1 protein-coding gene and 2 pseudogenes (2 of these 3 cut by a window edge) are annotated in these 57,671 nt (G+C 71.8%); all 3 read right to left on the bottom strand.

Annotated elements, in window-relative coordinates; translation table 11 throughout:
* Window positions 1-14,182, bottom strand: a pseudogene (locus JKJ07_RS38155) (SDR family NAD(P)-dependent oxidoreductase); its annotated part reaches 9,266 nt to the left of the window's first position; the annotation flags it as partial.
* A 118-nt stretch (window positions 14,183-14,300) separates the two neighbouring features.
* Window positions 14,301-48,464 (bottom strand): annotated as a pseudogene (locus JKJ07_RS38160) (type I polyketide synthase); the annotation flags it as partial.
* A gap of 355 nt (window positions 48,465-48,819) precedes the next feature.
* Window positions 48,820-57,671: the 3' portion of a type I polyketide synthase gene (locus tag JKJ07_RS50565; protein WP_307834619.1), read on the bottom strand. 5,389 nt of this gene lie beyond the right edge of the window; only the last 8,852 of its 14,241 coding nucleotides appear in the window; its start codon lies off the right edge, out of view; its stop codon occupies window positions 48,820-48,822.

Below are 57,671 nucleotides of genomic sequence, written 5' to 3' on the forward strand. Positions count from 1 at the left end.
CCCCGCTCGCCGGGGCCAACCAGAAACGCTCGCGCTGGAACGCGTACGTGGGCAGTTCGACCTCTCGGCCCCGCGGCACCACACTGGCCCAGTCCACCCCAACCCCGTGGACATGCAACCCCGCAACCGCCGCCAGCAGCACCGCGGCTTCGTCACCATCACGACGCCCCGCCGCGTGCACGCTTGCCTGCTCCACGGTCTGCGACACCATCGGCGCCAGCACCGCGTCGGGACCCAGCTCCAGCACCACCGGGCTGGTCTGGTCACCGACCGCGTTCGCGATCGCGTCAGCGAAACGCACCGTCGCCCGCACCTGGCCAACCCAATAGTCGGGGGTGCTGATATCGCCGGTCGCAGTGGGCACGACCGGAATCTGCGGCGCGTGGTAGGTCAGCTGCTCAGCGACCTGCCGGAACTCGTCGAGCATCGGGTCCATGTGCGGCGAGTGGAACGCATGCGACACCCGCAACCGTCGAGTCCGGAACCGCTGCCCCAGCTCAGCCTCCAACACGTCGACGGTCTCAACGTCGCCGGAGACCACGACGGCGTCCGGGGCGTTAACCGCCGCGACCGACACCCCGCTGCGCCCGCCGATAGCCTCGAGCACCGTCGCCTCGGCCGCGCCGACCGCGAGCATCGCCCCACCCGCCGGCAACGCCTGCATCAACGTGGCGCGCGCCGCCACGAGCCGTGCCGCGTCAGGCAGATCCAGGACGCCGGCCGCGTGCGCCGCGGCCAGCTCACCGATCGAATGACCGACCAGGATGCCTGGGCGGATGCCCCACGACTCGATCAGCCGGAACAGGGCCACCTCGTACGCGAACAAGGCCGGCTGCGCCCATCCCGTCGCGTCAGGGTCGACCACCTCGTCGGGCAGCGGCCGATCCCATTGCTCACACACCGCGTCAAAGGCGGCCGCAAAGGTCGGGAACGCCGCGTACAACTCGCGACCCATCCCGGCCCACTGCGAACCCTGACCCGAGAACACCACCACCGGCCGTGAGCCTGGCCGGCCCGATCCCGTCACCACGTTGTCCGCCGGCGAGCCGGCCGCCAGCGCTCGCAACCCCGCCATCAAAGCCTCAGAGTCGGCGCCGATCACGGCTGCCCGCTGCTTCAGCGCCGCTCGGGTGGTCGCCAACGACCAACCCACATCGATCGGGTCGGCCGTCTCACCGGCACCCAGATGAGCCACCAGATCGGACGCCTGCGCCGCGAGCGCCTCCGGCGTCCGCGCCGACAACAACCACGCCAGCGTCCCCGCGTCCCGGGCGGGCTTCCCGACCGGCACTTCAACGGGTGCGGGCGCTTGTTCCAGTACGACGTGGGCGTTGGTGCCGGAGATCCCGAACGACGACACCGCCGCCCGCCGCGGCCTGCTTGTCCGCGGCCAGGCGCGGTTCTCGGTCAGCAACTGCACCGCACCCGCTGACCAATCCACGTGAGTGCTGGGGGTGTCCACGTGCAGGGTGCGCGGTAGCGTGCCGTGCCGCATCGCCATCACCATCTTGATGACGCCCGCCATACCCGCCGCGGCCTGGGTGTGGCCGATGTTCGACTTCACCGACCCCAGATACAACGGCTCGTTACGGTCCTGCCCGTACGTCGCCAGCAGCGCGCCCGCCTCGATCGGGTCACCGAGGCTGGTTCCGGTGCCGTGCCCCTCGACCGCGTCGACCTCGGCGGCGCTCACCCGCGCGCCGGCCAGCGCGGCCCGGATCACCCGCTGCTGCGAGGGACCATTCGGGGCGGCCAATCCGTTGGACGCGCCGTCCTGATTCACGGCACTACCGCGTACGACGGCCAGCACCTTGCGCCCCGCCGCGACCGCTTCCGAGAGCCGCTGGACCACGAGTACGCCGACGCCTTCCGACCAGCCCGTACCGTCCGCGGCGTCGGCGAATGCCTTGCAGCGGCCATCAGCAGCAAGGCCACCTTGCCGCGCGAACTCGTTGAACGTGCCCGGGGTCGCCATGACGGTCACCCCGCCGACGATCGCCATCGAGCACTCGCCGCCCCGCAGCGACTGCCCCGCCACGTGCAGGGCCACCAGCGACGATGAGCAGGCGGTGTCGACCGTCAGCGCTGGACCTTCCAACCCCAGCACGTACGACACCCGGCCCGAGACGACGCTGCCGGCGCCACCGGTCAGCAGGTATCCCTCGACCCCGGCACCACCGTCGCCGGCATAGCCCGACGGCGCTCCGCCCATGAACACACCGACCGGTGCACCGCGCAACGAATCCGGGGCGATACCGGCGCGTTCGAGGGCCTCCCACGAGCACTCCAGCACCAGCCGCTGCTGCGGATCCATCGCCAGCGCCTCACGCGGCGAGATCCCGAACAACTCCGCATCGAAGCCGGCCGCGTCCACAAAACCGCCCACCGCCGCGAACCCGTCGAGGTCGGCGGGCCAGCCACGATCGGACGGGAACGGGCCTAGCGCGTCGACACCCTCGGCTACCAGCCGCCACAAGTCCTCCGGCGAAGACACTCCACCGGGGAACCGGCAGGCCATACCCACAACCGCCAACGGCTCATCCGCGGCCGCCATCACCGGCGGGACGGCGGGAACGGCCGATGCCTCGTCGTCGCCACCGACCAGGCGGGTCAGCAGCTCGGTGCTCAGATGTTCGACGCTGGGGTAGTCGAACGCCAACGTCACCGGGAAACGCAGTCCGCTCAGCGCGGTCAACCGGTTCCGCAGCTCCACCGCGGTCAGCGAGTCGAACCCCATGTCCCGGAACGCCTGCCGGGTGTCGATGCGTTCCGGGCGGTCGTGGCCCAGAACAGCGGCCACCTGCTGACTGATCAGGCGCAGCACATACTCACGACGCTGCCCCGCAGGCATCGCCAGCAACACGTCGGCCAAACCACCACCGGCCCGGACCGTCCGCCGGGCCGGGCCCTGCACGAGCCCACGCAGCAGGGCGGGCACAGCACCGCCGCTGGTGAGGTTCAGGGGTGCGGCGATCAGGGTGGCCCGGTCGCGAGCGGTCGCCGCGGCGAACAGGGCCATGCCCTCTTCGGGTTGCAGGGCGCGCATCCCGACGCCCCGGCCCCGGGCCCGGTCGGCGGTGCTCAGACCGGCGGTCATGCCGCTGTCGGTGTCCCACAAACCCCACGCGATCGACTGCCCGGCCAGGCCCGCATCGTGGCGGTACTGCGCCAGCGCGTCGAGATACGCGTTGGCCGCGGCGTAGTTGCCCTGCCCGGGCGAGCCGAACGTCCCGGCGACGCTGGAGTACAGGGTGAACATGGCCAGATCCATGCCGGCGGTCAGCTCATGCAGATGCCACGCCGCATCCACCTTGGGGGCCAGCACCCGATCCAGGCGGTCCGGGTCCAACGAGGCGATGGTGGCGTCCTCCACCACGCCGGCGACATGCACCACCGCGGTCAACGGGGTGTCGACCTGGGCCAGCACCCGCGCCAGCGCGTCCCGGTCGGACACGTCACACGCGGCGAACCGCACCCGCGCCCCACGGCCGACCAACTCGGCTTCCAGCTCCTGCGCGCCCGGCGCCGCGGCCCCCTGCCGGGACAGCAGCAGCAACCGGCCGGCCCCGTGCCGTTCCACCAGATCGATCGCCACCAGGCGGCCCAACGCGCCCGTGGCGCCGGTGATCACCACCGTCGCGTCCGGATCCAGTCGCCGCGCCGTCTCCGACGCATCGTCGGGCTCGTCACGGACTAGGCGCCGAACAAACACTTCCCCGTCACCACGCACCGCGAGTTCGGGCTCGTCACCGGCCACCGCCATGCGCAGCCGCTCGCTCAGCTCGGCGCCCGGCTCGACGTCGACCAGCACCATGCGATCCGGGTGCTCGGACTGCGCCGAACGCACCAGGCCGCGTACCGCCGCACCCACCAGATCGGCCTCGGCAGCGCCTCGGGTCAGCACCACCAACCGGCCCTCACGCTGCTCATCGGCCAGCCACGCCTGCACGATGCCGAGCACCCGCGCCACCTCGGCGTGCACCAGCTCCGGCCGCGAACCGACAGCCACCGGAACCACCACGACCGCGGCCGAGGCCGGCACCTCGATCAGCGGCTCCTGCCCGTCGGCAAGCACGACCCACTCGCCGACCTCGACCGGGTCGGCGGCAACAGGCAACGGCACCCACGACGTCGCGAACAACGCCTGCTGCTCGATCTGCCCCCGACCCATCGCGGCGACCGCATCAGCCGCCGCGGCCCGCGCCGTCAGCGAGCCGGCGGTGAACACCGGGGCGCCCTCGTGGTCGAACGCCTCCACCCGTACGGTGTCCTGGTCTTTCTCGGTGAGCCGGACCCGCAGAGCCACCGCCCCCGTCGCCCGCAGCGACACATCGGCCCACTCGAACCGCAGCGCCGGACCCGACGCGGACACCACGTCGGCGAAGGCGGTCGTGTGCAGAGCCGCCTCGAGCAGCGCGGGATGCAGCCCGAACTCCTCGACGTCGGCGCGGCCCTCCTGTGGCAGCGCGACCTCGGCGAACACCTCACCGTCGCCTCGCCACACGGCCCGCAGGCTCTCGAACGCCGCTCCGTACTCAAGTCCGGCCGCGGCCAGATCCGCGTAGAGCTCCTCGACGGGCACCGGTTTGGCTTCGGGCGGCGGCCATGCAACCAGACCCGGTACGGCCGGGGCATCCGTGTCCGCGGCGAGGCTTCCCACCGCGTGGCGTGTCCACACCCCGTCGGGGCCCGCGTCCTCGCTGCGCGAGTGCAGAACCAGCTCGCGGCCGCCGGCCTCGTCGGCGGCACCGACCAGCAGTTGCACCACCAACCCACCCAGCGGCGGCACCACCAACGGGACGTCCAGCGTCAGGCGTTCGACCCGGCCGCAGCCCACACGGTCGCCGGCCCGGATCGCCATCTCCAGCACCGCCGTGCCGGGCACCACGATCAGCCCGCCCGCTACGTGGTCGGCGAGCCATGGTTGAGCCGCCACCGAGAGGCGCGACGTGAGCACCTCACCGCCCTGGGCCGCCAGCGACACGACCGCGCCCAGCAGCGGATGGTCACCGGCGACCTGCCCGACCTCGCGCAGATCTCCCGTTCCGCCGGCGGGGGTCAGCCAGTAGCGTTCGTGCTGGAAGGCGTACGTGGGCAGGTCGACCTGGCGGCCTTGGGGCAGCACGCTGGTCCAGTCGACATCGAGGCCCACGGTCCAGGCTTCGGCCAGAGCGGTGGTGAACCTGGTCAGGTCGCCCTCGCCGCGTTTCAAGGTGGGCAGGACTACCGCGTCGGGAGCGGCCTGTTCCATCCAGTAGGTCAATACCGGATGCGCGCTGACCTCGATGAAAGCCTGATAGCCCTGCTGCGACAACACCGCGGGGACCTGCGCGAATCGCACCGGCTCACGCAGATTGGTGTACCAGTACTCGGCGTCGAGTTCCGCACCGTCAACCCAGCGACCCGTCACCGTGGAGAACATCGGGATCGTGGCCGGACGCGGTGCCACCGGCGCCAGCAGCCCGGCAATCTCCTCTTTCAATTCCTCGACATGGTGGGAGTGCGAGGCATAGTCCACCGGGATCCGCCGCACCCGCACACCCTCGGCCTCATAGACGGCCAGCAACGCATCGAGTTCGGCATCATCACCGGAGACCACCGTGGCCGCCGGAGCGTTCACCGCCGCCACCGACAACCCCGGCGTCAACCGCGCCTGTACCTCGGCCTCCGGCAAAGCGACCGACACCATCCCACCGCGGCCGGTGATCACGGTGATCGCCCGCGACCGCAACGCCACCACCCGCGCCCCATCGGCCAGCGACAACACCCCGGCCACCGTCGCCGCCGCGATCTCGCCCTGCGAATGACCCACCACCGCCGCCGGCTGCACACCATGGGCCCGCCACAGCTCTGCCAGCGACACGTTGACCGCCCACAACGCCGGCTGGACCACATCGACTCGCTGCAGTGCCGTCTCGTCCGACAGGGCCGTGAACAGGTCCCAGTCCACGAACTCGGCCAGCGCTGCTGCGCACTCGCGCATGCGCTCCGCGAAGACCGCGGAGTTGGCGAGCAGGTCGGTGGCCATCCCCACCCACTGCGAACCCTGACCCGGGAACACCAGCACCGGCTGCGCCGCCGACCGGCCAAGATGACGTACCACCGATTCGGCCGGGCTGTCCTCGGCCAGCGCGGTCAGGCCCGCCACAGCCTCGTCCGTGTCACGTGCGAGTACCACGGCTCGGCGCGTCAACGTGCTGCGTGTGGTCACCAGCGACCACGCCACATCGCGCAGTGCCGGCTGCGCGGCCATCCGCTCGCGCAGTGCCGCCGCCTGCGACCGCAGCCCTGTCTCGTTCTGCCCTGACAGGACGAGGGCCACCACACCGGCATCGTCGCTTTCGGGGATCGGCGTCTCGATGGGTGCGGGTGCCTGCTCGAGTACGACGTGGGCGTTAGTGCCGGAGATCCCGAACGATGACACTGCCGCACGGCGGGGCCTGTTTGTCTGCGGCCAGGCCGTGTTCTCGGTCAGCAGCTCCACCGCACCGGCCGACCAGTCCACGTGGGTGCTGGGGGTGTCGATGTGCAGGGTGCGGGGCAGCATCTCGTGCTGCATCGCCATGACCATTTTGATGACCCCGGCGACGCCGGCTGCCGACTGGGTGTGGCCGATGTTCGACTTCACCGAGCCTAGATACAGCGGCTCGTCACGGTCCTGTCCGTAGGTTGCCAGCAGTGCGCCGGCCTCGATCGGGTCGCCGAGGCTGGTTCCGGTGCCGTGCGCCTCGACCGCATCGATGTCGGCGGTCTCGAGCCGGGCGTCGGCCAGCGCCGCCCGGATCACCCGCTGCTGCGACGGACCGTTCGGCGCGGTCAGCCCGTTCGACGCGCCGTCCTGGTTCACCGCGCTGCCGCGTACGACGGCCAGCACGCGGTGCCCTGCCGCCACGGCCTGCGAGAGGCGCTCAACGACCAGTACGCCGATGCCTTCCGACCAACCGGTGCCGTCCGCGGTGTCCGCGAACGCTTTGCAGCGGCCATCCGCAGCCAGCCCGTCCTGACGGGCGAACTCGGTGAACGTGCCCGGGGTGGGCATCACGGTTACCCCGCCGACCAACGCCATCGAGCACTCGCCGGCGTGTAGCGACTGCCCGGCGACGTGGAGGGCTACCAGCGACGATGAGCAGGCGGTGTCGACCGTGAGCGCCGGGCCTTCCAACCCCAGGACGTACGAGACCCGGCCCGAGACGACGCTGCCGGCGCCGCCGGTGAGAAGGTAGCCCTCGACCCCGGCACCGCCGCCGTCACCGGCATAACCCGACGACGCCCCGCCCATGAACACGCCCACCGGTGAGCCTCGCAACGAATCCGGGGCGATACCGGCGCGTTCGAGGGCTTCCCACGAGCACTCCAGGACCAGGCGCTGTTGCGGGTCCATCGCCAGCGCCTCACGCGGGGAGATCCCGAACAACCCGGCGTCGAAACCGGCTGCGTCCACGAAACCGCCCACCGGCGCGAACTCGCCGACGTCGGCGGGCCAGCCGCGGTCAGTGGGGAACGGGCCCAGCGCGTCGACGCCTTCGGCCACGAGCCGCCACAGGTCTTCCGGGGAGGACACGCCGCCGGGGAACCGGCACGCCATGCCAACGATCGCTAGCGGCTCGTCCACGGTCGTCGGTGCCGCCACTAGGGGGGTGGCGGGGGCGTCGATGTCCAGGCCGGGGATTTCGCTGATCAAGAACGCTGCGAGCGCCTCGGGCGTGGGGTGGTCGAACACGACCGTTGCGCCCAGCCGCACACCGCTCGCGGCCGCGAGGCGGTTGCGCATCTCGACCGCGGTGAGGGAATCCACGCCCATGTCACGGAACGCCCGGGCGGGTTCCACGGCGGTGACGTTGGGATGTCCCAGGACGGCGGCTACGTGCGTACGGACCAGGTCGAGCATTGCCCGGCGCCGCTCGGCGGGTCCAAGCGAGACGAGCTTGGCCGCGTCACCGGACGCCGCCACTGCCCGCCGGGCCGAGCCCTGGACCAGGTCACGGAGCAGTACGGGCACAGTATCGCCGCTGGTGAGGTTCAGGGGTGCGGCGATCAGGGTGGCCCGGTCGCGAGCGGTTGCCGCGGCGAACAGGGCCATGCCCTCTTCGGGTTGCAGGGGGCGCATTCCTGCCCCACGGCTGCGGGCGCGGTCGGCTGTGCTCAGGCCGGCGGTCATGGTGCTGTCGGTGTCCCACATGCCCCAGGCGATCGACTGCCCGGCGAGGCCTGCGTTGTGGCGGTGTTGGGCCAGTGCGTCGAGGTAGGCGTTGGCCGCGGCGTAGTTGCCTTGCCCGGGTGAGCCGAATGTGCCCGCGATGCTGGAGTAAAGGGTGAACATGGCCAGGTCGGCGTCGGCGGTCAGTTCGTGCAGGTGCCAGGCTGCGTCGACCTTGGGGGCCAGGACTCGGTCGAGGCGGTCGCGGTCCAGCGTGGTGATGGTGGCGTCATCGATTACGCCGGCGACGTGCACTACGCCGGTCAACGGCGTGTCGGCCAGCGCTCGTGCCAGCGCGTCCCGATCGGATACGTCGCAGGCGGCGAACCGTACTCGGGCTCCGCGGCCGATCAGTTCGGCTTCGAGCTCCTGCGCGCCGGGCGCTGCCGCCCCTTGCCGTGAGATCAGCAGCAGTCGGCCTGCCCCGTGACGTTCCACCAGATCGACGGCGACGAGACGGCCCAGGGCGCCTGTAGCCCCGGTGATTACTACCGTCGCGTCGGGGTCGAGGCGGCGCGGCATCTTCAGGACGACCTTGCCGATGTGTTCTGCGCGGCTGATGAACCCGAACGCCTCCCGGGCCCGGCGAACGTCGAACACCCGTACGGGCAGCGGGGTCAGCGCTTGCTGGGTGAACAACCCCACCAGCTCGGCCAGCAGCTCCTTGATCCGTGCCGGCGTCACTTCAGCCAGGTCGAATGGCCGGTAGACGATTCCGTCGCCGACCGATTCGCGTAGGTCGGTCTTGCCCATCTCCAGGAACCGACCACCTGGGCCGAGCAGCCCCGCCGATGCGTCGATGAAGTCCCCGGCCAGGGCGTTGAGGACCACGTCCATGCCGGCCGGGAATTGCTCGGCGAACTGCAGGTCGCGTGACGAGGCGATGTGGTCGTCGTCCAGGCCCAGTGAACGTAGGACGTCCCATTTGGCGGGGCTGGCCGTGGCGAATACTTCCGCGCCGAGATGCCGGGCGATCTGGATGGCTGCCATTCCCACGCCACCGGCGCCAGCGTGGATCAGGACCCGCTGACCTGCGCTCAGCGCGCCTAGATCGCGTAGCCCGTACAAGGCGGTTAGGAACACCAGCGGGGTGGCCGCTGCTTGTTCCGTCGACCAGGCCTGTGGAACGACCACTACCCGATGGGCGTCGGTCACGACGACTGGGCCGAAGCCGTCGGTTACCAAACCCATTACGCGGTCGCCGACGGCCAGACCGGTCACCTCGGGTCCGACCTCGGCAATGACGCCGGCGGCTTCGCTACCGACTGCCGCGACTCCTGGGTACAAGCCGAGCGCGATCAGCACGTCGCGGAAGTTCACCCCGGCGGCGTGCACCTGGATGCGGACCTGACCTGCGGTCAGCGGGGCTGATGCCACCTCTGGGTCGGGGCGCAGCCACAACGATTCCAGCGAGCCGTTGTCGCCTGGTTCCACATGCCAGCCCGGCTCGCCCGGGACTACCAACGCGCTGTCAGAGCCTTCACGGACCAGCCGCCGGACCAGCACCTCACCATCACCCCGGACGGCCAGCTCCGGCTCATCACCGGCCACCGCCAACGCCGCCCGCACCCGTTCGCCCATAAGCTCGGTGCCGGGCTCGACGTTCAGCAGCACCACACGGCCCGGGTGCTCCGACTGCGCCGAACGCACCAGGCCGCGTACCGCCGCACCCACCAGATCAACCTCGGCAGCGCCTCGGGTCAGCACCACCAACCGGCCCTCACGCTGCTCATCGGCCAGCCACGCCTGCACGATGCCGAGCACCCGCGCCACCTCGGCGTGCACCAACTCCGGCCGCGACCCGACAGCCACCGGAACCACCACGACCGCAGCCGAGGCCGGCACCTCGATCACCGGCTCCTGCCCGTCGGCAAGCACGACCCACTCGCCGACCTCGACCGGGTCGGCGGCAACAGGCAACGGCACCCACGACGTCGCGAACAACGCCTGCTGCTCGATCTGCCCTCGACCCACCGCGTCAACCGCCGCTGCCCGCACCACCAGCGAACCTGCGGTCAGCACCAGCGCACCCTGCTGGTCGAACGCCTCCACCCGTACGGTGTCCTGGCCGTTCTTGATGAGCCGGACCCGCAGAGCCGTTGCCCCGGTCGCCCGCAGCGTTACGTCAGCCCACTCGAACGGCAACGACGCACCCGCGGTCGACACCACGTCGCCAAAGGCGATCGCGTGCAGACCCGCGTCCAGCAACGCCGGATGTAACCCGAACCGGCCGACCTCGTCACGAGCATCCTGCGGGAGCTCCACCTCGGCGAACACCTCGCCCTCGGCGCGCCACACCGCACGGAGGCCCTGGAACGCCGGCCCGTAGTGCAATCCCGCAGCGCCCAACCGCGGGTACAGACCCTCTACCGGCACCACCTCGGCATCGGTGGGTGGCCACACCTTAAGACCTTCGGACACCGCATCCGCCGCCACGGCCGGGGCCAGACGTCCTGACGCGTGACGCAGCCACAAACCGTCCGGGCCCGCGTCATCGCCACGGGAGTGCAGAACCAGCTCCCGGCCGCCCGCGTCGTCAGCGGCACCGACCAGCAACTGCAACGCCACACCACCACGCTGCGGCACCACCAGCGGCGCCTCCAACGTCAAGCGCTCGACCCGGCCGCACCCCACACGGTCACCGGCCTGTATCGCCATCTCCAGCACCGCCGTACCCGGCACCACGACCGATCCGCCGACCACGTGATCGGCCAGCCACGGTTGAGCCGCCACCGACAGGCGCGACGTGAGCACCTCACCGCCCTCGGCCGCCAACGACACGACAGCACCCAGCAACGGATGCTCACCGGCGACCAACCCCAGCTCCCGCGGGTCGCCCCACCCGCCGACCGAGGTCAACCAGAAACGCTCATGCTGGAACGCGTACGTGGGCAGAGCCACCCGCCGGCTTCGCGGCACCACACTGGCCCAGTCCACCGCCACCCCGTGGACGTGCAGCCCCGCGACCGCCGCCAGCAGCACCGCGGCCTCGTCACCATTACGACGCCCCGCCGCGTAGACGCTCGCCTGCTCCACGGTCTGCGACACCATCGGCGCCAGCACTGCGTCCGGGCCCAGCTCCAACACCGCTGAGCCGTGCGACACAGCAGCAGCCACCGCGTCAGCGAATCGAACGGTAGCGCGAACCTGATCCACCCAGTATCCGGGATTGGTGATATCGCCGGTCGCAGTGGACACGATCGGAATCTGCGGCGTGCGGTAGGTCAGCTGCTCGGCAACCCGGCGGAACTCGTCGAGCATCGGATCCATACGCGGCGAGTGGAATGCGTGCGAAACCCGCAACCGCCGAGTCCGGAACCGCTGCCCCCATTCCCGCTCCAACTCCTCGATCACCGCGACATCCCCGGAAACCACCACCGAATCCGGAGCATTCACCGCCGCAACCGACACACCGTCGCGTCCGCCGATAGCCTCGAGCACCGTCGTCTCGTCGGCGCCGACGGCGAGCATGGCACCGCCTGCCGGCAAAGCCCGCATCAGCGTCGCGCGTGCTGCTACCAGCCTCGCCGCGTCCGGCAGGTCCAGGACACCGGCCACGTGCGCTGCGGCCAGCTCACCGATCGAATGCCCGACCAGCACGTCCGGAGTGATCCCCCACGACTCGATCAGCCGGAACAACGCCACCTCGTACGCGAACAGCCCGGGCTGCGCCCACCCCGTCGCATTCACGTCAGCGTCGGCGTCGGCGTCGGCGTCGGCGTCGGCGTCGGCGTCGAAGATCACCTCACGCAGCGGCCTATCCAGCCACCGATCCAGCTGCTCGCACACCGCGTCAAAGGCCGCCGCAAAGGCCGGGAACGCCGCATACAACCCGCGACCCATCCCCGCCCACTGCGAACCCTGACCCGAGAACACCACCACCGGCAACGACCCCGGCCGCGCCCGCCCAGCACCTACCACCAGAGGGCCCAGCGGGCTTACCGTTTCACCGCCCGCGAGCGCCTCCAGCCCCGCGACAGCCTCATCCACGTCGTGCGCGAGCACCACCGCCCGACGCGCCAACATACTGCGAGTCGTCACCAACGACCACGCCACATCACGCAATGCAGGCGCCGGCTGCCTGGCCCCCTGCTCCCGCAGCGCCGCCGCCTGCCCGCGCGACTCCGCCTCGTCCTGCCCTGACAAGACGCGCAGTGTCAGCGCCGTCTCCCCGGCGACCCGCTCCCGCAACGCCGCCGCCTGCGCCCGCAACCCCGCCTCGTCCTGCCCCGACAAGACCAGGGCAACCACCCCGGCATCAGAGCTCTCGCCCGTGGGATCGGCGCCGCTAGTGGAGCCGCTGCGGAGAGTGGCGTCGTCCACCACTCCTACACCGCCGCGCACGGAGGTGCTGTTGGTAGCGTCGGCGCGGTTAGCGGGGCCGTCCACCACGCCTACACCGCCCGGAGCGGAGGTGCTGTTGGCGGCCTCGACGCGGTCAGCGGGGCCGCCCGCCACTCCTGCACCGCCGCGAACTGATGTGCCCTTAGTGCCGTTGGTGGCATCCGTGCCGTTAATGGAGCCGTCCACCGCTCCCGCACCACTGCGAACGGAGGTGCTTTGGGGGCTGTTAATGCCGTTGGCGACGGAGGTGCGGTTGGTGGGGTCGGTGCTGGTGCTGGTGCTGTGGGTCGGGGTGGTTGGCTGTTCCAGGACGACGTGGGCGTTGGTGCCGGAGATGCCGAACGACGAGACGGCGGCGCGGCGGGGGTGTCCGGTTGTCGGCCACGGTGCTGGGTGGCGGGCGAGGGTTACTTTCCCGCTTGACCAGTCGACGCGGGTGCTTGGCTCGTCGATGTGCAGGCTGGCCGGCACCGTGGTGTGGCGCATCGCCATGATCATCTTGATGACGCCGGCGACGCCCGCCGCGGCCTGGGTGTGGCCGATGTTCGACTTTACCGACCCCAGCCACAATGGCTCGGAGCGGTCCTGCCCGTACGTCGCCAGCAGCGCCTGTGCCTCGATCGGGTCGCCCAAAGTCGTGCCCGTGCCGTGCGCCTCGACCACGTCGACCTCGGCCGCCTCCACGTGCGCGTCGGCCAGCGCCGCCCGGATCACCCGCTGCTGCGACGGGCCGTTCGGCGCGGTCAACCCGTTCGACGCGCCGTCCTGGTTCACTGCCGAACCCCGTACGACGGCCAGCACCTCATGACCGAGGCGCTGCGCATCGGCCAGCCGCTCCACGACGAGGACCCCGACGCCCTCGCCCCACGCGGTTCCGTCGGCGCCATCGGCGAACGACTTGCACCGGCCGTCACCCGCCGCACCACCGAGCCGCTCGAATTCGGACAGCATTCCGGGCGTCACCATGACCGCCGAGCCGCCGGTGATGGCGAGCGAGCACTCCCCGTTGCGCAGGGACTGTACGGCGAGGTGCAGCGCGACCAGCGACGACGAGCAGGCCGTGTCGACGGTCAGCGCCGGACCCTCGAGACCCAACTGGTAGGCGACCCGGCCCGACAGCACGCTGGTGGAGACGCCGGTGATGACATAACCCTCGACGTCGTCGGGCAGTTCGCCGAGCCCCACCGCGTACGACGACGACGTGCCACCCACGAAGACCCCGGTCGAGCTGCCTCGCAGACCTGCCGGGTCGATCCCGGCGTGCTCGGCGGCCTCCCAGACGACCTCGAGCAGCAGGCGCTGCTGGGGGTCCATCGCGAGGGCCTCGCGGGGGGAGATCCCGAAGAACCCCGCGTCGAACCCGGCGGCGTCGTCGAGGAACCCGCCGACGGCACCGGTCTCCTGGTAGCCGGCGGGCCAGCCGCGGTCGACCGGTGTCGGCCCGATCGCGTCACGTTCGTCGGCGACCAGCTGCCACAGGGACTCCGGCGAGTCGATGCCGCCCGGGAACCGGCACGCCATGCCGACCACCGCGATCGGTTCCGGGACGGCCGCCTCGAGCTCGGCCAGCCGCCGACGGGTGCTCTGGAGGTCGGCGGTGACACGCTTCAGGTAGTCGAAGAGCCTGTCCTGGTCGGTCATGGCGTTCTCACTCCGTGTCGGGTTCGCACGCTCAGGACAGCCCGAGCTCGTTGTCGATGAAGTCGAAGACCTCGTCGGGGGTGGCCGTCTCGAACGAGATGTCGCTGGGCGGCGGCGCGGCAGTCGTCGCTGTCGTGCTCGCCCCGTTCCATCGCGTCAGCAGCGCCGTCAGGCGGGCCGTGACCCGCTCGCGGGTGGCTTCGTCGGGCAGCGCGTCGGCGGCGGCCTCGATGCGGTCGAGCTCGGCCGTCAGTTCGTCGGGCTCCCCCGCGGCGGGGCTCGGCGGCGCCAGCACGACCAGCAGGTGCCGCGCCAGCACGCCCGGGGTCGGATGGTCGAACACCGCGCTGGCCGGCAGGCTCGCGCCAGTGGCCCCGGCGAGCCGGTTGCGCAACTCGACCGCCGTCAGCGAGTCGAACCCGAGCTCGTTGAACGAGAGGTCGGGGTGGACCGTGTCGCCGCCCGTGTGGCCGAGCACCGCGGCCGCGTGGGTCATGACGAGCTCGGTCAGGAGCGCGACCCGGCGCTGGGGCAGCGTCGCCGAGAGCCGCTCCTGGAATCCGTCTCCGCCCGCCGTGACTGCCCGCCGGGCCGGTCCCTGCACCAGGTCACGCAGCAGTTCGGGCACGGTGATGTCACCGGTGAGGTTCAGGGGTGCCGCGATCAGGGTGGCCCGGTCGCGAGCAGTTGCCGCGTCGAACAGGGCCATGCCCTCTTCGGGTTGCAGGGCGCGCATTCCTGCCCCACGGCTGCGGGCGCGGTCGGCTGTGCTCAGGCCGGCGGTCATGGTGCTGTCGGTATCCCACATGCCCCAGGCGATCGACTGCCCGGCCAAGCCGGCGTCGTGGCGGTACTGGGCCAGTGCGTCGAGGTAGGCGTTGGCCGCGGCGTAGTTGCCTTGCCCGGGCGAACCAAATGTGCCCGCGATGCTGGAGTAGAGGGTGAACATGGCCAGGTCCATGCCGGTGGTCAGCTCGTGCAGATGCCAGGCTGCGTCAACCTTGGGGGCCAGCACTCTGTCGAGGCGGTCCTGGTCGAGGGAGGTGATGGTGGCGTCCTCGATTACGCCGGCGACGTGCACCACGGCGGTCAACGGCGTATCGGCCAGCACCCGTGCCAGCGCGTCACGATCAGACACGTCGCAGGCGGCGAACCGCACCCGCGCTCCGCGGCCCACCAGTTCCGCTTCCAACGCCGTCGCGCTGGGCGCCGCCGCACCCTGCCGGGACAGCAGTAGCAGACGGCCCGCCCCATGACGTTCCACCAGATCAATCGCGACCAGACGACCCAACGCGCCCGTGGCCCCGGTGACCACCACCGTCGCGTCCGGGTCCAATCGGCGCGGCATCTTTAGGACCACCTTGCCGATGTGTTCCGCACGGCTGATGAACCCGAACGCCTCCCGCGCCCGGCGAACGTCGAACACCCGTACCGGCAACGGAGTCAGCGCCTGCTGGGTGAACAACCCCACCAGCTCGACCAGCAACTCCTTGATCCGTGCCGGCGTCACCTCAGCCAGATCGAACGGCCGGTAGACGATCCCTTCACCGACCGACTCACGCAGGTCGGTCTTGCCCATCTCCAGGAACCGGCCGCCCTCGGTCAGCAGCCCCGCCGATGCGTCGATGAAATCCCCGGCCAACGCGTTGAGGACCACATCCATGCCGGCCGGGAACTTCTCGGCAAACTGCAAGTCCCGTGACGACGCGATGTGGTCGTCGTCCAGACCCAGCGACCGCAGCACATCCCACTTGGCCGGACTGGCCGTCGCGAACACCTCCGCCCCGAGATGCCGGGCGATCTGGATCGCTGCCATACCCACACCACCGGCACCCGCGTGGATCAAGACTCGCTGACCGGCATTCAGCCCGCCGAGATCGCGTAGCCCGTACAGCGCGGTCAGGAACACCAGCGGAGTGGCCGCTGCCTGTTCCATCGACCACAGGTGCGGGATTACCACCATCCGGGCGGCGTCGGTCACCACCACCGGACCGAACCCGTCGGTCACCAAACCCATCACGCGGTCGCCGATGGCCAGACCGATCACCCCAGGCCCGACCTCGACAATGACCCCGGCGGCCTCGCTACCGACCGCTGCCACGCCTGGGTACAAGCCGAGCGCGATCAGCACGTCACGGAAGTTCACCCCGGCCGCGTGCACCTGGATTCGGACCTGACCTGCGGCCAGCGGCGCCGACACCACCTCGGGGTCGGGGCGCAGCCACAATGAATCCAGCGAGCCGTTGTCGCCAGGTTCCACATGCCAACCCAGCGCCTCCGGAATCACCAACGCGCCGTCAGAGCCTTCACGGACCAGCCGCCGGGCCAGCACCTCACCATTACGGACGGCCAGTTCTGGCTCATCACGAGCCACTACCACCGCCCGCTCGGCGCCGGGCTCGACCTCGACCAGCACCACACGACCCGGGTGCTCGGACTGCGCCGAACGCACCAGACCACGTACCGCCGCACCCACCAGATCGACCTCGGCCGCGCCGCGAGTCAGCACCACCAGCCGACCCTCGCGCTGCTCATCAGCCAGCCACGCCTGCACGATGCCCAGCACCCGCGCAACCTCGGCGTGCACCAGCTCCGGCAGCAACCCGGCGGTCACTGCCACCACACCCGACGCCCCAGCCGCGACGTGCGCGAGGTCATCCTCACTCGCCACGTCCACCAGCCTGCCGGGCTCACTGAGCTCGTCGGCGGGTACCGGAACCCACGACGTCGCGAACAACGCCTGCTGCTCGATCTGCCCCCGACCCACCGCATCAACCGCCGCTGCCCGCACCACCAGCGAACCCGCGGTCAGCACCAGCGCACCCTGCTGGTCGAACGCCTCCACCCGTACGGTGTCCTGGCCGTTCTTGATGAGCCGAACCCGCAGGACTGTTGCCCCGGTCGCCCGCAGCGTCACGTCAGCCCACTCGAACGGCAACGACGCACCCTGGGCCGACACCACGTCACCAAGCGCGATCGCGTGCAGACCCGCGTCCAGCAACGCCGGATGCAACCCGAACCGATCGACTTCGTCACGAGCATCCTGCGGGAGCTCCACCTCGGCGAAAATCTCATCCTCGGCCTGCCACACCGTACGGAGGCCCTGGAACGCCGGCCCGTAGTGCAGCCCCGCCGCGTCCAACTGCGGATAAAGACCTTCCACCGGCACCGCGACAGCATCGACAGGCGGCCACACCGCAAGTCCCTCGGACACCGTGCTTGCCGCCACGACCGGGGCCAGACGTCCTGACGCGTGACGCACCCACGCCCCGGCCGGACCCGCGTCCTCGGTGCGCGAGTGCACCACCAGCTCACGGCCCCCGGCCTCGTCGGCAGCGCCGACCGATAGCCGCACCGCCACCCCACGCGGCGGCACCACCAGAGGCGCCTCCAACGTCAAGCGCTCGACCCGGCCGCACCCCACTCGGTCACCGGCCTGGATCGCCATCTCCAGCACCGCCGTACCCGGGACCACGATCGATTCGCCGACCACGTGATCGGCGAGCCACGGGTGCGTCGCCGCCGACAGCCGGCCGGTCAACACCACCCCGGCGTCGGGCAGCTCCACCAACGCCGACACCAACGGATGTCCGGTATCACTCAAACCGGCAGCGCCCAGGTCCGCACTCGCCGCCCGCGTCGTGACCCAGAACCGCTCGTGCTGGAACGCGTACGTGGGCAGATCGACCTGCCTGCCTCGGGGCAGCACGCTGGTCCAGTCGACGGTCACGCCTGCGGTGTGGAGTCCGGCGACGGCAGTCAGCAGCGTGGTCGGCTCGTCACGCTCACGACGCCCGGCCGTGTGAACCGTGGCGTCGTTTATCGCGGCGCTGACCATCGGGGCCAGCACCGCGTCCGGGCCCAGCTCCAGCACCACCGGGTTCGCCTGGCCACCAGCCGCGGTCGCCATCGCGTCGGCGAAACGCACCGTCGCCCGCACCTGACCGACCCAATAGTCGGGGGTGGCGATATCGCCGGTCGCAGCAGGCACGATCGGAATCGAAGGTGCGTGGTACGTCATCTGCTCGGCAACCCGGCGGAACTCGTCGAGCATCGGATCCATCAACGGCGAGTGGAAGGCATGCGACACCCGCAACCGCCGAGTCCGGAACCGCTTGCCCAGCTCGACCTCAAGGGCGTCAACGGCTTCGATGTCGCCGGAGACCACAACGGCCTGCGGGGCGTTGACCGCCGCGACCGACACCCCGTCGCGCTCGCCGATCGCCTCGAGGACCGTGGCCTCGTCCGCGCCGACGGCGAGCATCGCCCCACCCGTCGGCAGTGCCTGCATCAACGACGCCCGCGCTGCCACCAGCCTTGCCGCGTCAGGCAGATCCAGGACACCGGCCACATGTGCTGCGGCCAGCTCGCCGATCGAATGACCGACTAGGACGTTCGGGCGGATGCCCCACGACTCGATCAGCCGGAACAGCGCCACCTCGTACGCGAACAAGGCCGGCTGCGCCCACCCCGTCGCGTCGGGGTCGGCCACCACCTCAGGCAGCGGCCGATCCCACTGCTCACACACCGCATCAAAGGCCGCCGCAAAAGCTGGGAACGCCGCGTACAACCCGCGACCCATCCCCGCCCACTGCGAACCCTGACCCGAGAACACCACTACCGGCAGCGACCCCGGCCGCGCGCGTCCAGCGCCTACTACGAGCGGGCTCACCGTCTCGCCATGCGCGAGTGCCTCCAGCCCCGCGACGGCCTCGTCGGTGTCATGCGCGAGTACCACCGCCCGGCGCGTCAACATGCTGCGTGTGGCGACCAACGACCACGCCACATCGCGCAGCGCCGGCTGCCCGGCCACCCGGTCCCGTAACACCGACGCCTGGGCCCGCAACGCCGCATCGTCCTGACCCGACAACACCAAAGCCACCACACCCGCGTCGCCGTCGGCGGTGTCGGGACTCTGCGTCTCGATGGGTGCGGGTGCTTGCTCGAGAACCACGTGGGCGTTGGTGCCGGAGATCCCGAACGACGAGACACCGGCCCGGCGCGGGTGTCCGTTGCTCGGCCAGGGAACCGCGTCGGACAGGAGCTCAATGGCACCCGCCGACCAGTCCACGTGGGTCGACGGGGTGTCCACGTGCAAGGTGCGCGGCAGCATCTCGTGCTGCATCGCCATGACCATCTTGATCACCCCGGCGACGCCGGCCGCCGACTGGGTGTGGCCGATGTTCGACTTCACCGAGCCTAGATACAACGGCTCGCCACGGTCCTGCCCGTAGGTTGCCAGCAGTGCGCCGGCCTCGATCGGGTCGCCGAGACTGGTTCCGGTGCCGTGCGCCTCGACCGCATCAACGTCGGCGGCCTCGAGCCGGGCGTCGGCCAGCGCCGCCCGGATCACCCGCTGCTGCGACGGACCATTCGGCGCCGTCAACCCGTTCGACGCGCCGTCCTGATTCACCGCGCTACCGCGTACGACCGCCAGTACCTGGTGCCCCGCCGCCACGGCTTGCGAGAGGCGCTCGACGACGAGTACGCCGATGCCCTCCGACCAGCCTGTGCCGTCCGCGGTGTCAGCGAACGCCTTGCAGCGGCCGTCCGCAGCCAGGCCGTCCTGACGGGCGAACTCGGTGAACGTACCCGGCGTCGGCATCACCGTGACACCGCCGACCAGCGCCATCGAGCACTCACCCCGGCGCAGCGACTGGCCCGCTACGTGCAGGGCCACCAGCGACGATGAACAGGCTGTGTCGACGGTGAGGGCCGGACCTTCCAACCCGAGCACGTACGACACCCGGCCCGAGACGACGCTGCCGGCGCCACCGGTCAGCAGGTAACCCTCGACCCCGGCACCGCCGTCGCCGGCATAACCGGACGGGGCCGCGCCCATGAACACGCCGACCGGTGAGCCTCGCAACGAGTCCGGGGCGATACCGGCGCGTTCGAGGGCCTCCCACGAGCACTCCAGGACCAGCCGCTGTTGCGGGTCCATCGCCAGCGCCTCACGCGGTGAGATCCCGAACAGCCCGGCGTCGAAGCCGGCCGCATCCACGAAACCGCCCACTGCTGCGAACCCGTCAAGGTCGGGCCAGCCACGATCTGACGGGAACGGGCCCAGCGCGTCGACACCTTCGGCCACCAGGCGCCACAAGTCCTCCGGCGAAGACACCCCGCCGGGGAACCGACACGCCATGCCCACAATCGCTAGCGGCTCATCCACACCTGCGCCCACTGGCAGGGCCGGGATGGCCGGTGCGTCGACATCGACGTCCAGGCCGGGGATCTCGCTGATCAGGAAGGCTGCGAGCGCTTCCGGGGTGGGGTGGTCGAATACGACCGTCGCGCCCAGCCGCACACCACTCACAGCCGCGAGGCGGTTGCGCATCTCGACCGCGGTGAGGGAATCCACGCCCATGTCACGGAACGCCCGGGCAGGCTCCACGGCGCCCGCGTCGGCATACCCGAGGACTGCGGCTACGTGCGTACGGACTAGGTCGAGCAACGCCCGGCGCCGCTCGGTGGGTCCGAGCGCCATGAGCGAGCCTAAGAAGCCGCCGGCATCACCGCCGCCCGCCGTGACTGTGCGCCGGGCCGGGCCCTGCACCAGCCCACGCAGCAGGACGGGCACAGCATCGCCGCTGGTGAGGTTCAGGGGCGCGGCGATCAGGGTGGCCCGGTCACGGGCGACAGCCGCGTCGAACAGGGCCATACCCTCGTCAGGCTGCAAGGCGCGCATCCCGGCCCCTTGGCTCCGAGCCCGGTCAGCGGTGCTCAAGCCAGCGGTCATGGCGCTGTCGGTGTCCCACATGCCCCAGGCGATCGACTGCCCGGCCAAGCCGGCGTCGTGACGGTATTGAGCCAGTGCGTCGAGGTAGGCGTTGGCGGCTGCGTAGTTGCCTTGTCCTGGTGAGCCGAACGTGCCCGCAACACTGGAGTACAGGGTGAACATGGCCAGGTCGGCGTCGGCGGTCAGCTCGTGAAGATGCCAGGCTGCGTCGACCTTGGGGGCCAGCACTCGATCAAGGCGGTCGCGGTCCAGCGTGGTGATGGTGGCGTCATCGATTACGCCGGCGACGTGCACCACGCCGGTCAACGGGGTCTCCACCCGGGCCAGCACCCGCGTCAACGCGTCCCGATCGGACACGTCACACGCGGCGAACCGTACCCGCGCCCCGCGGCCGACCAGTTCCGCTTCCAACTCCTGCGCGCCCGGCGCTGCCGCCCCTTGCCGGGACAGCAGCAGCAGACGGCCTGCCCCGTGACGTTCAACCAGATCAACGGCGACCAGACGACCCAACGCGCCCGTGGCTCCGGTGACGACCACCGTCGCGTCGGGATCCAGCCGACGCGGCATTTGCAGGACCACCTTGCCGATGTGTTCGGCACGGCTGATGAACCCGAACGCCTCCCGCGCCCGGCGCACGTCGAACACCCGTACCGGCAACGGCGTCAGCGATTGCTGGGCGAACAGCCCGACCAATTCGGCCAGCAGCTCAGCGATTCGCGTTGGCGTGACCTCAGCCAGGTCGAACGGCCGGTAGACGATCCCTTCACCGACCGACTCGCGCAGGTCGGTCTTGCCCATCTCCAGGAAACGGCCACCCTTAGCCAGCAGCCCCGCCGAGGCGTCGATGAACTCACCGGCCAAGGCGTTGAGGACCACGTCCATCCCGGCCGGGAACTTCTCGGCGAACTGCAGGTCCCGGGACGAGGCGATGTGGTCGTCGTCCAGACCCAGCGACCGCAGCACATCCCACTTGGCCGGGCTCGCCGTGGCGAACACTTCCGCGCCGAGATGCTGGGCGATTTGGATGGCTGACATTCCTACGCCACCGGCGCCGGCGTGAATCAGGACCCGCTGACCTGCACTCAGCCCGCCTAGATCGCGCAGTCCGTACAGCGCGGTCAGGAACACCAGCGGGGTGGCCGCTGCCTGTTCCATCGACCACTCTTGCGGAATCGCCACCACCTGGGCGGCGTCGGTCACGACGACTGGGCCGAAGCCGTCGGTTACCAAACCCATTACGCGGTCGCCGATGGCCAGACCGGTCACCCCCGGGCCGACCTCGACAACGACCCCGGCGGCCTCGCTTCCGACCGCGGCCGCACCCGGGTACAAGCCAAGCGCGATCAGCACATCGCGGAAGTTCACCCCGGCCGCGTGCACCTGGACGCGGACCTGACCTGCGGCCAGCGGGGCTGACACCACCTCGGCATCGGGGCGCAGCCACAACGATTCCAACGAGCCGTCATGGCCAGGCTCCACATGCCAGCCCGGCTCTGTGGGAATCACCAGCCCGCCGCCGGACCCGTCACGGACCAGCCGCCGGGCCAGCACCTCACCATCGCGGACCGTCAGCTCTGGCTCATCGCCGGCCATCGCCAACGCCGCCCGCACCCGCTCGCCCAAACCAGCACTCAGACCGACGCCCGGGTCGGCACTCGGACCATCACCCCGGAAAGGCGAGGGGTGGTCCGGGGCGTTGATCGGTTGTGACCGCCCAGCATCCGGGCCGGCGTTCAAACCAGTGGCCTGACCAGCGCTCAGCCGAGCAGCCTCACCGGGGCTCAACTCTACGTTCAGCAGCAACACTCGACCCGGGTGCTCCGACTGCGCCGAACGCACCAAACCGCGCACCGCCGCACCCACCAGATCAACCGCACCGGCCTCGGTCATGCCTCGGGTCAGCACCACCAGCCGGCCCTCGCGCTGCTCATCGGCCAGCCACGCCTGCACGATGCCCAGCACCCGCGCTACCTCGGCGTGCACCAACTCCGGCTGCAACCCGCCGGTCACCGCCACCACACCCGACGCCCCGGCTGCGACGTGGGCGAGGTCATCCACATTCGCCACACCCAACAGTTCGCCGATCTCACTGAGCTCGCCGACAGGTGCCGGAACCCACGACACGGCAAACAGGCTGTCCTGCGCCTCCGGAGCCTGAGCAGCCTGCATCGCGTCGGCGTCCATGGCCCGCACGACGAGCGAACCCGCGGTCAGCACCAGGGCACCCTGCTGGTCGAACGCCTCCACCCGCACCGTGTCGGCACCCGCGAGCGTGAGCCGGACCCGTAGCCGGTCAGCCCCCGTCGCTTGCAAAGACACATCAGCCCACTCGAACGGCAACGACGCGCCCTGGGCCGACACCACGTCACCGAACGCCATCGCGTGCAACCCCGCGTCCAGCAGCGCCGGATGCAACCCGAACCGATCGACCTCGTCACGAACATCGACGGGCAGCTCGACCTCGGCGAACACCTCACCCTCACCACGCCACACCGCACGAAGACCCCGGAACGCCGCGCCGTACTCCAGCCCCGCCGCGCTCAACCGCGGGTAAAGGCCCTCCACCGGCACCGCAACGGCACCGACAGGCGGCCACACTGCGAGACCCTCAGACGCTCGACCGGCCGCGCCCGCGGCGACCAGGCGACCTGAAGCGTGCCGCACCCACATGTCCTCGCTGCGCGAGTGCAGAACCAGCTCACGGCCACCGGCATCGTCGGCCGCGCCGACCAGCAGCCGCACCGCTACCCCACCGCGCTGCGGCACGACCAACGGCGCCTCCAGCGTCAGGCGCTCGACCCGGCCGCATCCCACCCGGTCACCGGCCTGGATCGCCATCTCCAGCACCGCCGTACCCGGCAGCACGATCAACCCGCCGACCACGTGATCGCCCAGCCACGGTTGAGCCGCCACCGACAACCGGCCGGTCAGCACCACCCCGGCGTCCGGCAACTCCACCACCGCACCCAGCAACGGATGCTCACCGGCGACCAGCCCCAGCTCCCGCGGATCTCCCGCCCCGACCGCCGACGCCAGCCAGTAGCGCTCGTGCTCGAACGCGTACGTGGGCAGATCGACCTGCCTGCCTTGGGGCAGCACACTGGTCCAGTCGACGGTCACCCCAGCGGTGTGCAGTCCGGCCACAGCGGTCAGCAGTGTCGTGGGCTCGTCGCGTTCACGGCGGGCCGCCGCGTGCACGCTCGCCTGCTCCACGGTCTGCGACACCATCGGCGCCAGCACCACATCCGGACCCAGCTCCAGCACCACCGGGCTGGTCTGGCCACCGACCGCGGTCGTCATCGCGTCAGCGAAACGCACCGTCGCCCGCATCTGGCCAACCCAATACTCGGGAGTGGCGATATCGCCGGTCGCAGTAGACACGATCGGAATCTGCGGCGCGTAGTAGGTCAGCTGCTCGGCAACCCGGCGGAACTCGTCCAGCATCGGATCCATGTGCGGCGAATGGAACGCGTGCGACACCCGCAACCGCCGAGTCCGGAACCGCTGCCCCAGCTCAGCCTCCAACACGTCGACAGTCTCAACGTCACCGGAGACCACGACGGCGTCCGGGGCATTGACCGCCGCGACCGACACCCCGTTAAGCCCGCCAAGAGCCTCAAGCACCGTCGCCTCGGCCGCGCCGACCGCGAGCATCGCCCCACCCGCCGGCAACGCCTGCATCAACGACGCCCGCGCCGCCACCAACCGCGCCGCGTCCGCCAGATCCAGCACCCCGGCCACATGCGCCGCGGCCAGCTCGCCGATCGAATGACCCACCAGCACGTCCGGGCGGACGCCCCACGACTCGATCAGCCGGAACAGCGCCACCTCGTACGCGAACAACGCCGGCTGCGCCCAACCCGTCGCGTCGGAGTCGGCCACCACATCGGGCAGCGGCCGATCCCACTGCTCACACACCGCATCAAAGGCCGCCGCAAAGGCCGGGAACGCCGCATACAAACCACGACCCATCCCCGCCCACTGCGACCCCTGACCTGAGAACACCGCGACCAGCCGGGCGTCGGCCGCTGCGCCAGTCACCACGTTCTGCGCCGGCGTCCCCGAGGCCAACGCTTGCAACCCTGCGATCAACATTTCGGGGTCCGCGCCAACTACCGCCGCTCGATGCTCCAACGACGCCCGACCCGTCGCCAACGACCAAGCCACATCCGCGTACGGCAAATCAGCTTCACGCACGGCCGCGGCGAGCCGGCCCGCCTGCACCGCCAACGCCTGCGGCGACTTAGCCGACAACAGCCACGTCAGCACCCCAGCGGGCTGCTCAGCCGGCACCGGCGTGGGCTCCGGCGCCTGCTCGAGGACGACGTGGGCGTTGGTCCCGGAGATTCCGAACGACGACACCGCCGCCCGGCGCGGCCTGCTTGTCTGCGGCCAGGCGCGGTTCTCGGTCAGCAGCTCCACCGCACCCGCCGACCAATCCACATGCGTACTGGGGGTGTCGACGTGCAAGGTGCGCGGCAACGTCTGCTGCTGCATCGCCATGACCATCTTGATCACCCCGGCGACACCGGCCGCCGACTGCGTGTGCCCGATGTTCGACTTCACCGAACCCAAATACAACGGCCGGTCGGCGGGACGCCGACCGTAGGTGGCGAGCAGCGCCTCAGCCTCGATCGGGTCGCCGAGCGCGGTCCCGGTGCCGTGGGCTTCGACCGCATCAACGTCGACAGCCTCGAGCCGAGCGTCAGCCAGCGCCGCCCGGATCACCCGCTGCTGTGACGGGCCGTTCGGGGCGGTCAAACCGTTGGACGCGCCGTCCTGATTCACCGCGGAACCGCGTACGACGGCCAATACCCGATGCCCCTCGGCCACCGCTTGCGAAAGGCGCTCGACGACCAGTACGCCGATGCCCTCCGACCAGCCCGTGCCATCCGCGGTATCAGCGAACGCCTTGCACCGGCCATCCGCAGCCAGGCCGTCCTGCCGGGCGAACTCGGTGAACGTACCCGGCGTCGGCATCACCGTGACACCGCCGACCAACGCCATCGAGCACTCACCGGCCCGTAGCGACTGGCCCGCCACATGCAATGCCACCAACGACGAAGAGCAGGCGGTATCGACCGTCAACGCGGGGCCTTCCAAGCCCAGCACGTACGAGACCCGACCGGACACGACGCTGCCCGCGCCACCGGTCAGCAGGTAACCCTCAACACCGGCACCACCGTCACCGGCATAACCCGACGACGCTCCGCCCATGAACACACCCACCGGTGAACCCCGCAACGAGTCCGGGGCCACCCCGGCGTGTTCGAGGGCTTCCCAGGAACACTCGAGGACCAGCCGCTGCTGCGGATCCATTGCCAGCGCCTCACGCGGCGAGATCCCGAACAGGCCCGCATCGAAGCCGGCCGCGTCCACGAAACCGCCCACCGGCGCGAAACCCTCGACGTCGGTAGGCCAGCCACGATCAGTGGGGAACGGGCCCAAAGCGTCGACGCCCTCGGCCACCAACCGCCACAAGTCCTCCGGAGAGGAGACCCCGCCGGGGAAGCGGCAGGCCATCCCGACGATCGCCAGCGGCTCATCCGCGGCCGCCGCCACGACCGGGACGGCGGGAACGACCGATGCCTCGTCGTCGGTACCGATCAGCCGGGTCAGCAACTCGGTGCTCAGATATTCGACGCTGGGATAGTCGAACACGAGCGTGACCGAGAAACGTTGGCCGCTCAGCGCGGTCAACCGGTTGCGCAGCTCCACCGCGGTCAGCGAGTCGAAGCCCATGTCGCGGAACGCCTGCCGGGTGTCGATGCGTTCCGGCCGGTCATGGCCCAGAACAGCGGCAACCTGCTCGGCCAGCAGCCGCATCACGTACTCACGACGCTGACCCGCAGGCATCGCGAGCAGCACCCCGGCCAAACCACCACCCTCACCGCCGGCCGCAGCGACCGATCGGCGGGCCGGGCCCTGCACCAGCCCGCGCAGCAAGGCAGGCACGGCAGCACCCCCGCCGGCGAGGTTCAGGGGCGCGGCGACCAACGTGGCACGGTCACGGGCGACAGCCGCGTCGAACAGGGCCATACCCTCGTCAGGCTGCAAGGCGCGCATCCCGACACCCCGGCCACGAGCCCGATCAGCCGTACTGAGGCCGGCGGTCATGGCGCTGTCGGTATCCCACAAACCCCACGCGATCGACTGCCCGGCCATGCCCGCGTCATGGCGGAACTGCGCCAACGCATCCAGGTAGGCGTTGGCGGCCGCGTAGTTACCTTGCCCGGGCGAACCGAACGTGCCCGCAACACTGGAGTACAGGGTGAACATGGCCAGGTCGGCGTCGGCGGTCAGCTCGTGTAGGTGCCAGGCTGCGTCGACCTTGGGGGCCAGGACTCGGTCGAGACGGTCCGGGTCCAACGAGGTGATGGTGGCGTCCTCGATTACCCCGGCGACGTGCACCACGCCGGTCAACGGCGTATCGGCCAGCACCCTTGCCAGCGCGTCACGATCGGACACGTCACAGGCGGCGAACCGCACTCGGGCTCCACGGCCGACCAGTTCGGCTTCCAACTCCTGCGCGCCGGGCGTCGCTGCGCCTTGCCGGGACAGCAGCAGCAGACGGCCTGCCCCGTGCCGTTCCACCAGATCGACGGCGACCAGCCGACCCAGGGCACCTGTGGCCCCGGTGACGACCACCGTCGCGTCCGGGTCCAGCCGACGTGGCATCCGCAGGACGACCTTGCCGATGTGTTCGGCACGGCTGATGAACCCGAACGCCTCCCGAGCCCGGCGGACGTCGAAGACCCGTACGGGCAAAGGGGTTAACACTTGCTGGGCGAACAGCCCGACCAGCTCGGCCAGCAACTCCGCAACCCGCGGCGGCTCGACCTCCCCGAGGTCGAACGGCCGGTAGACGATTCCGTCGCCGACCGCCTCGCGCAGGTCGGTTTTACCCATCTCCAGGAACCGGCCGCCCTTAGTCAGCAGTCCCGCTGAGGCGTCGATGAATTCCCCGGCAAGGGCGTTGAGGACCACGTCCATGCTGGCCGGGAACTTCTCGGCGAACTGCAAATCGCGCGACGAGGCGATGTGGTCGTCGTCCAGACCCAGCGAACGTAGGACCTCCCACTTGGCCGGGCTGGCCGTGGCGAACACTTCCGCGCCGAGATGCCGAGCGATCTGGATGGCAGCCATCCCTACGCCACCGGCACCGGCGTGGACCAGGACCCGCTGGCCCGCACTCAGCCCACCCAAGTCCCGTAGCCCATAAAGCGCGGTCAGGAACACCAGCGGCGTTGATGCCGCCTGTTCCATCGACCAGCCCTGCGGAATCGCCACCGCCCGGCGGGCGTCGGTCACCACCACCGGACCGAAACCGTCGGCCACCAAACCCATGACCCGGTCGCCGACCACTACATCGGTCACCTCCGACCCGACCTCACGGACGATTCCGGCGGCTTCGCTACCCACCGCCGCTGCCCCTGGGTACAAGCCGAGCGAGATCAGCACGTCGCGGAAGTTAACGCCGGCGGCGTGCACCTGGACGCGAACTTGACCAGCGGTCAGCGGGGCTGATGCCACCTCCGGGTCCGGGCGCAGCCACAACGACTCCAGCGAGCCGTCCCCACCCGGCTCCACATGCCAGCCTGACTCTGCGGGAGCGACCAACCCGCCATCGGATCCGTCACGGACCAGCCGCCGGGCCAGCACCTCACCATTACGGACGGCCAGTTCTGGCTCATCACCAGCCACCACCACCCGCTCGGCGCCGGGTTCGACCTCGACCAGCACCACACGGCCCGGGTGCTCGGACTGCGCCGAACGCACCAGACCGCGTACCGCCGCGCCCACCAGATCGGCCTTGGTCGCGCCCTGGGTCAGCACTGCCAATCGGCCCTCGCGCTGTTCATCGGCCAGCCACGCCTGCACGATGCTCAGCACCCGTGCCGCCTCGGCGTGCACGAACTCCGGCTGCAACCCGGCGGTCACCGTGACCACACCCGACGCGCCAGTTGCGACGTGCGCGAGGTCATCCTCACTCGCCACGTCCACCAGCCCGGCGGGCTCACTGAGCTCGCCGGCGGGTACCGGGACCCATGACACGGCGAACAGGCTGTCCTGCGTCCCAGCAGCCTGAGCGGCCTGCATCGCGCCGGCGTCCATGGCCCGCACGACCAACGAACCGGCGGTCAATACCGGGACGCCTTGGTGGTCGAACGCCTCCACCCGTACGGTGTCCTCGCCAACCTTGGTAAGCCGGACCCGCAGCCTGTCCGCTCCCGTCGCGCGCAGCGTTACGTCGGTCCACTCGAACGGCAACGACGCGCCCTGGGCCGACACCACGTCACCGAACGCCATCGCGTGCAGACCCGCGTCCAGCAACGCCGGATGCAACCCGAACCGACCGACCTCGTCACGAACATCGGCGGACAGCTCGACGTCGGCGAACACCTCACCCTCGGTACGCCACACCGCACGAAGACCCTGGAATGCCGCGCCGTACTCCAGCCCCGCCGCGTCCAACCGCGGATAGAGGCCCTCCACCGGCACCGCCACCGCGCCCACCGGCGGCCACGCCGCGAGATCCTCGGACACCGTGTCCACCGTCCCGGCTGGGACCAGGCGACCCGATGCGTGCCGCACCCACGCGTCCGCACTGCGCGAGTGCAGGATCAGCTCACGGCCACCGGCATCGTCGGCCGCGCCGACCAGCAGCCGCACCGCTACTCCGCCGCGCTGCGGCACCACCAGCGGCGACTCAAGGGTCAGACGGTCGACCCGGCCGCACCCCACACGGTCACCGGCCTGGATCGCCATCTCCAGCACCGCCGTACCCGGCACCACGATCAACCCGCCGACCACGTGGTCGGCCAGCCACGGTTGCGTCACCACTGACAGGCGGCCGGTCAGCACCACCCCGGCGTCCGGCAACTCCACCACGGCGCCCAGCAGCGGGTGGTCACCGGCGATCTGTCCGACCTCGCGCGGATCACCCGCTCCGCCCACCGAGGCCAGCCAGAAACGCTCATGCTGGAACGCGTACGTGGGCAGATCGACCTGACGGCCGCGGGGCAGCACGCTGGCCCAGTGAACAGTCACGCCTGCGGTGTGCAACCCAGCCACAGCAGTCAGCAGCGTGGCCGGCTCATCGCACTCACGACGCCCCGCCGAGTGCACCGAGGCCTCATCCACCGTGGCGCTGACCATCGGCGCCAGCACCGCGTCCGGACCCAGCTCCAGCACCATCGGATTCGCCTGGTCACCTACCGCAGAGGTCACCGCGTCAGCGAAACGCACGGTCGCCCGGACCTGGCTGACCCAATACTCGGCGGTGGTGATGTCGCCGGTCGCGGTCGGCACGATCGGAATCTGCGGCGCGTGGTAGGTCAGCTGCTCGGCCACGGCCCGGAACTCGTTCAGCATCGGATCCATGTGCGGCGAATGGAAGGCGTGCGACACCCGCAACCGCCGAATACGGAACCGCTGCCCCAGCTCCGCCTCAAGCGCATCGACCTCACCCGAAACCACGACAGCGTCCGGAGCATTGACCGCCGCAACCGACACCCCGTCGCGCCCGCCGATAGCCTCAAGCACCGTCGCCTCGTCCGCGCCGACCGCGAGCATCGCCCCACCCGCCGGCAACGCCTGCATCAACGAGGCCCGCGCCGCCACCAAACGAGCCGCATCTGCCAGGTCCAGGACACCGGCGACGTGCGCTGCGGCTAGCTCGCCGATCGAGTGACCGACCAGAACGTCCGGGCGGATGCCCCACGACTCGATCAGCCGGAACAGAGCTACTTCGTACGCGAACAAGGCCGGCTGCGCCCAACCCGTCGCGTCGGGGTCGACTACCTCAAACAGCGGCCGATCCCACTGCTCACACACCGCATCAAAGGCTGCCGCAAAGGCCGGGAACGCCGCATACAACCCGCGACCCATCCCCGCCCACTGCGAACCCTGCCCTGAGAACACCGCAACCAGCCGGGCATCGACCGCTGCGCCGGTCACCACGTCGTCCGCCGGCACCCCCGAGACCAACGCCTGCAACCCTGCGATCAACGCCTCGGGCCCCGCGCCGACCACAGCCGCCCGGTGCTCCAAAGACGCCCGACTCGTCGCCAACGACCACGCCACATCCGCGTACGGCAAATCGGCCTCATGCACCGCGGCGGCCAGTCGGCCCGCCTGCACCGCCAACGCCTGCGGCGACTTGGCCGACACCAACCACGCCAGCACTCCAGCGGGCTGCTCAGCCGGGGCCGGCGTGGGCTCCGGCGCCTGCTCGAGGACGACGTGGGCGTTGGTCCCGGAGATTCCGAACGACGACACCGCCGCACGGCGCGGCCTGCTTGTCTGCGGCCAGGCGCGGTTCTCGGTCAGCAGCTCGACGGCGCCGGCCGACCAGTCCACGTGGGTCGACGGGGTGTCCACGTGCAAGGTGCGCGGCAACGTCTGCTGCTGCATCGCCATGACCATCTTGATCACCCCGGCGACACCGGCCGCCGACTGCGTGTGCCCGATGTTCGACTTCACCGAACCCAGATACAACGGCTCATCACGGTCCTGCCCGTACGTCGCCAGCAAAGCGCCCGCCTCAATCGGGTCGCCAAGGCTGGTTCCGGTGCCGTGCGCCTCGACCGCATCAACGTCGGCGGCCTCGAGCCGGGCATCGGCCAGCGCCGCCCGGATCACCCGCTGCTGCGACGGACCGTTCGGAGCCGTCAACCCATTCGACGCGCCGTCCTGATTCACCGCCGAGCCGCGTACGACGGCCAATACCCGATGCCCCTCGGCCACCGCCTGCGAAAGCCGCTCGACGACCAGTACGCCGATGCCCTCCGACCAGCCCGTGCCGTCCGCGGTATCAGCGAACGCCTTGCACCGGCCATCCGCAGCCAGACCGTCCTGCCGGGCGAACTCGGTGAACGTACCCGGCGTAGGCATCACCGTGACACCACCGACCAACGCCATCGAACACTCACCCCGGCGCAGCGACTGCCCGGCGACATGCAACGCCACCAACGACGATGAACAGGCTGTGTCGACCGTCAGTGCCGGGCCTTCCAAACCCAGCACGTACGACACCCGGCCCGACACCACACTGCCCGCACCACCGGTCAGCAAATAGCCTTCAACGCCCGCGCCACCACCGTCACCGGCATAACCGGACGGCGCCGCACCCATGAACACACCGACCGGTGAACCGCGAAGCGAATCCGGAGCCACCCCGGCGCGTTCGAGGGCCTCCCACGAGCACTCCAGCACCAGCCGCTGCTGCGGATCCATCGCCAGCGCCTCACGCGGCGAGATCCCGAACAACCCCGCGTCGAAGCCGGCCGCGTCCACAAACCCGCCCACCGGCGCGAACTCGCCGACGTCGGAAGGCCAGCCACGATCGGACGGGAACGGCCCCAACGCGTCGACACCCTCGGCCACCAGCCGCCACAGATCCTCCGGCGAAGACACCCCACCCGGGAAGCGGCACGCCATCCCGACGATCGCCAACGGCTCGTCCACGGCCGTCGCCACCGCCGCCACCACCGGCGTGGCCGGGGCGTCGACATCCAGGCCAGGAATCTCGCCGATCAGAAACGCCGCGAGCGCTTCAGGGGTGGGGTGATCGAACACGACCGTCGCGGGCAGCCGCACACCGCTCACGGCCGCGAGGCGGTTGCGCATCTCGACCGCGGTAAGCGAATCCACGCCCATGTCCCGGAACGCCCGAGCAGGTTCCACAGCGCCCGCGTCGGCATACCCGAGGACCGCGGCGACGTGCGTACGGACCAGGTCTTGCAGGGCCCGGCGCCGCTCAGCAGGTCCAAGCGCGACGAGCGAGCCCGCGAAGCCGCCGACGTCACCGCCCGGTGCGGCCTTCTCCACCGCGGCGCGGCGCCGGACCGGTGTCCTTGCGAGCCCGAGCCACCACGGGGGCAGCGTGCCGGCGGACGCCATCGCCCGAAGCGCGGACAGGTCCACGCCCATGGCGGCGAGGACGGCCGGTTCGGCGTTCGCGGCCGCGGCCGCGAGCCCCTGGTCGAGCAGGCTCAGGCCCTGCTCGGAGGTCAACCCGACCACGCCGCCGCGGGCCATGCGTTCGAGGTCGATCGCGTCGAGCTTGCCGGTCAGCCCGCTGCGCTGGGCCCACAGCCCCCAGCACAGTGAGACCACCGGGTGACCCGCCTGCCGCCAGCGACGCGCGAGGGCGTCGACCGCGACGTTCGCCGCGGCGTAGTTGGCCTGGCCGGCGGCGCCCAGCAGGCCGGCGCTGGAGGAGAACAGGATCACCGCGTCGAGGTCCAGGCCGGCCGTGAGGTCGCGCAGCGCGGCGACGGCGTCGACCTTCGGGCGCAGCACCCGGTCGAGCCGCTCCGGGCTGAGCGCGTCGAAGACCCCGTCGTCGGTGTCGCCGGCGGCATGGACGACGGTGCCCAGCGGGTGTTCGCCGGGGATCGTCGCGAGCAGGCTCGCCAGCGACGCGCGGTCGGCGATGTCGCAGGCGGCGATCCGGACTGTCGCGCCGTGCTCGCGCAGGTCGGCGGCCAGGGCTTCGACGCCCGGCGCGTCGGCACCACGGCGGCCGGCCAGCACCAGGTGCCGCGCGCCGTGCTTGGTCACGAGGTGCCGCGCGACGAGCCCGCCGAGCGTTCCCGTCGCTCCGGTGACCAGCACCGTACGGCCGGGGTCCACCGGCTGGGGCACAGTGAGCACCACCTTGCCCACGTGGCGGGCCTCGCGCAGGTGGCGCAGCGCGTCGTGGATGTCCCCGAGCTTCCAGCTCCGCCGCGGGGGCAGGGTGAGCGCGCCGGTCGCGAAGAGCTCGAGCAGTTCGTGCAGCATCGCGCCGATCCGCTCGTGGCCCGCGTCGAACAGGTCGAACGAGCGGTACGCGACGCCCGGGTACGCGACGGCCACGGCGCCGGGCTCGCGGAGATCCGCCTTGCCCATCTCCAGGAAGCGGCCGCCGCGGGGCATCAGCCGCAGCGAGGCGTCGACATACTCGGTGGTCAGGGAGTCGAGCACCACGTCGACGCCCGCGCCGCCGGTGACGGTGCGGAAGGCCGTCTCGAAGGTGAGGTCGCGCGACGAGGCGATGTGGTCGTCGGCCACGCCGAGCGCGCGCAGCGTGTCCCACTTCGCGGGGCTCGCGGTGGCGAACACTTCGGCGCCGAGGTGGTGGGCGATCTGGATCGCCGCGATGCCTACGCCTCCGGCGCCGGCGTGGATCAACACCCGCTCGCCCGCGCGGAGGTCGGCCAGGTCGCGCAGGGCGAAGTATGCGGTGAGGTACACGGCGGGCACCGAGGCCGCGTCGGCGAAGCTCCAGGATTCGGGTACGGGGGCGACGAGGCTCCGCAGCACCGTCGTGACGGTCCCGAACGCCCGGTCGATCATTCCGAACACCCGGTCGCCCACCGCGACGTCGTCGACGGCGGACCCGACTTCGGTGACGACGCCCGCGCCCTCGACGCCCATGACACCGTCCGCGGGATACATCCCCAAGGCGATGAGGACGTCGCGGAAGTTGATTCCGGCCGCGTGCACCGCGACGCGCAGCCCGTACGGGTCCAGCGGCTCGTGAGCCTCGGGCGCGGGGATCGCCGTGACGGCGTCGATCGAGCCGCGTTCGGGGCAGTCGTAACGCCACGGGCCCGGTACGCCCGTCGCCGCCCGCGCGAGCCGCGGCGTGAGCATCGCCCCGCCGCGGATCGCGAGCTGCGGTTCCCCGGCGGCAGCGGCCGTGGCCAGCGCGCGGCGTTCGCTTTCGGGGTCCGGGGCGCCGGGTTCGAGGTCCACCAGGACGATCCGGTCCGGGTTCTCCGACTGGGCCGACCGTACGAGACCCCAGACGGCGGCCGTGGCCGGGTCGGGTGCCTCATCGGATCGGGCCGCGACGGCGCCGCGCGTCACCACGAGCAGCGAGGCCTCGGCAGGCAGGTCGGCCCGCAGCAGCTCCTGCAGCGTGGTGAGGGTGGTCCCGAGACGCTCCCGGGTCGCTGCAGGCACTTCGTCGGCGACCGCCACCACGACGACCTCGGGGGCGGGGTGGCTCGGCGCGTCGGCGAGCAGGGTCGCGACGTCGGGGTACGCGTTGGCCCCGGGCAGGTCGAGGTGGCCGAGCACCGCCCAGCCGGTGGGCTCGTGAGCGGTGGCGTGGCCGGCGGGGAGCGCCACCCATTCCTCGCGCAGCAGCATCGGTCCGCCGGACTCGGTGCGGGCGAGCGACCCGGCCGCTGCTTCCCGGAACGTCAGGCTCTCGATCGCGGCGATCGGGGCGCCGTCAGGGTCGGCGAGTTCGAGCGACACCGTCTCCGGGCCGGTGTGGACGAGGCGGGCCCGGACGAAGATGGCTCCGGTGGCCCACAGGGTGACGCCCGTCCACGCGAACGGCAGCCGCGCCGCGCCGTCGTCGGGGGCGTCCGGTGACAGCGTGCTGGCGTGCAGCACCGCGTCGAGCAGCGCCGGGTGCAGACCGCTGCGGGCGGCATCGGCCCGGGCGTGCTCGGGGAGGGCGATTTCGGCGAACACCTCGGTGGGCCGGCCGGGGCGGGTCCAGGCGCGGCGCAGCCCTTGGAAGGCCGGTCCGTACCGGAACCCCGCGGCGGCGAAGGTGTCGTAGAGGCTTGACACGTCGACCGGCTCGGCCCCGGCGGGTGGCCAGGTGACGAGGTCGGACGCGGCGGGGCCGGCCGGCTCGGGGGTCAGCGTGCCCGCCGCGTGCCGGGTCCACGGCGCGTCGCCCGCGCCCTGCTCACGGGCGTGCACGACGACCTCGCGGCGCCCGGCGGCGGGTGCCTCGACGGTGACCTGCACCTGCACCGCGCCGGTGCCGGGGATCAGCAGGGGCACCTCGACGACCAGTTCGGCGACGTGACCGGCCCCGACGAGGTCGCCCGCGTGGCGCGCCATTTCGAGCAGCGCCGTCCCGGGCAGGATCGTGGTGCCCGCGACGGCGTGGTCGGCCAGCCACGGGTGAGTGCGCAGCGACAGCAGCCCGGTGCACACGACGCCCGGCTCGTCGCCCTCGGCCGCGGGGCGGGGCATGGCGGCGGCGAGCAGCGGGTGGTCGCTGGCCTCCAGGCCCGCGGTGGTGACGTCGGTGGCGACGGCACCTTCGGCCCAGTAGCGGCGGCGCTGGAAGGCGTAGGTCGGCAGGTCGGCCTGGCGGCCGCCGGTCAGCACGGGTGTGAGGTCGACCGCCACGCCGTGCACGTGGGCCTCGGTCAGCGCGGTGCGGAAGCGCCGGGTCCCGCCGTCGTCGCGGCGCAGCGTCCCCAGCGCGGTGACCGGCGTGCCGGTGGCGTCGGCGGTCTCGGTCACCCCGACGGTCAGCACCGGGTGCGGGCTGACCTCGACGAACACGCGCGTTCCGCCGGCGAGGACCGCGGCGGTGGCCGTCTCGAACGCCACCGTCTCGCGCAGGTTGTCGTACCAGTACTGGCCGTCCATTCTGGACGTGTCGAGCAATTCGCCGGTGACCGTGGAGTACAGCGGGATCTCACCACGGCGCGGCCGGATCGGCGCCAGCACCGCCAGCACCTCTTCGCGCAGCGCCTCAATGTGCGAGGTGTGCGAGGCGTAACCGATCGGCACCCGCCTGGCCCGTACGCCGTCGGCCGCGCAGCTCGCCAGCAACGTGTCGAGCAGGTCGAGGTCGCCGGCAACGACCGTCGCTCCGGGCCCGTTGTACGCCGCCACCGACAACGCACCCACACCAGCCAGCTCAAGCCGTACGCGGGTCTGCTCGACGCTCAACGGCAGCGACACCATGCCACCACGCCCGGCAATCGCCACGGTCGCCCGGCTGCGCAGAGCGACAACACGCGCCCCGTCAGCCAGATCGAGCGCACCAGCAACCACCGCGGCGGCGATCTCACCCTGCGAGTGACCGATCACCGCGGCCGGCGTCACCCCGTGGGACTGCCACAACGCAGCCAGCGAGACCATGACCGCCCACGCGGCGGGCTGCACCACATCATCACGTTCGAGCGCCGCCGCATCGCTCAGGACATCAAACAACGACCACTCGACGTGCTCAGCCAGCGCAGCCGCACACTCCCGCATCCGCTCCGCGAACACCGGCTCAGTAGCGAGCAGCTCGGCACCCATCCCCACCCACTGCGCACCCTGGCCGGGGAACACGAAGGCGGCCCGGTGGGTGTCACGGGCGGTCGCGTACAGCACCGCGGGAGGGACGGCGCCCTCGGCGTACGCGGTCAAGGTTGCGGTCAGCTCGGCCGGGTCGGTGGCGAGCAGGCCGAGCCGGTGCTCGAGGTGCGCCCGGTGGCGGGCCAGCGTGGTGGCGACGTCGAGCAGGGGCCGCTCGGGATGCTCCGACAGGTACGCGGACAGGCGAGCCGCCTGCTCGGCCAGCGCGGCCTCGCTCCGGGCCGAGAGCAGGACCGGCAGGGGGCCGGCCGGTGCCACGGAACGCTGCGAAGCCTGCTCGGGTTCCGGCTCCGGGGCCTGCTCGATGATGAGGTGGACGTTGGTTCCGCTCACCCCGAACGACGACACCGCGGCGCGGCGCGGCCGGCCGCGGTCGGGCCACGTCGTGGGCTCGGTGAGCAGCTCGACCGCGCCCGCGTTCCAGTCGACATGGGTGGACGGGGTGCCGACGTGCAGGGTGCGGGGCAGCCAGGCGCTCCGGAGCGCGAGGACGGTCTTGATGACCCCGGCGACGCCCGCCGCGGCCTGGGTGTGGCCGATGTTGGACTTGACCGTCCCGAGCAGCAGCGGCTGCCCCTCCGGCCGGTCCTGCCCGTACGTGGCCAGCAGCGCCTGCGCCTCGACCGGGTCGCCGAGGGTCGTGCCGGTGCCGTGGGCCTCGACCATGTCGACGTCGGCCACCGCGAGATCGGCGTCGGCTAGGGCTTGGCGGATCACCCGCTGCTGCGCAGGCCCGTTGGGGGCGGTGATCCCGTTGGACGCGCCGTCCTGGTTCATCGCCGAGCTCCGCAGCACCGCGAGGACCGGATGGCCGGCGCGGCGGGCGTCGCTGAGGCGTTCGAGGACGACCATCCCGACGCCCTCGGCCGGGCCGAAGCCGTCGGCGTCGTCGGAGAACGCCTTGCAGCGCCCGTCGGCCGACAGGCCTCGCTGACGGCTGAACTCGATGAACGTCGCCGGGGTGGACATCACCGTCGCCCCGCCCGCCAGCGCGAGCGAGCACTCGCCGGCCCGCAGCGCCGACCAGGCCAGGTGCAACGCCGTCGCCGACGACGAGCAGGCGGTGTCGACGGTGAGCGCGGGACCCTGCAGCCCCAGCACGTACGAGATCCGTCCCGACATCACGGCGGCCGCGTTGCCGGTGACCAGGTAGCCCTCGGTGGCGGCGTCGATGCCCCAGGTCAGCGAGCCGTAGTCCTGGCTGTTGGAGCCGACGAACACGCCGGTCCGGCTGCCGTGCAGCGAGGTCGGGTCGATCCCGGCCCGCTCCAGCGCCTCCCACGCCGTCTCGAGCAGCAGCCGCTGCTGGGGGTCGGTCGCCGTGGCCTCGCGGGGGCTGATGCCGAAGAAGTCGGCGTCGAAGTGGGCCGCCGCGTCGAGGAAGCCGCCGCCACGCACATAGCTCGTCCCGGCCTGCGAGGGGTCGGCGTCGTAGAGCGCCTCGAGGTCCCAGCCCCGGTCGCCGGGGAACGGGGTGATCGCGTCGCCGTCGCCGGTCACCAGGCGCCACAGGTCCTCGGGGCTGGCGATGCCGCCGGGGAAGCGGCAGCTCATGGCGACCACCGCGATCGGGTCGTCGGTCCCGGCGGTGCTAGGTGCGCGGGTCGGCACGACCGGCGCGGCGGCGAGCCCGAGCAGTTCTCCGCGCAGGTGCTCGGCGAGCACGGCCGGGGTCGGGAAGTCGAACACCAGCGTGGCGGGCAGCGTGAGCGCCGTCCGGGCGTGCAGCCGGTTGCGCAGCTCCACGGCGGTCAGCGAGTCGAAGCCGATGTCGCGGAACGCGCGCTCCCGGGCCACCGCCTCGATCCCGGTGTGCCCGAGGACGGCGGCCGCGGTGGCGCGTACGAGCTCCTCGAGCAGATGGGTCTGCTCGTCGGCCGAGCGGCCGGCCAGGTCGCGGGCCAGCTCCGAGTCGGCGGCCGCCGAGGGTGCCGCAGCGGCTTCTGCCGTCTTCACGGCCCGGCGGGCCTCGGGCAGCTCGGCCAGCAGCGGGCTGGGCCGTGCCGAGACGAAGCCGAGCACGAAGCGTTCCCAGTCGACGTCGGCGACCGCGACGGTGGTCTCGTCGTGTTCGACGGCCGCGACCAGCGCGCCGATGGCCAGCTCGGGGTCCATCGGCAGGACGCCACGACGGCGCAGCTGCTCCTCGGCGCCACCGGCCACCATTCCCCCGCCGCCCCAGGCGCCCCAGGCCACGGCGGTGGCGCGGGCGCCTCGGGCCCGCCGGCGCAGGGCCAGCGCGTCGAGGTGCGCGTTGGCCGCGGCGTAGGCGCTCTGCCCGCCTCCACCCCAGACGCCGGCGTTCGAGGTGAACAGCACGAACGCGTCGAGGGCGTCGCCGGCGAGGGCGTCGAGGTGCTCGGCGCCGTGGACCTTGGCGGCCCGCACGCGCTCGAGCTCGGCCGGGTCGACGTCCTCGATGCGCTGGTCCTGCCCCACGCCCGCGGTGTGCACCACCGCGCTCAGCGGCATGTCCTCGCCGATCCCGGCGAGCAGGGCGGCCACGGCGTCGCGGTCGGTGACGTCGCAGGCGGAGATCGTGACCCGGGCGCCGAGCGCGGTCAGGCGCTTGCGCAGGGCGTCGGCGCCCTCGGCGTCGGGGCCGCGCCGGCTGGTCAGCAGGAGGTGTTCGGCGCCGTGGTGGGCGAGCCACTCCGCGACGTGGCCGCCCAGTGCGCCGGTGCCGCCGGTGACGAGCACCGTGCCGCGCGGCGTCCAGGTGCGGCCGGGCGCGGCGTCGCCCAGCGGGGCGTGGACGAGCCGGCGGGCGCGCAGGCCGCGGTCACGGATCGCGATCTGGTCCTCGGTGCCGCCGAGCGCGCCCAGCAGGGCGGCGCCGGGCCGGCCGCCGAGGCCGGTGCCGGCGGGCAGGTCGACCAGGCCGCCCCAGCCGTCGGGGTGTTCGAGGGCGGCGACCCGCCCGAGACCCCACACCTGCGCCTGGGCCGGGTCGACGGCGTCGCCGGGCCCGGTCGCCACGGCGCCGCGGGTGAGCATCCACACCGGCGCGGGCCGGCCGAGCTCGGCGAGGGCACGAACGAGCTCGAGCGTGCTCGCCGCGGGGTCGGGCGAGCCGAGCGCCAGCAGCGAGAGGATTCCGTCGAACCGCTGAGTGGCCAGGGGCTCGCGGAGGGCCTCGACGAGCGCATCGCGGCCGGTGACGCCCGGGCCGACCTCGACGGTGACGGCGCCGGGCAGCTCGGGCCGCTCCGGGGCGTCCGGGGTGGTGACCACCAGCCACGTGCCGGTGGGCGAGCCGGCGGCGCGGCCAGTGACCGGGCGCCAGGCCACGGTGTAGCGCCACGCGTCGACGGTGCGCCGGAGGCGTCGGCCGCTGCGCCAGGCGGCGAGCGCGGGCAGCACGTCGGCCAGCGAGCTCTCGTTCACGTGCAGGGTGCGGGCGAGGTCGGGCAGGGCGGCCCGGTCGACCGCCGCCCAGAACCCGGCCTCGGCCTCGTCAGTGCGCGTGACGCTGGCGGGTGTGGGCCCGGGCAGGTCGAGCCAGAACCGCTCGCGCTGGAACGCGTAGGTGGGCAGCGCGACCCGGCGCCCGCCTGCCACGACGGGGGACCAGTCGACCGCGACGCCCTGGGTGTGAGCCTCGGCGAGCGCGGTCACCACCTGGGTGAGGTCGCCCTGGTCGCGGCGCAGCGTGCCGAGTGCGGGGGCGTCGACCCGCGCGTCCTCGAGGATGGCGGCGATCGGCACGGTCAGCACCGGGTGCGGGCTGACCTCAATGAAAGCCTGGTGGTCGGCCGCGACGGTGCGTACGACGGCGTCGAAGGCGACGGCCTCGCGGAGGTTGTCGTACCAGTACTCGGCGTCCATCGTGGACGTGTCGAGCAGCTCGCCCGTGACCGTGGAAAACAGCGGAACGTTCCCACGGCGCGGCCGGATCGGCGCGAGAACCTCCAGCACCTCTTCGCGCAGCGCCTCGATGTGCGAGGTGTGCGAGGCATACCCGATCGGCACCCGCCTAGCCCGTACGCCGTCGGCCGCGCAACTCGCCAGCAACGTGTCGAGCAGGTCGAGGTCACCGGCAACGACAGTCGCTCCGGGCCCGTTGTACGCCGCCACCGACAACGCACCCACACCAGCCAGCTCAAGCCGTACGCGGGTCTGCTCGACGCTCAACGGCAGCGACACCATGCTACCACGCCCGGCAATCGCCACGGTCGCCCGGCTGCGCAGAGCGACAACACGCGCCCCGTCAGCCAGATCGAGCGCACCAGCAACCACCGCGGCGGCGATCTCACCCTGCGAGTGACCGATCACCGCGGCCGGCGTCACCCCGTGGGACTGCCACAACGCAGCCAGCGAGACCATGACCGCCCACGCGGCGGGCTGCACCACATCATCACGTTCGAGCGCCGCCGCATCGCTCAGGACATCAAACAACGACCACTCGACGTGCTCAGCCAGCGCAGCCGCACACTCCCGCATCCGCTCCGCGAACACCGGCTCAGTAGCGAGCAGCTCGACACCCATCCCTGCCCACTGCGCACCCTGACCGGGGAAGACGAACGCCACCCGGTCGCGTACGGCGGCCGCGTTGCCTTCGACGACCCGGGGGTCGGGCCGCTGGTCGGTGAGCGCGTCGAGACCGTCGCGCAGATCGTCGAGTCCAGCTCCGACGACCACGGCCCGATGCTCCAGGCGGGCCCGGTGGGTGGCGAGCGAGTAGGCGAGGTCGCGAGGGCTCGCGTCGGGGGCGTCGACGGCCGCACGCAGCCGCGCCGCTTGGGCTCGCAGCGCCTGCGGCGTACGGGCTGAGAGCAGCCATGGCAGCACCGGGCTCGCCGGGACGGGCAGCGCCTGCGGGGGCTCGACGACGGCCGGCGCCTGCTCGATGATCGCGTGGGCGTTGGTGCCGCTGATCCCGAAGGAGGACACGCCGGCCCGGCGCGGGTGCCCGTTCTCCACCCACGGCCGAGCCTCGGTGAGCAGCGCGACCGCGCCCTCGCTCCAGTCGACGTGCGGGGTGGGCTCGTCCACGTGCAGCGTCGGGGGAAGCTGGCCGTGGCGCAGGGCCATCACCATCTTGATGACGCCGGTGACGCCGGCGGCGGCCTGGGTGTGGCCGACGTTCGACTTCACCGACCCCAGCCACAGCGGATCCGGTCCGCGCCGGTCCTGGCCGTAGGTGGCGAGCAGCGCCTGAGCCTCGACGGGGTCACCGAGCGTGGTGCCCGTGCCGTGGGCCTCGACGGCGTCGACGTCGCGCGGGGACAGGCCCGCACTGGCCAGGGCCTGGCGGATCACCCGCTGCTGCGCGGGCCCGTTCGGGGCGGTGAGCCCGTTCGAGGCGCCGTCCTGGTTGACCGCCGAGCCGCGCACCACGGCGAGCACCTCGTGGCCGCGGGCCCGGGCGTCGGAGAGTCGCTCCACGAGCAGCAGCCCCACGCCCTCGCCCCAGCCGGTGCCGTCGGCGGCGCCGGCGAACGATTTGCATCTGCCGTCGGCGGCCAGCCCCCGCTGCCGGCTGAACTCGACGAAGGTGCCCGGGGTGGCCATGACGGTGACCCCGCCGGCCAGGGCCATGTCGCACTCCCCGGAGCGCAGCGCCTGCGCCGCCAGGTGCAGGGCCACCAGCGACGACGAGCACGCCGTGTCGACGGTGACGGCGGGCCCCTCGAGGCCGAAGGTGTAGGCCACGCGGCCGGAGGCGACACTGCCGGCGCTGCCGTTGCCGAGGTAGCCCTCGACGTCGCTCAGCTCCGGGGGCAGCCCCTCGGGCAGCGCCATCACCCGGGCGCCGTAGTCCTGATACATGACGCCCGCGAAGACCCCGATCCGCTGCCCGCGCACCGCGGCCGGGTCGATGCCCGCGCGCTCGAACGCCTCCCAGGTGGCCTCGAGCAGCAGCCGCTGCTGCGGGTCCATGGCGAGCGCCTCGCGCGGGCTGATCCCGAAGAAGCCGGGGTCGAAGTGGTGGGCGTCGTGCACGAACGAGCCGGCGCGGGCGTAGAACGTGCCGGCGTGGTCGGGGTCGGGGTCGTAGAGGTCCTCGATCGGCCAGCCGCGGTCGTCGGGCAGGTCGCCGATGGCGTCGCGGCCCTCGGCGACCAGCCGCCAGAGGTCCTCCGGCGAGGCGATCCCGCCGGGAAGCCGGCAGCTCATCGCCACGATCGCGATCGGCTCGTCGGCCGGGCCCGGGGGCGCCGTCAGCATCGCGTCCGCGCCGGACCGTACGGCGTCGTCGCCGACGAGAACGGTGACAAGGTGTGCGGCCAGCGCGGCCGGCGTCGGGTGGTCGAAGACCAGGGTGGCCGGCAGCCGCGTGCCGGCGCTGGCCGCGAGATGGTTGCGCAGCTCGAGGGCGGTCAAAGAGTCGAAGCCGAGATCCCGGAACGCGCGGTTGTCGTCGATGGCGGCCGATCCGGTGTGTCCGAGCACCGCGGCGACGTGCTCGCGCACGAGGGTCCGCATCTCCCGCTCGCGGTCGGCGGGCTCGAGGCGGGCGAGCCGGTCGGACAGCCCCGGGCCGTCGGCGGTGCCCGCGGCGGCGCGACGAGTGGGGACGCGGACCAGGTCGCGCAGCATCGGCGGGACGTCCCCGTCGCGGGCGTTCCGGCGCGCCGTGGCCAGGTCGAGCCGGATCGGTACCAGCAGCGACCTCTCCCGTTCCGGCCCGGTCAGCGCCGCGTCGAGCAGGGCCAGGCCGTCGGCGGCGCTCAGCGGGGCGGCGCCGGCTGCCGTGCGCCGGGCGATGTCGGCGTCGCCGAGGTGCCCGGTCATCGTGCTGCGGTCGGCCCACAGGCCCCACGCCAGTGACGTCGCGGGCCGGCCGGTGGCCCGCCGGCGCGCGGCGAGGGCGTCGAGGTAGGCGTTCGCCGCGGCGTAGCTGCCCTGGCCGGCGGACCCGAACACGGCGGCGGCCGAGGAGAAGAGCACGAACGCGGCGAGGTCGTGGTCGCGGGTCAGCTCGTCGAGCGCGGCGGCGGCATCGGCCTTCGGGCGCATCACGGTGTCGACCCGGCCGGGGTCGAGGGAACCGATGGTCGCGTCGTCGAGCACACCGGCGAGGTGCAGGACGCCGGTCAGCGGATGCTCGGCGGGGATCGCGTCGAGGACGGCCCGCAGGGCGTCCCGGTCGGCGACGTCGCAGCGTGGCAGGTCGACGGTCGCGCCGAGCTCGCGCAGCTCGGCGGCCAGGTCGCCCGCCCCGTCGGCGTCGGGCCCGCGCCGGCCGGCGAGGACGAGGTGGCGTACGCCGTGGCCGGTGACGAGGTGCCGCGCCACGAGTCCGCCCAGCGTGCCGGTGCCGCCGGTGATCAGGACAGTGCCGTCGGGGTCGAGCGACAGCGGGGTGGGCTCAGCGGCAGCGATGGTGGCGCGGTGCAGGCGCGGGGTGCTGACCGCCCCCGCGGAGCCGCGCAGGACGAGCTGCGCCTCACCGGTCGCGACGGCCGCGCGTACGGCCGGGTCGTCGGTTTCGACGAGCGCGACGGGACGGTCGGTGTCGACCAGGACGATCCGGTCCGGGTTCTCCGACTGCGCCGAGCGCACCAGACCCCAGACCGGAGCGTCGGCGAGCACGATCTCGGCGTCGCCGGTCCCGTCGGCGACCGCTCGGTGGGTGAGCACGACCAGGCGGTGCTCGCCCGGGGCATCGAGGAACGCCTGCAGCACGGCAAGTGCACGGTGCGCGGCGGTGTGCGGGTCGGGCGCGGGCGCGGCCCGCCACAGCAGCGTCGACGGCGGTCCGGCGAGCTCGCGGAGGTCCTCGGCGTCCTCGACCGCGGTCCAGGTCTGCTGCGGAATCTCGGCGGGCGGGTCGACCGGCACCCAGTCGAGGCGGAAGAGGCCGCGGTCGGCGTCGGTGGCGGCACCGATCGTGGCCGGGTCGGCGGGTCGCAGCACGAGGGCGTCGACGGTCGCGACCGGGGCGCCGGCGGTGTCGGCGACCTCGACGGCGAGCCTGTCCTCCCCGGCGGAGGTGAGCCGGACGCGTACGGTGGTGGCGCCGGAGGCGTGCAGGGTCACCCCGGACCACGAGAACGGCAGCATCGCGGCCGACCGCTCGCCGTCGTTGCCGGCCAGGGCTACCGCGTGCAGGGCGGCGTCGAGCAGCGCCGGGTGGATTCGGAAGCGCGCGGCGTCGCCGGCGTCCTCAGGGGCGAGCGCGACCTCGGCATACACCGCTTCGCCGTCCTGCCATGCGGCCCGTACGCCCTGGAACGCGGGCCCGTAGTGCAGGCCGGTGGCCGCAAGGCTCGGGTAGAGAGCGTCGACGTCGAGCGTCTGGGCTCCGGGCGGCGGCCAGCTCGCCGGCAGCGCCGAGGACCGGCCGGGACGCGCGGCGAGGGTGCCGCCCGCATGGCGGACCCAGCCGGCGTCGGGGTCGGCGCCGTCGGCCCTGGAGTGAATCGTGACCGGACGGGCCCCGTCGCTGTCGGCGCCGCCCACGGTGACCTGCACGGCAACGCCACCGCGGGCCGGCAGCACCAGCGGCGCCTCGATGGTCAGCTCCTCGACCGCGGCCGCGCCCACCTGGTCGCCCGCCGCGACCGCGAGCTCGACGAACGCGGTGCCGGGAAGGAGCGCGGCGTCGCCGACCAGGTGATCGGCGAGCCACGGGTGCGTCGAAAGCGCGAGCCTGCCGGTCAGCAGCAGGCCGTCGCCCTCCGCGAGCGACACCACGGCCCCGAGCAGGGGGTGGTCGGCGCCGGTGAGCCCGCTGCCGGTGAGGTCGCCGTGCCCGTGACCGGGCGCCGGCCAGTAGCGCCGGCGCTGGAAGGGGTAGGTCGGCAGGTCGGCGTGCCGGCCGGAGGCGACCAGCGGATCCCACCGTACGGGCAGGCCGTGCACCCAGCCCTCGGCCAGCGCCTCGACGAACCGCTCGAGGCCGCCGTGGTCGCGCCGCAGCGTGTTGAGCACCACCGCGTCGGGCGCCGAGGCGGCCACGCCGAAGGAGAGCACCGGGTGCGGGCTGGCCTCGACGAAGAACCGGTGCCCCTGCCCGGCCAGCGCGGCGACGGCGTCGGCGAAGCGCACGGTCTCGCGCAGATTCCTGAACCAGTACGCCGCGTCGAGCTCGGTCCCCGTGATCCAGTCGCCGGTCACGGTCGAGAACATGGGAATGTCACCGCGCACCGGCGTCACCGGGGCCAGGGCCCGTACGAGCTCGTCGGCCAGCTGGTCGACGTGGCGGGAGTGCGAAGCGTAGTCGACGGGGATCCGTCGCGCCCGCGTGCCCTCGGCCTCGCACGCTGCCATCAGGGCGTCGAGCTCGTCGTTGTCGCCCGACACCACGGTGTCGGCGGGCCCGTTCACCGCGGCGATCGAGAGGCCCGGGGTGAGGCGAGGCCCGATCTCGGCGGGCGACAGCGCGACCGACACCATCCCCCCGCTGCCGGCGATCGCGCGCAGGGCACGCGAGCGCAGCGCGACCACCCGCGCGCCGTCGGCCAGCGACAGCGACCCGGCGACCACCGCGGCGGCGATCTCGCCCTGGGAGTGCCCGACGACCGCCGACGGGACGACGCCGTGCTCGCGCCACAATGCGGCCAGCGAGACCATCACCGCCCACAACGCGGGCTGCACCACGTCGACGCGCTCCAGCGCGGACTCGTCGGAGAGCACCTCCATGAGGTCCCACTCCACGTGCTCGGCCAGCGCCGCCGCGCAGGCGGTCATGCTCTCGACGAACACCGGTGACTGGGCCAGCAGCTCGGTCGCCATCGTCACCCACTGCGAGCCCTGACCCGGGAAGACCAGGACCGGTTTGGCCCGTACGGGCGCGGCCCGGCCGACGGAGATCCCGCCCAGCTCGGCGACGCCCCGGCCCGCCGCGAGGTCGGCCAGGCGGGCGGCCGGCCCGGTTTTTCCCACCACGATGACGGCACGGTGCTCGAGGGCGGCCCGGCCGATGTGCAGGGTGCGGGCGACGTCGGCCAGCGGCGGGGCGGAGTCGGCCGCGAGCGCCTCGGCCAGCTGGGCGGCCTGCGCCCGGAGCGCGTCCTCGGTGCGGCCCGAGAGCAGCAGGGGGACGACGGGAGCAGGCTGGGCCGGCGGCGCGTCGTCGGCTCGTACGGGTGCTTGCTCCAGGACGATGTGCGCGTTGGTCCCACTGATCCCGAACGACGACACCGCGGCGCGACGGGGCTGGCCGGTCGAGGGCCAGGGACGCGCCTGCTCCAGCAGCGCGATCGTTCCGGTCGACCAGTCGGCCTGCGGGGTCGGCCGGTCGATGTGCAGGCTCCGCGGCGCCACGCCGTGCCGCATGGCCATGACCATCTTGATGATCCCGGCGACCCCGGAGGCCGCCTGCGTGTGGCCGATGTTGGACTTGATCGAGCCCAAATATAGGGGTCGGTCGGGGTTGCGCCCCTGCCCGTAGGTGGCGTGGAGGGCCTGCGCCTCGATGGGGTCGCCGAGGGAGGTGCCGGTGCCGTGCGCCTCGACGACGTCGATCTCCGCCGGGGCGAGGCGGGCCGCGGCGAGCGCGGCGCGGACGACACGCTGCTGCGACGGGCCGTTGGGCGCGGTGAGCCCGTTCGACGCCCCGTCCTGGTTGACCGCCGACCCGCGGACGAGGCCGAGCACCGGATGGCCGTGGGCCAGGGCGTCGGAGAGGCGCTCGACCAGCAGCAGGCCCGCCCCCTCGCCCCACCCGGTCCCGTCGGCGGCGGCGGCGAACGGCTTGCACCGGCCGTCGGCGGCGAGCCCGCGCTGGCGGCTGAACTCCACGAACGCGCCTGGCGTCGACATGATCGTGACACCGCCCGCGAGGGCGAAGGTGCAGTCGCCCGCACGCAGCGCCTGCACCGCCAGGTGCAGAGCGACCAGCGACGACGAGCACGCCGTGTCCAGCGTGACCGCGGGGCCCTCGAGCCCCAGGGCGTACGCGATCCGTCCGGAGAGGACAGCCGCGGCGTTGCCGGTGCTCAGATAGCCCTCGACGTCCTCGGACACGTCGCTGGCGGCCAGCAGCGCGGGATAGTCGAGGCTGCTCATACCGGCGAACACCCCGACCGACTGCTCGGCCAGCGAGGTGGGGCTGATGCCCGCGCGCTCGACGGTCTCCCAGGCGAGCTCCAGCAGAACCCGCTGCTGGGGGTCCATCGCCAGCGCCTCGCGCGGGGAGATCCCGAACAGTTCGGCGTCGAACCCGGCCGGATCGTCGAGGAACCCGCCACCGCGCGTGTAGCTGGTGCCGCGATGACCAGGGTCGGGGTCGAACAGGCGCTCGACGTCCCAGCCGCGGTCCAGGGGGAACTCGGAGACCGCGTCGACCTCGTCGGCGGCCAGTTGCCACAGCCCTTCGGGCGTGCTCACCCCGCCCGGGAACCGGCAGCCCATCGCCACGATCGCGATCGGCTCCTGATCGGCCTCGTCGCGGGCCGCTATCTCCTGGCGAGCCGCATGGAGATCGGCGGTCACCCACTTCAGATAGTCCCGGAGCGTTTCCTCGTTCGCCACCCGTTGACCACCCTCCGGATTCGCCGAGCCCGCGTCCGGCCCACCCCTGCTCATGGAGCCGGGCGCGAGTCACCACATGGCCGCTACGCAGCCAAAACACTAGGAGTGGCTCTTGCGCAGCGGCAACCCCTAAGCACCCCCAGCGGGCGACCCCTCCATGGCGACGACACCCCCTCCTTTAGGTCCTGTTTCGTAGTTGGGGTGGGAGCGAGGCCGGGTCCAGATTTCGTCTGGTGGTGGCCCGGGGAAGCCCGGCTCCCGGTGTTGGAACCTGGCTTTCCCGGGACGCCGCCAGGCGGGATCTGGGCCCTGCCGCAGCCCCGCTCCAACTGCGAAACAGGACCTAGCCCCGGAATCAGCGGCCGAGCTCGCGATGGATGAAGTCGAACAGCTCGTCGTCGGAGGCACTGTCGAGTCCGGAGCTCGAACGCTCGACCGGTTCCCGGGCCGGTTCGAGCCGGTCGAGCAGGGCGCGCAAACGGCTGGTGAGTCGCTCGCGGCCGATGTCGTCGGTGACTCCCGGCTTCAGCGCGTCCTCCAGGCGCTCCAGCTCGGCGAACCCCGCCACCACACCATCGCCGTCTCCGCCCCGAGCACCGCCGAACATGTCAGCGTGCAGACTTGCCGCGAGCTGCGTCGGTGTCGGGTAGTCGAAGACAAGGCTCGGTGGGAGCGAGAGGGCGGTCGCCGCGGCGACGTGTCTGCTGAGCTCGACCGCGGTGAGCGAGTCGAAGCCGAGCTCTCGGAACGATCGGTTGGGCTCGACGGGATGCTGGGAGTCGTGTCCCAGCACCGCCGCCGCGGTGCTGCACACGAGTTCGACCAGCCCGTCGAGCTGCTGATCGGGGCTCGCCGACGCCAGCCGTTGCCGGAGCGTGCCGGCCCCGCCGTCCTCGGGTGTGGGCTGCTTCTCGAGGGCGGCCCGCACCTCCGGGATCTCGGCGATCAGTGGCCGCGGCCGTGCCGCGGTGAAGGACGGCGCGAAGCGGCTCCAGTCGATGTCGGCCACAGCGACGAACTCCTCGTCGCGGCCGACCGCGTCGACAAGCGCACGGATCGCCGGCTCGGGGGCCATGGGAAGGACTCCGTGGCGGCTCAGCGCCTCGCTCGCCCCGGGGGCCGCCCCGACGCCGCCACCGCCCCAGATGCCCCACGCCACGGAGGTTCCGGCCTGTCCACGGGCGCGTCGCGCGGCGACCAGCGCGTCGAGGTAGGCGTTGCCCGCGGCGTAAGCCGCCTGCCCCGCGCTGCCCCACACACCGGCGTTCGACGAGAAGACCACGAACGCGTCGAGGTCCCCGCACAACTCGTCGAGGTGCCGGGCGCCGTCCACCTTGGCCGCGATCGTGGCCTCGGCCTCGGATGCGTCGAGGGCGACGAGCTCGCGCATGGGGGCGACTCCGGCCGCATGGACCACGGCGTCGGGAGCGTGCTCGGCCACCAGCGCGGCCACGGCGTCGCGGTCGGCGACGTCGCAGGCCACCACGTCGACGCCGCAGCCGAGCGCCTCCAGCTCGCCGACCAGCTCGGGCGCACCCTCGGCGGCCGGCCCCCGCCTGCTGGTCAGCACGACCCGGGCACACCCGTGGCTCGCCGCCCACCGGGCCACGTGCGCACCCAGTGCCCCGGTGCCGCCGGTGACCAGCACCGTGCCCCGCGGCACCCATTCCCGAGATGCGGCCGCGCCCCACGGAGCGCGCACCAATCGGCGCCCGAAGACACCCGGCCCCCGCACCGCGACCTGGTCCTCGTCCCCGGCGCCGCCACCGAGCACCCACAACAAGCGCTGAGCCGTGTTCGCGTCGGCGGCGACGGGAACGTCCACCGCACCACCCCATAGCTGCGGATGCTCCAGACCCGCCACCCGACCGGCCGCCCACAGCGCCGCGCCGGAGGGTGCCGGCGCGGGGTCGGAACGTCCGATGGCGACGGCGCCGCGAGTAAGGAGCCACAACGGCGCGGCCAGGTCGGCCTCGATGACGGCGCGCACCACGTTCGCCAGCGCGCCGACCCCGCCCGCGAGCTCCGCCGCGTCGGCGTCTGTGGTGAGGTCGAACAGGCAGACGATTCCCGCGATCGCCTGCGCCGACCCGTCAAGCAGTGCTTGGGTCAGCGAGCCGGGATTTTCGAGGTCCGCATCGACAACCGTCGTACGTGCCCCGGCCGAAACGAGCAGCCCGATGATCTCGTCGGTGGTGGCACCGCCGCCGGTGACGACTATCCAATGCCCGTACGGTCCGTGGTTCGAGCCCGCGAACGGAAGCGGCTCCCAGGTGACGTGGTAACGCCAATCGTCGACCATGCGGTGCTCGATAGCGCGGTGCCGCCACGCCCGGAGCGCGGGAAGAACTGCGTCCGCCGTCTCGGGTTCAACCTGGAGGGTCTGGACGAGCTGGTCGCGGTCCTGCGCTTCCACTGCGTCCCAGAGCGCCGACTCGCCGGGGTCCGCGACGGCAGCGGCCGCCCGCGGTGTGGCTGTCCACCAGTAGCGCTGGTGCTGGAACGCGTACGTGGGCAGATCGACCTGGCGGCCGCGGGGCAGCACACTGGTCCAGTCGACGGTCACGCCTGCAGTGTGGAGTCCGGCGACGGCAGTCAGCAGCGTGGTCGGCTCGTCACGCTCACGACGCCCGACCGTGTGGACCGTGGCCTCGTTTATTGTGGCGCTGGCCATCGGGGCAAGCACCGCGTCCGGGCCCAGCTCTAGCACCACCGGGTTCGTCTGGTCAGCGACCGCGGTCGCCATCGCGTCTGCGAAGCGTACCGTCGCTCGGACCTGGCCAACCCAATAGTCGGGGGTGGTGATATCGCCGGTCGCGGTCGACACGATCGGAATCTGCGGCGCGTGGTAGGTCAGCTGCTCGGCAACCCGGCGGAACTCATCGAGCATCGGATCCATACGCGGCGAGTGGAACGCATGCGACACCCGCAGACGCCGAGTCCGGAACCGCTTCCCCAGCTCGACGTCGAGGGTCTCCACCATTTCGGCGTCGCCCGAGACCACCACGGCGTTCGGAGCATTCACCGCCGCAACCGACACACCATCGCGCCCGTCGATAGCCTCGAGCACCGTCGCCTCGTCCGCGCCGACCGCGAGCATCGCCCCACCCGCCGGCAACGCCTGCATCAGCGTCGCGCGTGCTGCTACCAGCCTCGCCGCGTCCGGCAGGTCCAGGACACCGGCCACGTGCGCTGCGGCCAGCTCACCAATCGAATGACCCACCAGCACGTCCGGGGTAATCCCCCACGACTCGATCAGCCGGAACAGGGCCACCTCGTACGCGAACAAACCGGGCTGCGCCCACCCCGTCGCATTCACATCACCGTCGGCGTCGAACACCACCTCACGCAGCGACCGATCCAACCACCGATCCAGCTGCTCGCACACTGCGTCAAAGGCCGCGGCGAACACCGGGAACGCCGCATACATCCCACGACCCATCCCCGCCCACTGCGAACCCTGACCCGAAAACACCACCACCGGCAACGACCCCGGCCGCGCCCGCCCAGCACCTACCACCAACGGACCCAGCGGGCTTACCGTTTCACCGCCCGCGAGCGCCTCCAATCCCGCGACGGCCTCGTCGATGTCACGCGCGAGCACCACCGCCCGGTGCGCCAACATGCTGCGTGCCGTCACCAACGACCACGCCACATCACGCAATGCAGGCGCCGACTGCCCGGCCCCCTGCTCCCGCATCGCCGCCGCCTGCCCGCGCGACTCCGCCGCGTCCTGCCCTGACAAGACCCGCGGTGTCGGCGCCGTCTCCCCGGCCACCCGCTCCCGCGACCCAGCCGCCTGCACCCACAACCCCGCCTCGTCCTGCCCCGACAAAACCCGCGGTGTCGACGCTGGCCGCCCGGCTACCCGCTCCTGCAACGCCGCCGCCTGCGACTCCGCCTCGTCTTGCCCTGATAGGACGGACGGTGCCGACGCCGGCTGCCCGGCCGCCCGCTCCCGCAACACCCCCGCCCGCAACCCCGCCTCGTCCTGCCCTGACAAGACCCGCGGTGCCGACGCCGGCCGCCCGGCCACCCGCTCCCGCAACACCCCCGCCCGCAACCCCGCCTCGTCCTGCCCTGACAAGACCCGCGGTGCCGACGCCGGCCGCCCGGCCACCCGCTCCCGCAACGCCGCCGCCTGCGCCCGCAACCCCGCTTCGTCCTGCCCCGAAAGCACCAGGGCTACGAGGCCGGATTTGACGCTGTCGTTGGTGGTGGTGTTGTTAGCGGCGGTGGTGCTGGTGGTGGCCCCGGTGGCGGCGCTGATGCCGGTGCCGGTGGTGTCGATGCTGGCGGTGCCGCTGCTAGTGGCGTCGATGCTGGTGGTGCCGGTGGTGTCGATGCTGGTGGTATCGATGCTGGTGGTGAGGTCGGTGTCGTTGGTGGCGCTGATGGGGTCGATGCTTTCGGTGGCGTTGGTGCTGTCGGTCGGGGCGGCCGGCTGCTCCAGGACGACGTGGGCGTTGGTGCCGGAGATTCCGAACGACGACACCGCCGCCCGGCGCGGACGCTCCACCTCAGGCCAGGCACGGTTCTCGGTCAGCAGCTCGATGGCACCGGCCGACCAGTCCACATGCGTACTGGGGGTGTTCACATGGAGTGTGCGCGGCAGCGTGCCGTGCTGCATCGCCATGACCATCTTGATGACACCGGCCACACCGGCCGCAGCCTGGGTGTGGCCGATGTTCGACTTCACCGACCCCAAATACAAAGGCTCAGAACGGTCCTGCCCATAGGTCGCCAGCAACGCACCCGCCTCGATCGGATCACCGAGACTGGTGCCAGTGCCGTGCGCCTCCACCACATCAACCTCGGCCGGCGCGAGACCACCGGCCTGCAGCGCCGCCCGAATCACCCGCTGCTGCGACGGGCCATTCGGCGCCGTCAACCCATTCGACGCCCCGTCCTGATTCACCGCACTACCACGCACCACCGCCAGCACCCGGCGCCCCGCCGCCACCGCATCCGACAGCCGCTGGACCACCAGCACGCCGACGCCTTCCGACCAACCCGTCCCGTCCGCAGCATCAGCGAACGCCTTGCACCGGCCATCACCGGCCAACCCACCCTGACGCGCAAACTCGGTGAACGTATCCGCAGTCGCCATCACGGTCACACCACCCGCGATAGCCATCGAACACTCACCAGCCCGCAACGACTGACCGGCCAAATGCAGGGCCACCAGCGACGACGAACAGGCCGTGTCGACCGTCAACGCCGGGCCTTCCAACCCCAGCACGTACGAGACCCGGCCGGACACGACGCTGCCCGCGCCACCGGTCATCAGGTAGCCCTCGGCCCCGTCGGCGTCTTCGGTCCCGTATCCGGACGGCGTCCCGCCCATGAACACCCCGACCGGCGAACCTCGCAACGAATCCGGTGCCACCCCGGCGCGTTCGAGGGCCTCCCAGGAGCACTCCAGCACCAGCCGCTGCTGCGGGTCCATCGCCAACGCCTCACGCGGCGAAATACCGAAGAACCCCGCGTCGAACCCGCCCACGTCACGGACGAACCCGCCCACCGCGGCGAAATCCCCGTCGATGCTCCAGCCTCGGTCGGTGGGGAAATCCTCCATCGCGTCGACGCCGGCAACGGTCAGGTCCCACAACGCCTCGGGCGAGTTCACCCCACCCGGCAAGCGGCATGCCATCCCCACAATGGCCAGGCTGTCGTCGACAGCGCTGAACACTGGTGCCGCCGCCACGGTCGGTGTAGCGCCCAGCAATTGCTCACGCAGCACATCAGCCAGAGCCCGCGGGTTCGGATAATCGAACACGGCAGTGGCCGGCAACGTGACACCGGTCGCCGACGCCAAACGGTTGCGGATCTCCACCGCGGTCAGGGAATCGACGCCCATGTCCCGGAACGCACGCTCGGGCGCGACGTCATCGGCAGCGCCGAACCCCAGCACAGCCGCCGTCTCCGACCGCAGCAACTCCAAAACCACACGGTTCTGCTCCGCCGGCCGCGAACCAACCAGACGCCGTACGAAGTCCCCCCGGCCACCGTGATCCTCGGCCGGACCAGCCGTAACCACAGCCTCGGGCAGATCCGAGAACAGGGGATGCGCCCCCGTGGCAAAACGCGACCAGTCGACATCGGCAACGACGAGGTCACCGGCCCCCGACACGGCGCGGCTCAAAGCAGCCAGCGCGACGTCAGGCTCCAGCGGTGACACACCCGCCCGCAGAGCGCGCTCGTGGGCCAGCCCGACCGCCATACCGCCACCGGCCCAGGGACCCCAGCCGATCGCCGTCGCTCGACGCCCCGCCGCCCGGCGTCGCCGGACCACCGCCTCCAACCCCGCATTCGCCGCGCAGTAAGCACCTTGACCGGGCCCGCCAGCCACAGTCACGAAAGACGAGAAGCACACGAAGTACGCCAGGTCGAGGTCGGCGGTCAGCTCGTCCAGATGCTCCGCCGCCTGCACCTTCGGCGCCATCACCACATCGAGTGTGTCTGCGGACAACGCATCCAGAACCCCGTCCTGGACCACGCCGGCGACATGGAACACTGCGGTCAAAGGGGCGTCGGGACCGGCCGACGCGATTGCCGACGCCACCGCGTCCCGGTCGGCCACGTCGCCCGCGACCACACTGACCCGCGGGCCGAGCGCCTCGAGTTCGGCCACCAGCTCGGCGCAACCCTCGGCCTCACGCCCCCGCCGGCTCATCAGGATCAGATGACGGGCACCGTGAGCGGCCGCCCAGCGCGCGACATGAGCACCGAGAGCACCCGTGCCACCCGTCACCAAGACCGTCCCGCCAAGTACGGGCTCGGCCCAGTCCTGCCGCACGCCCGCACGCACGAAGCGCCGCCCCAACACACCAGTCGCCCGGACGGCGAGCTCGGTCTCTCCGTTCGGGGCCCGGAGCACGCTCAACAGCCCCCGAGGCACGGCGTCGTTGAGGCACGCCACGTCGACCATCCCGCCCCAGCGGTGGGGGTCCTCCAAGGCAGCAACCCGGCCCAGACCCCAGACGGCGGCCTGACCGACGTCGACCGCGGCAGCCTGGTCATCCACGCCGTCGATTCGGATCCCGTCGGTCGTCAGCAACCACAGCGGCGCGTCGACCCCAGCATCGCCGAGAGCCTGAACCAGAACGGTCGTCGCGGCCACCGGGGCCGGTCCGAGAGCCAGCAGTGAGATGACACCCGCCAGATCCCCATCACCCACGGCCGCGATCCGCGCTGCCAGCTCCACCCGATCGCCTTCAGCAACCAGCAGGTGCGGTTCGCCGCCGTGAGCCGCGAGCAGACCGGCCACGTCCGGCACATCAACGGACGGAACCACCACCAACCAACGCCCAGCGATCCCGATGTCAGCAACCGGCCCGCGCGCGCTCCAAGTCACCCGATAACTCAGATCCTCGACACGTGACCGCTCCCGCCGACGACGACGCCAGCCCGACAGCGCCGGCAACACCGCACGCAAAGGCTGGTCGGCATCAATAGCGAGACTCTCAAAGTCCTCCCGCTCCACCGCAGCCCAAAACTCGGCGTCAACCCCATCACCTGAACCCGGCGAGGAATCCCCGCCCGCCCACCAATAACGCTCCCGCTGGAACGCGTACGTGGGCAGATCGACCTGCCTGCCTCGGGGCAGCACGCTGGTCCAGTCGACGGTCACCCCAGCGGTATGCAGTCCGGCGACAGCAGTCAGCAGCGTGGCCGGCTCATCACGCTCACGACGCCCCGCCGCGTGCACCGACACCTCATCCACCATCGGCGCCAGTACCGCGTCCGGACCTAGCTCCAGCACCACCGGATTCGCCCGGCCACCGACCGCAGCCGTCATCGCATCAGCGAAACGCACCGTCTCCCGGACCTGGCCGACCCAATACTCCGCGGTGGCGATATCGCCGGTCGCAGTAGGCACGATCGGAATCGAAGGTGCGTGGTACGTCAGCTGCTCGGCCACGGCCCGGAACTCGTCGAGCATCGGATTCATGTGCGGCGAATGGAAGGCGTGCGACACCCGCAACCGCCGAGTCCGGAACCGCTGCCCCCACTCGGCCTCCAACTCCTCGATCACCGAGACATCCCCGGAAACCACCACCGAACCCGGAGCATTCACCGCCGCGACCGACACCCCGTCGCGTCCGCCCAACAAGGCGAGCACGGTGGCCTCGTCCGCCCCGACCGCGAGCATCGCCCCACCCACCGGCAACGCCTGCATCAACGACGCCCGCGCCGCCACCAAACGAGCCGCATCCGGCAGATCCAGCACCCCGGCCACATGCGCCGCCGCCAGCTCACCGATCGAGTGACCCACCAGCACGTCCGGGCGGATACCCCACGACTTGACCAGCCGGAACAGCGCTACTTCGTACGCGAACAACGCTGGCTGCGCCCACCCCGTCGCGTCAGGATCGACCACCTCAAGCAACGGCCGATCCCACTGCTCACACACCGCATCGAACGCCGCCGCAAAGGTCGGGAACGCCCCATACAAACCGCGACCCATCCCCGCCCACTGCGAACCCTGACCCGAGAACACCGCAACCAGCCGGGCATCCACCGCAGCACCCGTCACCACGTTGTCCGCCGGCACCCCCGAAGCCAACGCCTGCAACCCCGCCACCAACACCGCCGAGTCCCCGCCAACCACAGCCGCCCGATACTCCAACGACGCCCGACCCGTCGCCAACGACCACGCCACATCCCCGTACGGCAAATCAGCTTCACGCACCGCGGCGACCAGCCGACCCGCCTGCACCGCCAACGCCTGCGGCGACCTAGCCGACAACAACCACGCCAGCACACCAGCGGGCTGCTCAACCGGCACCGGAGTGGGCTCAGACGCCTGCTCGAGCACCACATGCGCGTTAGTGCCGGAGATCCCGAACGACGACACCGCCGCCCGCCGTGGCCGGTCCGTCTGCGGCCAGGCCGTGTTCTCGGTCAGCAACTCGATCGCACCGGCCGACCAGTCCACATGCGTACTGGGGGTGTCCACATGGAGCGTGCGCGGCAGCGTGCCGTGCTGCATCGCCATCACCATCTTGATGACACCGGCCACACCGGCCGCGGCCTGGGTGTGCCCGATGTTCGACTTCACCGACCCCAAATACAAAGGCTCCGAGCGGTCCTGCCCGTACGTCGCCAGCAACGCACCCGCCTCGATCGGATCACCGAGACTGGTGCCAGTGCCGTGCGCCTCCACCACATCAACCTCGGCCGGAGCGAGACCGCCGGCCTGCA

The sequence above is a fragment of the Paractinoplanes lichenicola genome, assembly GCF_016785085.1.
Taxonomy (GTDB): Bacteria; Actinomycetota; Actinomycetes; order Mycobacteriales; family Micromonosporaceae; genus Actinoplanes; species Actinoplanes lichenicola.